The following is a 54,576-nucleotide window of genomic DNA, read 5'->3' on the forward strand; positions in this document are numbered from 1 at the left end:
CCGGTCAGGAGGGAAAGGCTTCCTCGATCTCGCGGACCTGGAAGTCGGAAAGCGTGCGCGTCTTGAGACCTTGCAGGAGCAGGTGAAGCTTCGCGGTTTCCTCCAGCTCCTCGATCGAAGCGGAAGCAGCCGAGAGCGACGTGCCGGCAACGACCGGCCCGTGGTTGGCCAGCAGCACGGCGCGATGGCCCTTCGCATATTCACGGATCGCGTCGGCGAGCTTGGGATCGCCCGGCTTGAAATAGGGCACAAGCGGCAGCTTGCCGACGCGCATCACGAAGTACGCCGTGAGCGGCGGCAGCGTGGTCTCGGTATTGTGATGGCAGGAAGGATCGAGGCAGGAGATGGCGACGGCATGCGTCGAATGCAGATGCACGATCGCCCCGTCCTTCGGGCGCACGTCGTAGACCGACCGATGCAGCAGCGCTTCCTTGGTCGGCGGATCGCCCGCCACGTGCTTGCCCGCCGCATCGAGTCTGGAGAGTTGCGCCGGGTCGAGCTCGCCGAGCGAGGAGTTGGTGGGAGTCATCAGCCAGCCCTCGTCGATACGGACGCTGATATTGCCCGACGTGCCGGGGCAGAGGCCGCGCGCCGCGAGCTTGCCGCCGAGCGCGCAGATCGCCTCGCGCGATTTCGCTTCCTTGCTCATGGCCCGGCAAAAGCCTTGGTGAAGAAGTCGGGCGCGCCGAAATTGCCGGACTTCAGCGCCAGCAGGAGCGGCTTGTCGCCCACGGAGGCCGTCCACGGCACGCCCGGATCGATCTCGGGTCCGATGCGCAGCGCCACGACGTCGAGCGCGCCTACCACGGCACCCGAGGTCTCGCCCCCCGCGACGACGAGCCGGTGGACGCCGGCCGCGACGAGACCGCGCGCAAGGCGCGCCATTGTCTGCTCGATCGCCGAACTCGATTTCTCGACGCCGTACCTTGCCTGCAGTGTCTTCACCGCGTCGGGCTTGTCGCTGGCGGAAAGCAGGATCGGCGCCTTGCCGAGCTTGCCGCTGGCCCAACTGAGCGCTTCTTCGGCGACCGGCTCGCCGCGGCAGATCGCGTCGGTATCGAGCGCGAGATGCGCGCCCTTGAAGTTGGCGATCTGGGCGAGCGTGGCCGCCGAGCAGGAGCCGGCGAGAACGGCGGAAGCCCCGTCGACCTCGGGCAGGGCGTCGACGCCCGACTTGTGGGCCAGCAAGCCGCGCCGGCGATAGGCGGCGGGCAGGCCGATGGCCACGCCCGAACCGCCGGTGACCAGCAGATCGTCGCCGACCGCTTCGCCGATGATCCCGAGGTCGGTGTCGGCCACGGCGTCGACGACGACATGCCGCACGCCCTCGGCCGCGAGCTTGTCGAGAGCGGCGCGCAAGACCGCCGATCCCGCCTGCACCTCGCTGAGCGGCACCAGCCCGACCTTGTGCTTCGTCTGACGCGCCAGCACGCGCACCAGGCTCGCGTCGGTCATCGGGTTGAGCGGATGATGCCGCATGTGCGTATCGGAGAGCAGCAGATCGCCCACGAACAGATGGCCGAAGAAGATCGTGCGGCCGTTCTCGGGGAAGGCCGGGCAGTAGATCGCCTGTCTCGCCTTCAGCGCATCGAGCAGCGCATCGCCGACCGGCCCGATGTTGCCCCTGTCCGTCGAGTCGAAGGTCGAGCAATACTTGAAGAAGAAGCGCGCGCAGCCCGCTTCCCGCAGCGACTTCAGCGCCGCGAGCGACTGCGCGACGGCGTCCTTGGCCGCGATCGAGCGCGTCTTGAGGGCGACGACCACGGCGTCGATGTCGGCGGGGATCACGCCCTCGGCCGGCACGCCGATCGTCTGCAGCGTGCGCATGCCGCCCTTCACCAGCATGCCTGCGACGTCGGTGGCGCCGGTGAAATCGTCGGCGATGATTCCCAGAATGGCCATGGCCGAACGTTAGGCGAGGACGGTTGCCGGCATCCAGAACTTTCGGCGGCGGGTGCGCCGACGCCCGGCATCCTCGCCATCGTAGTGATGCAACGGCGGCGCAGGATCGAAGATGTCGCGGACATCGAGCGCATTCACATTGACGATGCCGATCGATCGGCCCTCGTCCTCCATCACCGCACCGACATAAGTGCCGCACTTCGCGCACAGCAGATAGTCCGTGATGCCGAGGCCGAAACGATAGCGCGAGACGTCCTTCGCGGCGGCGCGGAACTCGATCGAGCCGGCAGGGTCGCCCATCGTGCGTGCGCCGTGGCGGCGACAGAACGAGCAGGCGCAGCGGCCGACGCGCATTTCCTCCGGCCGCTTCGGCGACTCGAGTCTGATCCGGATGGCGCCGCAATGGCAGGAGCCGTCGTACTGGGTCATGGGGCCACCAGGCTGGCACGGAAGTCATTGACGTTGGTGCGGGTCGGGCCGGTGACAAGGCTGTCGCCCAGCATCTCGAAGAAGCCGTGCCCGTCATTGTCGTCCAGCATCGCTTTCGGGTCACGGCCCTTGGCGCGGGCACGGGCGAGCGTGTCGGGAGCGAAGATCGCGCCGGCGATGTCCTCCGCGCCATCGACGCCATCGGTATCGGCTGCAAGACCCCAGATCCCCGGCGCGCCGCCAACCGCGATGGCCTCGCTCAGGAGATACTCCACGTTGCGTCCGCCGCGGCCCGTGCCGCGCACCGTCACCGTCGTCTCGCCGCCCGACAGGATCACGGTCGGTTTGCCGTCCGACTTCACGAGGTCGAGCGCTCGTCGGGCATGCGCCGCGCCGAGCACACGCGCCTCGCCCTCGAGATTGTCGCCCAGCATCACCACCTCGCAGCCGCGACGCCGCGCGAGCTCGGCCGCCGCCTCGAGCGAGCGTCCCGGCGTCGCCACCGTGATCGTCTCGACCTGCGCCAATCTCGGGTCGCCCGGCTTCGGCGTCTCTTCGATCCTGCCGGCGGCGCCCGCGTCGAGATGCGAGCGGACCGACGCCGGCGGATCGATCTCGTATTTGGCCAGCACCGCCAGGGCGTCGGCGAAGGTGGTGCGATCGGGCACCGTCGGGCCGGAGCCGATCACGCCGGGATCGTCGTTGGGCACGTCGGAGATCAGCCAGCTCACCACGCGCGCCGGTTGGGCCGCGACCGCGAGGCGGCCGCCCTTGATCGCCGACAGGTGCTTTCGCACCGTGTTGATCTCGACGATGTTGGCGCCGGATCTGAGCAGCGCCCGGTTGACCTCCTGCTTGTCCGCCAGGCCGAGGCCGGCCGCGGGAAGAGCGAGCAGCGCCGACGCACCGCCCGAGATCAGGCAGAGCACGAGATCGTCGGCTGCAAGGCCCTTCACCCTGTCGAGGATGCGCCCGGCGGTGGCGCGGCCCTTTTCGTCCGGCACGGGATGCGCCGCCTCGACGATCTCGATCTGCCTGCACGCCTCGCCATAGCCGTAGCGCGTGACGACCAGCCCTTCGACCGGATGCGGCCAGCGCTCCTCGACCGCGCGTGCCATCGCGGCACTCGCCTTGCCGGCACCGATCACGATGCTCCGCCCCTTCGGCGGTTGCAGCTTGTCGATGTAGGGTGCAAGGCAGGTGGCGGGACGGGCGGCGGCGAGCGCGGCATCGAACAGATCGCGCAGGAGCGCGCGGGCCTCGGCATCTTTCATTTGCGCGATCTTCGCACTATAGGGGCGCGATGCAACCGCTGCTCGGGCCGGGCGATCCGCCGCCTTTTCGGGTCCACAATGAAAGAGGCGAGGCGCCGCTTCTCCTGCTTTGCGATCACGCGAGCAAGGCCGTTCCCAAGGCGCTGGACGGTCTCGGCCTGCGGGCGAAAGAGCTGTCGCGCCATATCGGCTGGGACATTGGCGGGTTCGACGCCGCGCTCGAGCTTTCGTCGCAGCTCGATGCTCCGCTGGTCGCCTCCGGCTACTCGCGGTTGGTCATCGACTGCAATCGCTGGCCAGGCGGCGAGGGCTCGATTCCCGAGATCAGCGACGGCACGGAAGTGCCCGCCAACATGGGACTGAGCCAGGTGCAGATCGACGCGCGGGCGCACGCCTGTTTCTGGCCGTACCATCAGGAAGTCGACCGCCGGCTCGATCGCATGACGCAAGGCGGCCGCCAGGTCTGCCTCCTGGTGGTGCACAGCTTCACGCCGCAGATGAAAGGGTTCAAACGGCCGTGGCATGTCGGCGTCTTGTGGAACGACGATCCGCGCCTGCCGAAGCCGCTGCTGGCCGAGTTGCGCCGTGATGGCGCACTGGTGGTGGGCGACAACGAGCCCTATTCGGCTCGCGCATCCTACGAATACACCCTCACGGCCCATGCGCGGCCGCGTGCCTTGCCGCATTGCTCGCTGGAAGTGCGACAGGATCTGATCGAGACGCCCGACGAGGCTCGGACTTGGGCCCGAAAGCTCGCGCCGGCGATCCGGGCCGCCGTTGCAGCGGCGCTGGCCGCGGCCTATATCCCGGCGAACTAGCGCAGGGGTCAGGAGAATGGCCATGGATGACAAGACTCGCACCGAGCTCGAAGCCGCCGCCTTCCGTCGACTGGTCGCCCATCTGCAGGAGCGCACCGACGTGCAGAACATCGATCTGATGAACCTGGCCGGCTTCTGCCGCAACTGCCTGTCGCGCTGGTATCGCGAGGAGGCCGGCAAGAAGGGCATCGAGGTCGCCGATCCCAAGGCCCGCGAGATCGTCTACGGCATGCCCTACGAGGAATGGAAGGCCAAGTACCACAAGGAAGCCTCGGGCGATCAGAAGAAGGCCTTCGAGAAGGCCCAGCACAAGCACGGTTGAGGACCCGCAGGCCGTCCCCGTTATCCCCACGTTTCATCGCCTCGACGTCATTGAGCGGATGCCGTCACCGCTCCTATGGTCCGCCCCACAGGATCAGGGAGTAGCGGACATGCCGGACGGGGGCGCTGTTGCGAAGAAGGTCAAGGCCGGGCCGATCTCGGCCGACCGGCTGAAGAGCTTCGTCGAACGCATCGAGAAGCTCGAGGAAGAGCGCAAGGCGATCGGTGGCGACATCCGCGACGTCTACAGCGAGGCGAAGGGCGTGGGCTACGACGTCAAGACCATGCGCAGGATCGTGTCGCTCCGGAAGATGGACGCCGCCGACCGCGACGAGCAGGAAGCATTGCTCGACACCTACAAGCACGCGCTGGGAATGAGCTAGGGGCGCGGGTGCGATAGGTCTTCCAGCGCCGCGGCCGTCTGCGGCGCGGCGAACATGGCGGCGGCATTGTGGCCGACGCCGGGAATCTCGACCAGGGTCCAGTTGAACGGCCAGCTCATTCGCGCTGCCGTTTCCCGCGCCTGCCTGAAGGCATTGCGTCCGCGCGCCAGTCGATAGGGTCCCTGCGCCATCGCCTCGGGACTGGCGGCAAGGTTGTGCTTTCCGGTATCCGCATCGCCCAGCAGGACGACGAGCGGCCGGGCGAGATAGGCGCGCAGCGCCGCCTCGGCGTCGCCCGTCGGTCCGAAACGACCGAACCCGAACGGCGCTGGCTCGGCGAGACTCGGCATGACCCAGGTGGAGGGATTGGCGGCGACCATGCGCGCCGCATCGGTCGTCGCGAACGCGGCGACGCGGTCGACGAACTGTGCGCCGGCGGAGTGGCCGAGCAGGACGTAAGGCATTTGCGGCGATCCGGCGGCCGCCCGCGCCCATGCCGCCAAGGGCGCGACGAGATCGACGGTCCGCCCGCCCGGCGTCACGGCTACGCCGTTCTGCACGATGCCGCCATACTGGTAGAGATCGCGCGGGAAGCGTTGCTTGTCGAATTGAGGCGCGACGACCAGGGCGCAGAGGCGATCCGCCAGGGGACGCGCGTGGTCCCGGTAGGGTCCGGCATCGCGCTGCACGCCGTGGAACACGAGCAGCAGGAGGTCGGGCGTACAGTCCGTTGGACGGTATGTGAAAAGCCTGAGCGTCGCGCCCGGCAGGGCCGCCGATTGCTCGCCGTTGCCCGGGCCGATCTCGGCGCGATTCTGTCCGTTGGCGCCGGCGGCGGCAACAATCATGACGGCAAGCGCAAGCAGGCATCTCTTCATCGTGTCGCCCATCGTTCAGTACCAGATGTGCATTGCCAGCCCATAGCGATCACGCCCTTCGGCCGGCCCGAGGCGCGTCGCGGTACCCGCAGCGATGAGCGTCGCCGTGCGGCAGACGGCGATGGCGTCGAGGATGTCGTCGCGGGCCGCACCGGGAAGGCGGTCCACGGTGCATTCGAAACCGTGCCTGGCGAGCAGTTTCAGCCGCTCTTCGTAGCCCTCGGGCTTGCGCTTCTTCGAAAGCACGGGCTTGCCGCCGTTCATGCGCGCAAAGGCGAGTTCCGGATGCGCCTCGTGAATGATCCGGCACAGGTCGCGCTTGCTGCGCAGAAGACTGTCGACTTCGCGCAGCTTTGGGAAAAGATGATAGGTCTGCTGGTTGAGGCCGAGCCCCAGTGCCTTGCTGGTCGCGTTGGCGTCGGCATGGCTCGTGCAGGCGAGGGCGGGACGGCAAGGGCTCGGAAAGACCGAACTCGCCTTGCCAGGCAGCAGGGCGCGGGCTTCGGCTTCGCACGCACGACCGGGCCGCGGCGTCTCGCAAAGCCCGATCGGCATGTCGACCGCCAGAACGGAAAGGCCCTCGCAGGCGTCTGCGAGGGCCTTCACGACCTTGATGTCGAGTGTGCCGTCGCCGTCGCGCCGGCAGACCACCCAGCCGGTGGGACAGCCGTCGGCGCCGGCGACGATCAAGCGCCGACTACCACCTGGCCATCTTGGCCTTGAGGTTGGCGTCGAGCGTGTCGAGGAAGTCCTGGGTATTGAGGAAGGGATGCTTGGGATCGATCAGGATCGCGAGATCCTTGGTCATCTTGCCGCTCTCCACCGTCTCGACGCAGACCTTCTCGAGCGTGTCGGCGAACTTCACGACGTCCGGCGTGCCGTCGAACGTGCCGCGATACTTCAGCCCCTGCGTCCAGGCGAAGATAGAGGCGATCGGGTTGGTCGAGGTCGGCTTGCCCTTCTGGTGCTCGCGATAGTGACGGGTCACCGTGCCGTGCGCCGCCTCGGCCTCGACCGTCTTGCCGTCCGGCGTCATCAGCACCGAGGTCATGAGGCCAAGCGAACCGAAGCCCTGCGCCACGGTGTCGGACTGCACGTCGCCGTCGTAGTTCTTGCAGGCCCAGATGAAGGCGCCTTCCCACTTCAGCGCCGAGGCGACCATGTCGTCGATCAGGCGATGCTCGTAGGTGATGCCCTTGGCCTTGAACTTGTCGGCGAACTCCTTGTCGAACACCTCCTGGAACAGGTCCTTGAAGCGGCCGTCGTAGCGCTTGAGGATGGTATTCTTGGTGGAGAGGTACACCGGCCAGCCGCGCATCAGGCCGTAGTTGAACGAGCTCCGCGCGAAGCCGATGATCGACTCGTCGTTGTTGTACATGGCGAGCGCCACGCCGCCGCCCGGGAAGTCGTAGACGTTGTGCTCGATCTTCTTGCCGTCGGCGCCCTCGAACGTGATCGTGAGCTTGCCCTTGCCCGGCACCACGAAGTCGGTGGCGCGGTACTGGTCGCCGAAGGCGTGACGGCCGATCACGATCGGCTTGGTCCAGCCCGGCACGAGCCGGGGCACGTTCTTGCACACGATCGGCTCGCGGAAGATCGTGCCGCCGATGATGTTGCGGATCGTGCCGTTGGGCGAGCGCCACATTTCCTTGAGGTTGAATTCCTTCACCCGCCCCTCGTCGGGCGTGATGGTGGCGCACTTCACGGCGACGCCGTACTGCTGCGTCGCCTTCGCCGAGTCGACCGTGACCTGGTCGCTGGTCTTGTCGCGGTATTCGACGCCGAGATCGTAGTACTTCAGGTCGATGTCGAGGTACGGCAGGATCAGCTTGTCCTTGATGAACTTCCAGATGATGCGGGTCATCTCGTCGCCGTCCATCTCGACGACCGGATTCTTCACCTTGATCTTCGCCATCATGCTTCCTTTCGAACCCCAAAATCCAACGCGCGCGGCCTTTTAGCGAAGCGGCACGAGCGCGGCAAGGTGACCGGCTGCACGACCTCAGAGCCGGTCCAGCTCCTTCTGCGGGCCGCCGACGCGAGGCATTGCCGCCAGGGTCGGCAACACGTCGTTCAGATCGGTCAAGAACGCGACATGATCGAGATGCGTAGGAGCCGCGAAGCCGCCTTCGACCACGCCGTGCAACAATGCCGCCAGCGGCTCCCAGTAGCCTTCCACGTCGAGGATGACGATGGGCTTGGCGTGCAATCCCAGCGTCCGCCACGAAAGGACCTCGAAGAACTCTTCGAGGGTGCCTATTCCGCCCGGCAGGACGACGAAGGCGTCGGCGCGCTCGAACATCTCCAGCTTGCGTTCATGCATGGTCTCGACGACCACCGTCTCGTCGAGCTCGGGATGGCCCGCCTCGCGCTCGAGGAGGAACCGGGGAATGACGCCGATGACCCTTCCGCCTGCCTCGAGGGCGGCGTTAGCCAGTACGCCCATCAACCCGACACCGCCGCCGCCATAGACGAGCGCTATTCCTTCCCGCGCCAGTATTCCGCCAAATTTGGCCACCATGTCGCGGGCCAGACCATTGTTGCCGAAGCGGGCACCACAAAACACGCAGATGGAGGAGGGAAAGGGCTCGGACACGGTGGGTTCGTTACTTATTTAAGGGATCCGACGCCTTTCCGGACCCGAGCGACATGGTATCATTTCGCCCAAGAAAGGGACGGCGCCAATAGCGGTCGGTCGTCGCACCGCTGGGAGTCAAATGTCACGCACTGTTTTCGCGCTGATGGCGATTGGCGCGGCGGTCATTGCCATCGCCCTCGGGGTCGCTTGGCAGAGGAAAATGAGCGACCGCGAGGCCATGAACCAGGCCAAGACGGCCGAACCGGCGCCCCCTCCGGCGGCGCCGGCGATTGCGTTGCCGCCGCAGCCCAAGCCGGCGGAAACGGCCCCCGCGACGTCAGCCGTCATGGCGCCGAGCTTCGACGTGGCGCGCATCGACCCTGACGGCCGGGCCGTGATCGCGGGCCGCGCGGCACCGGGCGCCAAGATCGTTCTGCTCGATGGCGGCAAGGAAATCGCCCACGGCGAGGCCGACAACCGGGGCGAATGGGTGCTGCTGGTGCAGGAACCTCCGCTCAGCCCTGGACAGCATGAACTGCGCGTGGTGCAGCACATCGAAGGACGTGCGCCGGTCACCTCGGAACAGGTCGTCGTCGCGGTCGTGCCCAAGCCGGCTCCCGGCTCGAACGACCAGACGCTCGTGATGATCGCCCCGCCGGGTTCGGTGCCGACACTGGTCCAGCCGCCGACCACGGCGGGAACGCCGAAGTCGGGCGACCTCCAGCTCTCGACTCTCGATTACGACGAGCGCGGTCAGGTGACGGTCACGGGCAAGGCTGCGCCCGGCGGCCATGTGCGCGCCTACATCGACGACAAGCTGGTCGGCGAAGGCGTTGCCGGCAAGGATGGGCGCTGGCACCTGGTGCCTGACGGACCGGTCCCGACCGGCAAGCATACGCTGCGGCTCGACAAGCTTGGCGCTGACGGCAAGCCGACCGCACGGCTCGAAATGCCGTTCGATCGGCAGGAGGCGGTCTCGATGGCCGGCGACAGCCGGCAGCTTCACGTCGTCCGCGGAGACAACCTGTGGAACATCGCGCGCGCCCATTATGGCGAGGGGTTGCGCTACACCCTGATCTTCAACGCCAACAAGGACCAGATCCGCGACCCGAATCTGATATATCCCGGCCAGGTTTTCAGCCTGCCCAAGGTCGACTGAGGTCGCCGGGCTCGGAAGAGCGTGCTCATGTTGGCGAATTTCCTGATCCCGGTCCTCGATGACGGCTGGCGCTTCATCGCCATCTTCGCCGGCGTGACGTTGCTTGCGGCGCTGACGGGCATCGCCTGGCTCTTCTGGCCGTTGATGGCGCTGACCTTGTGGTCGGTCTACTTCTTCCGCGATCCGCCGCGCGGCGTGCCGCAGGAGGACGGGCTGCTGATCGCCCCGGCCGACGGCCTCGTCCAGATGATCGCCGAGGCCGTACCGCCCGCCGAGCTCGGCCTCGGCGAGCAGCCGTTGACCCGCGTGTCGATCTTTCTCAGCGTGTTCGATGTCCATATCAACCGCGCGCCCTGTGCCGGGACGATCGAGGCGATGGCCTACCGGTCGGGAAAGTTCCTCAACGCGGCGGCCGAGAAGGCTAGCGAAGACAACGAGCGCATGGCGATCGCCTTCCGTCGTGCCGACGGCCGGCTGATCGGCTGCGTCCAGATCGCCGGCTGGGTCGCACGCCGCATCGTCTGCTACATCAAGCCGGGTCAGACGATGGCCGCGGGCGAGCGCTTCGGCCACATCCGCTTCGGCAGCCGCACCGATCTCTACCTGCCGCCCGGCGCGCGGCTGCTGGTGGCGGCCGGCCAGCGCATGATCGGTGGCGAAACGGTGATGGCCGAGCTGGATCCGGCCGTCGGCACACCACGATCGGCGATCGAATTCTAGAATTCTTGCGGAGACCGCCATGGACAGGAACTATCGCAGCCGCCGCGGATTGCGCGGCTTCTCCGTCAACCGGCTCATACCGAATGTCCTGACGCTTGCCGCCCTCTGTTCAGGGCTGACCGCGATCAGGTTCGCGCTGCAGGGTGAGTTCCGCCAAGCCGTCATTGCCGTCATCGTCGCTGCCATTTTCGACGCCCTCGACGGCCGTGTCGCGCGGCGTCTCGGGGTGACGAGCCAGTTCGGGGCCGAGCTCGATTCGCTGTCCGACTTTCTCTGCTTCGGCGTCACGCCGGCGCTGGTGCTCTATCTGGCGTCGCTGAAGGACGGCGGTGCCCTGGGGTGGGTGGTGACCCTGATGTTCCCGATCTGCTCGGCGCTGCGGCTGGCGCGCTTCAATACCGGATTGCTGGCCGATACCCCGCCACCGGCCTGGACCGGCTCCTTCTTTACCGGCGTGCCCGCGCCTGCGGGGGCGTTGCTGGCGCTGATCCCGCTGGTGGTGAGTTTCGAGGCCGAGGCGGCATGGCCGCGCCATCCCCTGGTGGTGGGCGCCGCCCTGGTCGGCGTCGGCGGGCTCATGGTGAGTCGGCTGCCCACCTTCTCGTTCAAGAAGGGCCGGGTGCCCAGGCATCTGGTCCTGCCGTTGCTCCTGGGAGCGGCGCTGGTCATGGGGGTCATCGCCAGCTCGCCCTGGATCGGCTTCTCGTTGCTCGGCCTGGTCTATCTTTGCCTGATCCCGTTCAGCTGGATGGCATACCGTCGTCAGGCGTCACAGGACCGGAAGGTATCGTCGGCCGCTGTCGTTCCGCTGCACAGCGTTGATAGTCGATCGGTGTCGGACGAATAAAAAATAATAATTCTAATCAGTTACGTGGCTATATTCATCTTTCGATGGAGATTTCATTGACCGCGAAATGAGTCTTAAGTAAGGTCTCCAAGTAACAGAATAATCATACAAAAATGGAGATCCCCTCATGTTGTTTCTGTTCCGCCGACTGATGAGAAGCGCCGAAGGGGCGAGCGCGATCGAATATACCCTGATCGCTTCGCTCATTGCGGTGGCCGCCATCGCGTCGATGCGAACCGTCAGTGGCAAGGTCAGCAACGTGTTGAGCAATGTTGGCGGCGCCATGAGCTGACGGAGATAAGCCAGACGAAGATCGGGCATCCTAGCGATAGGATGCCCGTTTTCTTTGACCACTATTAGAAGTGCTGTGACCATTTTTCTCTTTTGAATCAAATATATTAGGCTCTTGATTTAAAGTGCGATGACAGATACAGTTTGTAATGTTCTTATTTGTTGTTTCACGCCCCGAGCATATTTTCGCGCCTACTTAAGGATCTAACTGAGGAAAGCTTTGTAAGGTCCCGTTGGGTGATAAATAGTTCTTGGGGGACGGAGTCGCCATGCGGCGGGTCTTGATTGGGGGTCGGATGTCGCTATTGGCGCTTCTGCAGGTCTGTTGCGTGGCAGCCTTTGCGCTCCTGTTGATCGCGGCGGGCTGGCAGGATTTGCGGACCATGCGTATCGCCAATGGTCTTTCCTTGGCGGTCGCCGCCAGCTTCATCTTGTGGGCAGGCGCAGGTCTCCTCCTGGGCAGCGTCACGATGAGCCAGATCGGCTGGTCTGCCGGCTGCGCCATCGCCGTCTTCGCCGTCGGCGCCCTTGCCTTTGCTGTCGGCGCCATCGGGGGTGGCGACGTCAAGCTGCTGACTGTGGCCAGCCTCTTTGCCGGGCCGACGCGTCAATTCGACTTCCTTGCAGTTACCGCCATCGTTGGCGGCCTTCTTGGCCTTGCCATCCTCGCCGGCGCGCCGATCGGCCCGTCCGCGCGGTCTCAATCTCACGTCGGCGCACTGCGTTCCGGCTTGCCCTATGGCCCGGCGATCGCCGCCGGTGGCCTGTGGGTCGCCGCCTCGCTCTTGATGGCCTGACCGCAGGAGACGAGAAATGAACAGCAAGCGTATCGTTTTCCTGTTGTTGGCCGTGCTCGTCGCCGGCGCAACGGCCTTCCTGGCACGCACCTGGCTGCAGGGGGAGCGCGCCGCCATCCTGGCCCAGGCGCGCGCCGGCGCACAGCGCGTCCAGCCCGAGGCAACGGCTCACAAGGTGCTGGTCGCCAAGCAGGCGATTCGCACCGGCCATATCGTCAAGCCGGACGATCTTCGCTGGCAGGCGTGGCCCGACGGTGACGTTGCGCAGGCCTATGTGCTGGAGGGAAAGCGGCCGTTGACGGATTTCGTCGGCGCCGTCGCCCGCAGCCCGATCGGCGCCGGCGAGCCCGTCACCGAGACGAAGCTGGTGCTGGTCGGCACCCGCGGGTTCATGTCGGCGGTGCTGCTGCCCGGAATGCGGGCGGTGAGCGTGCCGGTGTCGGCGACTTCTGCGGTCTCGGGCTTCATATATGCGGGCGACCGGGTCGACGTCCTGCTCACGCACACTCTCGGCGGTGCGCAAGGACAGCACAAGGCGACCGAGACCATCCTGCGCAACGCGCGCGTGATCGCGATGGACCAGAAGGTCGATTCGTCGCCGAGCGACAAGCCTGACGTCGCGAAGACCGCGACGCTCGAGCTTACCCCGAAGCAAACCGAGATCGTGACGCTCGCCGTGCAGATGGGCGATCTGTCCCTGGTCCTGCGCAGCCTTCAGGAGAACGCCGACAGCGACTCCGCGACGGCCGAGGATGCGCCTGCCGAACCGGGCGACAGCTATACGCGCGACGTCCAGGTCAGCAGGCTGATGAGCGATGCTCCACCGGCCCAGCAGGCGGCGACGCACGTCGTCCTCGTGCTGCGTGGCAGCAGTCAGACCAAGCAAAGCCTCGACGATGGAACCGGCAATTCCGGCGGTGAAGGGGGCGAAGATCCCAAGGCCGCCGGCAACAAGACTCCGCGCACGACAACCCTCAACAAAACCCCCAGCGTGTCGCAATGATGAACATCCCCTCCCTCGTCCCGGCGCCGCCACGATGGCGTCAGGCTGGCACCACCCTGGCGCTTGCGGCGTCGCTCGCCTTCGTGCTGCAGCCCTACTTCGCGCTCGCCCAGTCGCCCGACAGCGAACAGGCGCCGCAGGACCACACGACGAAGCCGAAGGCTCATATCAAGCACCGGAAAGCTTCGCGCCACACGCCGACCGACATGGTCTCCGACGACCTCAACCGGCGCGAGGCGGAGCGCGCCGCGCAGGTCGTGCGCGAGTTGAAGGGCGCTGCAGTCCCGGCAGCCGCCACCGTAGGCGAAGCGACTCCCGTCGCTGCGCCCGCCACCACTCTCGCACGGTCGGCCGTCCCAGCCGCGCCGGCACCGACCGCGGGAAGCTCGCCGAAGTCCGAGGCAAAAGCAGGCGGCGGCAATACTCCGGCGATCGTGGCACAGACCGCGCCGCGGCCGGCCGAGCGGCCCGAACTGCTCCGTGGCAGCATCCCGGCAGAGGCCGCGCAGCCCGCGCCCCGGTCGGGCGATCGGCCCGAACTGCTGCGCGGCAGCATCCCGGCGGAGCTGACGATGGCGCCTGCCGGCGACCAGCCGACGCCCGCCAACGCGACACAATCGACACCTCAGATCGCGCAAGCGCCGGCGCCGGCTCCGGCCCCGGTGCCGATCCAGCCGTCGCCCAGGACGACCGCGCCGGGCACTCCGCCGCCGGCCGCTGGCGGCGCTCCGGGAAGAGCTTTCGGGCAGAGCCAGGTGGTGTCACCGCAGCAGCCGACGCTGAGGCTCGAGGTGAACAAGGGCACCGCCATCAAGTTGCCCGGGCCGGCCTCGACCGTCTTCGTCGCAGCGCCCGACATCGCCGACGTCCAGGTGAAGTCGCCGGGCATGATCTATGTGTTCGCCAAGAAACCCGGCGACACGGTTCTCTATGCCGTGGACGACCAGGACCGGGTGCTGCTGAACACCATTGTGAGCGTCACCTCGCCGCTCAGCCGAGTGAAGGGAACCCTCGATCAGGCCCATCCCCACAACGGTGTCACCTTCGACAACCAGGGCGAGACGATCGTGCTGGGCGGCACCGTCCATTCGGCACAGGTCGCCGAAGATGCCCGCCGGCTGGCACTGCAACAGGTCAATAACAATCCCTCCAAGGTGATCAGTAACATCAAAATCGACGCGCCAACCCAGGTTCAGCTCCAGGTGAAGGTCGCCGAGGTGAATCGCAATTCGCTGAAACGCGTCGGCATCAACTGGCAGAACATCAACAACATCGCCTTGTTCGGCACGGGCTGGCTGCAGGCCGGGTTCGCCATCAACACGATCCTGAGCACCGGCGGCACCGGGTCGGGCGCGATCAAGCTGCAGACGGCCGACGGCGGGCTGAACTCGCTGATCGATTTCCTCGCCACCCAGAGCCAGGCCACCATCCTCGCCGAGCCCAATCTGATCGCGATGTCGGGCGAGACCGCGAACTTCCTGGCGGGCGGGGAAATTCCGGTGATCGCGCCGCAGGGCGGTATCACCAATACGATCAGCGTGACCTACAAGCAGGTAGGTATCAGCCTCAACTTCACGCCAACCATCATCGGCGACCGCATCAACCTCAAGGTGGCGCCCGAGGTGAGCCAGGTCACGACGACCGGCCAGGTGAGCGTCCCGATCTCCGCCACGGCCTCGATCATCGTGCCGGCGATCCAGACGCGGCGCGCGTCCACCACCGTCGAGCTGGCGAGCGGCCAGAGCTTCGCAATCGCCGGCCTGATGCAGCGCGCCTCGCAGCAGGATATCCAGAAGATGCCGTGGCTCGGCGACATTCCGGTGCTGGGCGCCCTCTTCAAGTCGGACGCCTATCAGCGCAACGAGACCGAGCTCGTGATCATCGTCACACCGTATCTCGTCGAGCCGACGAACGGCCCGCTGCGCACGCCGCTCAGCGGCCGGGTACCGCCGACCGACGTCGACCGCATCGTCTATGGACGCTTCAACTATCCCACGCCGCCGCAGCGTCTGACCGTTGGTCAGCAGGTCTCCGGTCCGACGGCGGGCTTCAAGCTCAACTAGGTGATCCAGATGCGTTCCGTGCTCCTCGTTCTCCTTGCGGCAACTGCACTCGCCGCCTGTGAAGATCCGGTGGCCCAGCAGGCCAGGGTCGATGCGCGCATGAAGCCGGCGGAGGCCGACAAGATCCTGGCGATCGGCTTCCGGCCCGGCACCGGCCAGCTCGCCCCCAACCAGGTCCACGAGCTGCGCGCCCTGGTCGCGGACAACCGTGCCGCGGAGCGGGACGAGTTCGTGGTGGTGACCGACGGTTCCGGCGGTCCGGTCCAGCAGGCGCGGGCGCGCCAGATCATGAGCAGCCTGTCGACGGCCGGTGCGCGGTGGGTCGGATCCGCCGTCGAACCGGCCATGGTGATGGGACCCGACAAGGTGGTCGTCGTCCGCTCCGAGTACCGCGTCGCCGAGCGCGATTGCCCGGACTACGTTCCGGCCAGCATCGCCAACACCAACGAAGCCACCATGCCCGGCTTCGGCTGCGCGAACGCCTACAATTTCGGCCAGATGCTCGCGCGCTCGCGCGACGCCGCCGTCGGCCGTTCGCCCGGACCGGCTGACGCCACTGTGAATGCGGCCGCCATCCAGCGCTATCGCGAGGGCAAGGTGCGCACCGCCAATGCCGACGGGAGCACGGGCGGCGGCGGCACCGGTGGAACAGGCGTCACCGTCACCACTTCCGGCAACTGACGAGGACGACATGGCTTCAGCATCTGCCAGCGTGCAGCGCACATCGGCCGCTGCGAGCGAGGAAAAGCCGGCTGTAGCTGCCATGGCGTTCATCACCGATTCGGTGGCGCAAGGCCGGGTGTCGGCCGACCTCTTTCACATGACGCTGGGCAAGGCCAACGTCCGGGACGGCTCGATCGCCACCGCCCTGGCGATCAGCGAATGGCCGCGTGATCTCGACCTGCTGGTCGTCGATCTCGGCGATGCCGCCGACCCGGTGGCCGACGCGGCGGCGCTGAAGACCGCGGTGCCGGGGAATTGCATCGTCGTCGGCGTCGGCCGGATCAACGACGTGGCCCTCTATCGCGACCTCATCGCGGTCGGCTTCAGCGACTATCTCGCCCTGCCACTCGCCGAAGGCATCATGGGGCGGACGGTCGAGCGCGCCTTCGAGCTGCGTGAGCGCGGCGGCCTGACGGGGGCGAGCGCCGCGGCGAAGGATGCCAAGCCGCGCACCCTGTCGGTCATCGGATCGCGCGGCGGCGTGGGCGTCACGACAGTTGCCATCGCAGTCGCCGGCATGCTGGGCAAGCGTCTCAAGGAAGAGGTCCTGCTGATCGACTTCGACCTGCACTACGGCTCGCTCATGCTGGCGCTCGACCTCGAGGCGATCGACGCACTGCGCGAGGCGCTCGACCAGCCGGACCGCATCGACGGCCTGTTCATCCAGCAGGTCGCGCAGAAGAAGGCCGAGTATCTCTATGCCATCGGGGCGGAGGAGGCGCCGACCGGCGGCTTCCAGGCGCGGCCGCACGCGGCGAGCGACTTCCTGCGCTCCGTGCATCGTCGCTTCCGGTGGGTCGTCGCCGACGTCCCGCGCGGCGATCCCGCCATCCAGCGGCAGGTCATCGAAGCGTCGACCGACGTCCTTCTCGTCACGGATCTTTCCCTGCCGGGGGTGCGCGACGCGATGCGCCTGCAACAGCTCGTGCTCGATGTCGCGCCAGGCGCGCATCTGCATCTGGCGACGAGCGGCGTGATCGACGCGCGCCGCTCGGCGGTCAAGGTCGCCGACGTCGAACGAACCCTCGGCCGCAAGGTCAACTGCCAGATTCCTGCCGACCAGACGGCGGCACTGGCGGCCGTCAACTTCGGCAAGCCGGTTTCCGAAGCCGCTCCCAACAGCGGCATCGTGAAGTCGCTGAAGCCATTCGTCGCGGCATTGGATGGGCCGTCAGGCGCAGCCGGCCCGACGGCCGGACGGGCCGGCGTTCTGGTGCGTCTCGCCCAGCCCTTCAGGGCCCGCAAGGGCAAGGACAAGAAGAAGTAGGCGGCGCATGTTCGGTTTGCGCAACAGGAACGCCGCAGGCGCCCCGGATGTCGCGTCCGGGGCGCTCGATCGTCTGGGACGCCGCGCGCCCGGAGATCCGGGCGTCGACCGTGCCTCGTCGGGACCGGACCGGGCCAGCCGGCTTGCCGGCGCTGCCGCGACGCTTGCCAACGTGGTCGCACCGCGCCTCCATGATCTCGTAAATGCCGGCAGCTCGCCGGGCGAGATCACGCGCCAGGCGGGGCTCCAGACGCAAGGCCACTTTCACAGCCATGGCGTCATCCTGTCACCGCTCGAGCTGCGCGGCTTCGTCACCGACGTGTTGCGACCGGTCCTGCCGGCCACGAATTTCACCACGGCCGCGCCGCTCCCCGACCAGGACGACGCACCGCCGGCCGCCGAGCCGCCGGTACCGGCCGAAGAGCTCCCGCCACAGCCGGTCGTTGTTGCCCAGCCCGTCGCGGCGAGCCCTCCTCCGGCGCCTGCAAAGACAGTAGCGCCCATCCGGCCGCCGGAGCCGGTGCGTGCCGAACCGGCCGACAAGTCGGGCAGCCGACTGTCGCGCAGCAAGGTCGATCAGGCCCGCCGGACGATCCAGCCGCTGGTGATCAGCCGCATCGATCTTGCCGCCGCGGTCAGCCTGCCGCGCAAGGAACTGGTGCGCCAGCTCGAAGGCCTGGTTTCCGAGTTGCTGGCCGAGCAGCGCATGCAGCTCAATCGGCCCGAGCAGGCCGACCTCGTCTACCAGCTCGTCAACGACATGATGGGACTGGGTCCCCTCGAGCCGCTGATCGAGGACGACGGCATCACCGACATCATGATCAACGGCCCCAAGCAGATCTACATCGAGAAGCGGGGCAAGCTCGAGCTGACGTCGGTGACGTTCGAGGACAACGCGCATCTGCTCAACATCTGCAATCGCATCGTCAGCCGCATCGGCCGGCGCGTCGACGAATCGAGCCCGATCTGCGACGCGCGCCTGCTCGATGGCAGCCGCGTCAACATCATCATTCCGCCGCTGGCCATCGACGGCGCGTCGGTGTCGATCCGCAAGTTCGGCAAGCGCCAGATCGGTTTCGACCAGATGGCGCAACAGGGCAACATCTCGCCGGCCATGGCGACGCTGCTGCGCATCGCGGCGCGATGCCGCCTGAACCTCGTGGTGTCGGGCGGCACGGGGTCCGGCAAGACGACGATGCTGAACGCGCTCTCCGGCATGATCGATGACGGGGAACGCGTCGTCACCATCGAGGATGCGGCCGAGCTGCGCATGCAGCAGCCGCACGTCGTCCGCTTGGAGACGCGGCCGGCCAACCTCGAAGGCAATGGCGAAGTGACAATGCGCGATCTCGTCAAGAACGCGCTGCGCATGCGGCCCGACCGGATCATCCTGGGCGAGGTGCGCGGCCCCGAGGCGATCGACCTTCTGCAGGCCATGAATACCGGCCACGACGGCTCGATGGGCACATTGCATGCCAATCGTCCGCGCGAAGCCCTGACCCGGCTGGAGAACATGGTGACGATGGGCGTCGCCAGCCTTCCGCCCAAGGCGATCCGCACCCAGATTGCGGGCTCGCTGCAGATGATCGTGCAGATCAGCCGCATGCGCGACGGTGTCCGCCGCGTGACGCACATCACCGAGGTGATGGGCATGGAGGGCGAGGTCATCATTACCCAGGATCTCTTCACCTACGAGTTCAAGGGAGAGGGACCGGACGGGAAATTGAGCGGGGCCTTCAAGAGCTCCGGCCTGCGCCCCCATTTCCTGCCGCGCGCGGCCTATTACGGCCTCGACAAGGTGTTGATGGAGGCGATCGCGTGAGCGCCCTGGCGGGCCAGGGCCTGAACATCGACCTCGTCGCGATCTATATCGCGGTCGGGGTCGGCATGACGATCGTGGCGCTGGGCGTGGTGTTCGGCGGCTTCTTCGCCGAGCGCCGGTTGCGCGATCGGGTCGAGGAACTGAAGCTGCGCAATCGCTCGGGCCATCGCGCCATGCAGATGGCGAACCTGCGCCGCGTCGAGAAGGGCAGTCGGCTGGCGATGCTCGACAGGCTGCTTTGGCGCTGGTTCCCCAATGCCAACAGCATCCGCCGCAAGCTCCAGACCTCGGGCATGAACGTCAGCCTTGGCGAATTCGCATTCGCCTCGCTCAGCCTTGCATTGGCAGTGGCCTTCGTGCTGTACCTCGTGGTCGGCGCGCCGCCGCTCATCACGGTTGTCGCCGCGCTGGCGATCGGTTTCGGGTTGCCCAATGTCGTCGTCGGCCGCAAGGCCAAGAAGCGCGGCCTGAAGTTCAATCTCCTGTTTCCCGAAGCGGTCGATCTGATCGTCCGCGCGCTCCGCGCTGGTCTTCCGGTGCAGGAAGCCGTCGGCAACGTTGCCAAGGAAATCAAGGATCCGGTGGGTTCCATCTTCCAGGAGGCCCAGCGGGAGATGCAACTCGGTGTCCCGATCGAGACCGCGCTGTGGCGTGTCGCCAAGACGGTGCAGACCGACGAGTTCAACTTCCTGATCGTCGCCATGTCGATCCAGCGCGATACCGGCGGCAATCTGGCCGAAACGCTTGCCAGCCTGAGCGCCCTGCTGCGCGCAAGGCAGCAGCTCCGGCTCAAGATCCGGGCCTTCACCTCCGAGGCACGCGCAACCATGTCGATCATGGTCGGCCTGCCGTTCCTGGTGGGCGGCGCCCTGTTCGTCATCTCGCCGGACTACATCAAGCCGCTCTTCATGACCTCGACAGGCCTCACGATCGCCGGCGCCGCCGGCTGCAGCATGGCGTTCGGCATCTTCGTCATGAACAAGATCGCGACGATCAAGGTGTGACGGCGATGAACCCGATGCTGTCCGATCAGAGCTTCATGCTCGTCGTTGGAGTCGCGGCATTCGTGTCGTTCTGGGCGCTGTGGCTTGCGATCACGTGGCGGCCGCCGATGGAGGCCCGCCTGGGGGCCCTGCGCACGCGCCGGATGAAGACGCGTGGCGAACAGGCGGGTGTCGCGAGACCGTCGACCAAGGCCGCCTCGATCGGCGCCATGCGCATGCTGACGACCAGGCTCAATCTGCTGCGCGGCGCCGCCGCTGACCAGACGACGCGGAAGCTGCGGCTGGCCGGCTTCTTTTCGCGCGATGCGGCCGTCGTCTATATGTTCATCAAGCTCGTGCTTCCCCTGGCGCTGGGGTTCGTGATGATCTTGCTGACCTCGATCACGAATCTCCTCCCGGTTGCCGACAATATGGTCCTGCCGATCAGCATCGGCGCCGTGCTCGCCGGCTTCATGCTGCCGGACCTCTATATCAAGAATGTCACGACCAAGCGGCGCGAGACCCTGAACTACGTGCTGCCGGAAGGGCTCGATCTCCTGACCATCTGCGTCGAGGCGGGCCTCAGCATCGACGCTGCGTTCCGGCGCGTGTCCAAGGAGATGGCCGAGTCGATGCCCGAACTGGCCGCCGAATTCGAGATGACGGCCATCGAGCTCACCTATCTGCCCGACCGGCAGCAGGCCCTCGAGAACATGGCCGAGAGGTCCGACTCCTCGGCGATCGCGGCGCTGGTGAATGCTCTCCGCCAGACCGAGAAATACGGCACGCCGCTGGCCAACTCGTTGCGCATCCTGAGCCAGGAATTCCGCCAGACCCGGGCCTCGAAGGCCGAGGAGAAGGGCGCCCGGATGCCGGCCCTCATGACCGTGCCGCTGATGATCTTCATCCTGCCGACGCTCATCGTCGTGCTTCTGGCGCCGGCCATCATGTCGATCTTCGTCTAGATACAATTGATATACTTTCCTTATAGTTGCGTCGCGTCCCTTTAGTATAAAGTCAACCTTATTTTGTACCTCTCAAAGGTACGCAATGATTTTTTGGACGTTTGGGGAAGTGGGGAAATGTTGGGATCAGGTTCGCGGGCGCGAGGCGCTGCGCGCAACGGTGGCGGGTGCCTTGGGGACCGCCAATCGGGCGCTGCCGTCGATAGCGTAACCCGCCCCGGTGCATCCGGGGCGAGCTGGGTCGATGGACTGTCGGGAGAAACCCGGCGGGTCCGTTGGCGTCGCTTTGTCCAGATTTCACGCGACACCGGCGGCGTATCGGCGATCGAGTTCGCCATCGTCGCACCGGTCTTCGTGGCGCTCGTCACCGGAATGCTCAAATTCGGTATCGCGCTCAGCCACTACCTGATTCTCACCAGCGCGGCAGCCCAGGGCGCAATGACACTCGCGTTGAGTCGCGGCACGTCGACGCCATACACCACGACGACGACCGCGATCACCAATGCCGCGCCAAGTCTGACTTCGTCGAGCATCACGATCACCACCAGGATCAACGGCACCGCCTGCTCGGACGACTCCGGCTGCTCGACGGCGCTTGTGGCAGGGCAGTCGGCACAGGTGACGCTGACCTATCCCTGCGATCTCACGGTTATGGGCATCAACTACAAGTCTGGCGGATGCACATTGTCCGCCTCAACAGCACAGATAGTCCAATAGGAGGCAATCATGAAGCGTTCCAAGTTTGTCGTGCGTCGGTCAATTCGCGACGTCTGGCGTGACCGAAACGGTGCAACCCTTGTCTTCATCGCGGCCACGCTGCCGGTACTGATGGGCGCAGCCGGACTGACAGTCGACGTCGGGCGCGCGCTCGCCGCGAAGCGCGCTTTCGCCGCCGAGACCCAGGCAGCGGCCCTGGCCGGCGCCTATGCGCTCTCGGATCCCAATTGGAGCACGAGCAGCGTTCAGACCGCGGTCACCAACTGGAACACCGCAAACCCGGTGGCCGGCGTCACCGGCACGGGGTCGACGGCGACGCTCAGCTGCAACACTTCGGTGTCGAACTTGCCGAGCTGCAACGGGACGAGCCCGAATGCCGTTTCGGTCACCCGCACGGGGACGATCCCGACCTACTTCCTGAAGGCCCTGGGGCGCAGCCAGTTCACGCTGACGTCGTCGGCGACGGCGACCAAGGCCGGCGGCAACGCGAAGTCGGTGAACGTCATGTTCGTCCTCGACGCCACGGGGTCGATGAGCAACTCCGATCCGGGCTGCACGGTGCCGGGCGTCAGCCATCCGACCAGGCTCCAGTGCGCACAATACTCGATCCAGAGCGTGCTCAAGGTGATGCCGACCTCGCTCGACACCGCCGGCCTCATGATCTTTCCGGGGATGGGCTCGCAATACAGCCCGACCAAGCATCCGTGTGCGACCCAGCCGTCTTCCGTGCCGTACTACACGACCAACATCAAGTATCAGATCGGCACGACGATGGACTCGAGCTTCAACGACGGCAACGGAAATCTCAGCAACTCCTCGCCGCTCGTCCAGGCGGTCGGCAACGGCACGTCGCTCACCGGTTGCGTGACCAACAAGGGCGGACAAGGAAGCTTTGGCGCCGAGGTGCTGGCGAAGGCGCAGGCGGCGTTGCCGGCTGCCAAGGCTGGAACGCAGAACGTGATCATCTATCTCAGCGATGGTGACTACAACGCCTCGAAGTCCGAGCTCAACAACCAGACCTCGCACGTGACGAAGCAGTGCGACCAGGCGATCGCGGCGGCCCAGACCATCACGAGCGCGGGAACCAAGATCTACTCCGTTGCCTACGGCGCGCCGACGAGCGGCTGCTCTTCGGGCGACACGCACAATCCGTGCACGACCATGCAGTCGATCGCCTCGGACAAGAGCCTGTTCTACACCACGAACTCGGCCTGCCAGATCTCCGGTTCCGCGAACCAGGTTTCCGGCCTGCCCCAGCTCTTCCAGGCGATCACGACGACCTTTACCAAGCCGCGACTGCTGCTGAACTAGGTCTCGGAAGCCGGGCCGATGCCTTCTGGCATCGGCCCGAACCCGGGCTCTCCGGTCCCAAATATTGCAGGATTGGCCGCCTCGGGCGGCCAATTCGATTCTGGCCCCTTGAAGCGAAATCCAAGTATTGAGGCTTGGTTGCAAATACCCTCAATATTTTGATACCATGTCGCGGTCAGCCCCAGCGGGTGGGGGTGTCGGGGACGAGAATGAAGTTGGCGCCCATAATCTCTGCGGGCCTCGCGCTTTTGCTGGCGGCATGCGGGTACGAAGCGGCTCACACGGGGCCGCAGGGCGACAGCTACACCGCCGCCCTCCAGGAAGCCGACGCTGCCCGCAAGGCCGGCGACCTCGACGTGGCGGTCCCGCTCTATAGCCGTGCGCTGCAGGCCAACCCCGAGGGCATGGATGCCAAGCTGGGGCTTGGCCAATGTTATCTGGCGCTTGGCGCCGGCGGCGAAGCGGCTGCCCAGTTTCGCGACGTCCTGGCCAAGCGCGGTGGCGACACGGTCGCGCGGCGCGGCCTCGCGGCGGCGCTGATCACCCAGGGGCAGCCCGAACTCGCCGAGAAGCAGGCCGAGATGGCGCTGGCCGCCAACGGCCACGACTATCACGCGCTCAACGTGCTCGGCGTCTCCCTCGACATGCAAGGCCGGCACGCCGAAGCCGAGGCACGATATCGGGAAGGAATCGCCCTCGCACCCGATGACGTCGCATTGCGCAGCAACATGGGCCTGTCGCTGGCGATCATCGGCCAGTCGCAGGATGCGATCGCGCAGCTTCTGCCGATCGCGACCGGCCCGCAGGCCGACGGCCGCGTGCGCCAGAATCTCGCCTTTGCCTACGCGATGGGCGGAGACTTCGAGAACTCCCTCAAGGTCAGCCGCCGCGATCTCGACGAAGCGACCGCACAGCGCCAGCTTTCCTATTTCATGCAGCTCAAGAGCCTGACGCCCGAGGAACGCAGCGCCGAGATGCGGCGTACGTCCTATTTCTTCCCGCAGACGTCGTCGCCGGTACGAAATCTTTCGCCTCAGCCCTGAACGGAAAAGCCGCCATCGACCGTGATGGCGGCGCCGGTGATGAAATCCGAGGCCGCCGCGGCGAGGAAGACCGCGATGCCGGCAAAGTCGTCGGGAACGCCCCAGCGGCCCGCCGGTGTGCGCTTCAGCACCGACTCGTGGAGACCCGGCACCTCCTGGCGGGCGCGGCGGGTGAGGGCGGTGTCGATCCAGCCCGGCAGGATCGCATTCACCTGGATGTTGTCCTTGGCCCACGCGGTCGCCATCGCCTTGGTCATCTGCACCATGCCGCCCTTGCTCGCGGCGTAGGCGGTCGCGAACGGCGCGCCGAAGATCGACATCATCGAGCCGATATTGATGATCTTGCCGCCGCCACGCTGCTTCATGGCGGGATAGGCCGCGTGGCTGCACAGGAAGGCACTGGTGAGATTGCTGTCGAGTACCGTGTGCCATTCGGCGAGCGTGTAGTGCTCGGGCTGCTTGCGGATGCTCATGCCAGCATTGTTCACCAGGATGTCGAGACGGCCATGAGCCTTCATGGTGTCGGCGATGAGGCCCCGGCACGACTCCTCCTGGAGGACGTCGACCGCAATCGCGGTTGCCGCGGCGCCGCATTTCTCGATTTCCTTGACGGCGACTGCGGTCTTTGCGGCGTCGCGGGCGGCCACCACGATCGTCGCGCCTGCTTTCGCCATGCCCTTGGCCATACCGAGCCCGATACCGCCGTTGCCGCCGGTGACCACGGCGACCCGGCCGGAAAGATCGAACAATTCCATGCGCTGCTCCTTGGCGCCTGTATAACCAAGCGAGGCGGAACCGCAAAAGCCCGTGGTCGTTACGCTTTCCTGGGATGCTGGCGCGCAGGGAGGCGAAGATGGTGAAGCGAGTCCCGCTTGCCGGTTCGACGAGGGCCCGGTCGCAGGCCGTTTTCACCTCTCACCGCGCGCCGCCGGCAACGGCACGGTTCGAGCGATGCGTTCAGGACAAATTCGCTGCACGCCGGCCGGGCTGACCGGCGGATAGCGGACTGGGGAATGGCGGAGGCCGCGAGGCCGCCGCCATTCTTCTTCCGGAGGACGGCTTACTTTTTGCCGCCGGGACCCTTGCCCGCCTCGGCGTCACGCTCGATCAGCATGAGCAGATCCTCCGGCAACGGCTCGCTCGCAATCTCGTCGTACATGGCGTGCAACTGCTTCTGCAGCCACATGTCGAAGGGTCGTTCGGTGGCCGACTTCATCTTCTTTCCGCGGACCGCGTCGCCGGCCCGACCCTTCAGCGGTTTGTTGTCATTCGCCATCGATGTCGTTCCGCGGAAGGAGGACCACCCCACAGGTTCCTGTCCGAGGCATGCAGTTCTCCCGGTGAGAATGCCCATGTTTCGCTCACTCGTCCATTGCAGCCTGTGGTGAATCAACGCTCGACCGCTGCAGGGCGCTCGCCGTCATGAGAGGCACGCTGCTCGGCGCCGGACGCCGGGCGCTGCCGGGCATCGCCTTCCAGGAGCAACCGCTCGAGCGTGTCGCGAGCTCTCGAAATACGGCTCTTCACGGTGCCGACCGACACGCCGGTGTGAGCGGCGATGACCTCATAGGACTGGCCCTCGAGCACAGCCAACAACAGCGCCTCGCGCTGGGTCGGAGCAAGTTTGCCGAACGCCGACATGAATTCGCGCATGACGAGGCGGCTCTCCTGGTGCGGCTGATGCGAGAGGCTTTCGGCAATCGCGGAATCGACCGGCACGGAAGGACGCATGCGGCGCAGTCCGGAAATGAATTCATTGCGCTGGATGCGGAATACCCACGCTGAAAGATTGGTGCCGGGCTCGAAGCTGCGGCGGCCGGTAAGCGCCTTGATCACCGTGTCGTGGACGAGGTCGTCGGCGGCATCGCGGTCGCGCGTCAGGGACAGCGCGTAGACGCGCAGCCGCGGAAGGATTGCCTTCAGTTGTTCATGGAAATCTCGGAGGTCCTGGTTGTCGTCAGTTCTCTTCGAAATCTCGGCGGCGGCCATGGGTTTCTCCGGTATAGCGACGGTACCGGATGAATGCCTGGCGGTCGGAAAGGTTACATGGGCGCCGGGAGCTGACGGCTAACATTTTGATTTGCAATGATCTTTCGGGACCGTCTGGGTCAGCGCATCTTGCCCGCGAGTTGCTTGCGCGCGCGCGATACGCGGGCTTTCAAGGTGCCGATGGAACAGTCGCACAGCGCGGCCGCCTCCTCGTACGAAAATCCACCGGCGCCGATCAGGATGAGCGCCTCGCGCGCCTGTGGACTGAGCGCCCATAACGCCGCCGACAACTCCTTGAGCTGAAGCGAAGCCTCCGGGTTGTCCACCGCGGCCAGGGGCGCCGCCGCACTGTCGTCGATCGGGGCCGGACGCCGTCGCTGTGCACGCAAGTCGGAATAGAAGCGGTTGCGCATGATCGTGAACAACCATCCCTTCAGATTGGTGCCTTCGGCGAACTGTCTCTGCTTGTCGAGGGCCATCAGGATCGTGTTCTGGACCAGCTCATCGGCCGCCTCGCGCTCGCGGCACATGAAGCGCGCGAAGGCGCGCAGGTCCGGAAGCAACGCCACGATATCGTCCTTAATCATCGAGGTGATGGCTCCGGGTGCACGAGGCAATAACGAGCGAACAGCCTATGTGGGGCCATGGCGAAAGCGGTGCAAAGGGATTTTCCGTGGGGCAACCGCCTTCGAGACGGCCGCGTTAACTGCACCAACGCTTTTCACAGGAGGACGAGATGAACTGGGATCGTGTCGAAGGGAACTGGAAGCAGTTCACCGGCAAGGTGAAGGAGAAATGGGGCAAGCTCACGGAGGACGATCTGACGGTGATCAACGGCAAACAGGATCAACTCGTGGGCCGCATCCAGGAGCGCTACGGCGTCGCCAAGGACGAGGCGCAGAAGCAGGTGAACACCTGGGTTGGCGGTCTCTGAATTCTCCCGCCGCCAACCGCGCGCCGGGCGCCGTAGCAGGGGCGTCCGGCGCGCCCCGAGGGGAACCGCGGAGGGGCCGACCACGTTACGAGCGGACTTCCCTCTGGAGGAAAATATTTGAGTCCAGCGCAGATGCCGCGACCGGACCCGCTGCCCAGATCAACGGCGGGGCCGTCGTGGCATGTCTTCGTCGCATGTCTTCGTCCGGGGCCGACAATCGCGGCCGGCAGGCAACTGCCGTGATTGCGCGACGTTTCGGCATTTCTTCGACGACGGCCGAAGACAACCCGTCGTCGGCGATATGCGTCCTGCCGGCGGTCGGCCGAGGCATCGAGTGGTGGGTTGTCTCCCGGCGTTTGGGGCGTAGTGTACGGTCGAGAAGCGAGAGGGGGCGATAGTGTCGGAAGGATCTGCCGCAACGAAGAAGATGTCCGAGGCCATCACAAGGACGCTGCCGTTCCTGCGCCGCTACGCCCGCGCGGTGACAGGCTCGCAGCAGCGCGGCGACGAGTGGGTTAGGCTCTGCGCCGAGGTTGTCATGCGCCAGCCCGAGCTGGTCGCCAACATGGAGGACACCAAGCTCGGTGTCTTCGCCCTGTTCCATCGCCTGCAGCAGCCGTTCGGCGGCCTGGACGAGCCGGCGGAGGCGGGCAGCGTGAGTGGCCGGCTCAAGGAGTCCCTGACCGAGATGGCGCCGCTGCAGCGACGCATGCTGCTGCTCACCGTCCTCGAAGGATTTACCGTCGGCGATGCCGCCCATATCCTCGACATCGACATCGACACCGCCGAGAGGAGCCTTCAGGAAGCGCGCCGCGAGCTGCAGCGCGTCGCCTCGGTGCGCGTGCTGGTGATCGAGGACGAGGCCGTGATCGCGCTCGATGTCGCCGACATCGTGCGCAATGCAGGCCACGAGGTCGTCGGCATCGCAGCGACGGAGAAGGCGGCGGTCGATCTGGCGAAGAAGCATTCGCCGCATCTCGTCCTGGCCGACATCCAGCTGCGCGGCGCCGACAGTGGCATCAGCGCGGTAAAGGAGATCATGCGGGCGATGAGCGTACCCGTGATCTTCGTTACCGGTTATCCCGAGCGGCTCCTGACCGGCACCCAGATCGAACCCGCCTTCGTCATCTCAAAGCCGTTCGACCCCGACCTTCTTCGTGCAGCGATCGCCCAGGCGCTCGATACCGTCTCGATCTGAGCGCGGGTCGCGCCGGTCATGGCTCGGTGGTCGCTGCGCACGAAGCTGGTGGCAGCGGTCGTCCTGGCCCTGGCGCCGGCCATCGGGCTCATGGCATGGAGCACCTACGATGACATCGTCGCGGCCCGCGCGGCCCGCAACGATGCCGTATCGGCAGCCATCGAGCAGGCCGCCGCGCGGCATCGCGAACTGATCGAGGGGTCGCGCAGGCTGGTGATCGCCGCCTGCTCCGCCGATGCCGTCAGGAAGGTACTGAGCCCGGCCGCGACGCCGGCAGACGTCGACGCCTGCGAGGGCTACCTGTCGGGCGTGCTGCAAGGATTTCCCAACCAGTATTCGGCGATGATGGTCACCGACGAGACCGGGATCGCGCGTTGCTCGACCGCGCCCGACGAGATCGGCCTGAGCTTCGCCGACCGCCAGATCTTCCGCCTGGTGCAGGAAACCAAGGGCGTGTCGATCGGTACGTTTGCGGCAAGTCGCGCCGCGCCCCATACGGTGATCCCCATGGCGATGCCGATCACGGTGGATGGTGAATTTCGCGGCATGTGCTCGCTCGGGATCTCCCTGCAGCTCTTCTCGGAGCTGTCCACCGGTGGGCCCGCGAGCCAGCGCATTCCCGTCGTCCTGGTCGATCAGACGGGAGCGCCGGTCGGCGGTGATGTGCAGATGACGCTGGCGATGCCGGTCTCCAAGCGCCTCGCCTCGGCCATAGCGGCAGGTCAGCGGACTTTCAGGGACTACGGCCAGAACGGCTCCTTCTACCGCTTTCACATCATTCCGCTGGCCGGCAACGCCACCTTCGCCGTAGCCGCGATGCCCTTGACCGAGAGCCTCGCCTCGATGGCGGTCGAGCTCGGGAGATTCGGCCTGGTCGTGCTGGCGGCCGTCATGGTCCTCCTGGTGACGTGGTTCGGCGCCGACCGCTGGTGCGTGCGCCCCCTCCGGTATATCGGCGACTTCGCCAGCCGCGTCGCACGCGGAGAGGATGTCCGCTTCGCGCCACATCGGCCGTGGACGAGCGAGCTGGCGACGGTGGGCGACGGGGTCGGCAAGATGGCCGAGGCGATCGCCAGCCGGGAGGCGGAGCTCAAGGCCGGCCTGGAGCAGCGCGACCACATGCTGCGCGAGATCCACCACCGGGTGAAGAACAACCTGCAGATGATCTCGAGCCTGCTCAATCTGCAGGCCGGCGAGATTCGGTCGCCACGCATTCGTCGCTTCTTCGGCGATGCGCAGAATCGCGTGCTGACGCTTTCCATCCTGCACCGTCACCTCTACGAGCGATCGAGCTGGTCGTTGGTGGACTTCCAGCAATTCATCAGCGATCTCGTGCGCCAGATTTCGGTTCCCCGGCCGGGCCTCGAGCGCCCCGCGGTCCGCTACCACATCCGCGCCCCGATCATGGCGGTCGGACCGGACATCGCGATTCCCGTCGGACTGATCGTGACGGAAGCAGTGGGCAGTGCGCTCAGCCACGATTTCAGCACCGTCAGCACGCCGGAGATTCGTATCGATGCCACCGAGCAGAGCGGCCAGGAAGTCGAGCTCGTGATCGAGGACAACGGTCTCGATACCAGCCAGGCGTCGATCGGCCCCAACGCCAGAGCGAGCTTCGGCCTGACCCTGATCCGCGGCCTCGCCATGCAGCTCGGCGGCAAGGCGAGCATCCTTGGCCGCGAGGGCGGCGGCACACGTGTCGTGGTGACGTTCCCGATGGCCAGCGAGGGTGGCCCGGATGGCTAGCGTCCGCCGCAGCGCCCGTTCGACCGGAATCGTCGTCGGCCTCACCATCGCCGTACTCGTGGCCGCAGGCGGCCTGCTGACGGTCAGCCATTCGCGGTCGGCGACGGAGCAGCAGCGCTTCGTCGTCAGCAACTACGAGACCATGGCCCTGATGCGTGACGCGCTGATCGTCCTGCAGGACGCGGAGGTCGGCCAGCGCGCCTACCTCCTGACGGGCGACGCCGCCAATCTCGGGCCCTATGAGCGCGCCCGGCCACGCATGGACACGGCATTGCGGCAGATCGAGGCCTCCGTTGCCGGCGACGGCGACGCGCTGCGGCAAATCACCGAGTTCAAGACGGCGGCCAACGAGAAGCTCGACGAGCTCAATTCCGGCATCGTCGCCTATCAGCTCTACGGGCGCGAGGCGACCTTGCCGCCGGGATCGGGCCGGGCGACTACCGATCATATCCGGCAGATCGCGGAGTCCTTCGTCGAAGGGCAGCGCCTGCAACTGTCGCGCCGTCTTGGCATGTTGAGATCCGAGCAGGATCAGGCCGATCTGGCGGGCCTGCTGGTGCTCGGCGGCGCGTTCGCCTGCCTGCTGGCCGGCATGTACATCATCGTGCGCGGCGGCGAGAGGCTGGAAGAGGCGCAGCGCCTGCTCAGCGCGCGATCGCGTTTGCTGCAGGCGGCCCTGGAAACGCTGCGCGATCCGATTTTCGTGCTCGATGCACAAGGGACCGTGGTGGCGTGGAACGAAGCGTTCGTGCGGCTCTCCGGCTGGGATCGCTCGCGCGAGCCCGTGATTGGCCGCGCGGAGCTGCTGTCGTCACGCCTGCCCGCGATGCAGACCTTGCTCGCACCACTGCGGCTCGATGCCCGGATCGACGATCAGACCCTGACGGCGCGGGCCTCCCATGACGGACGCGACTATGAGGTGTCGCGCGGCGAGATGGCAGACGGCGGCGCCGTCGTGCGTTGCGTTGACGTCACCGACAAGCTGCGCGACGAGGCGGCCCTTCATCAGGGTCAGAAGATGGAGGCGGTCGGCCAGCTCACCGGCGGGATGGCTCACGACTTCAACAACATCCTTCAGATCGTCCAGACCAATCTGGACCTGATCAAGCCCGACATGTCGACCAACGTGGCGGCGTTGGCCCGCCTGCAGAGCGCGTCGGCCGCGGCCGACCGCGGCGCCCGCCTCACCCAGCAGCTTCTCGCCTTCTCCCGGCGCCAGCCGCTCGCGCCGCGCCCGACGGCCGTCGGGCGCCTGGTGACGGATCTGTCGGTGTTGTTGCGGCACGCCCTCGGAGAGCGGATCACCCTCGACGTGGCGGTCGCGCCGGGCTCGTGGAACGCCACCATCGATCCGGGCCAGCTCGAGAACGCCCTTCTGAACCTTGCCATCAACGCGCGCGATGCGATGCCCGACGGCGGGACGGTGCGGGTCGAGGTATCGAACGCCACGCTCGATCGCCGCTACGCGTCGCTGCATCAGGACGTCACGCCGGGCTCCTACGTCCTGGTCGATGTTGCCGATACCGGCACCGGCATGCCGGCCGAGGTCGTGGCGCGCGCATTCGATCCCTTCTTCACGACCAAGCAGGAGGGAAAGGGCACCGGGCTCGGCCTCAGCATGGTTTACGGCTTCGTCCGGCAGTCGAACGGCCACATCCGGATCGACACCGCGATCGGCCAGGGGACCAGCGTGAAGCTCTACCTGCCGCGCACGCTCGATCCGGTGGTCGAAGCGCCGAGCGAATCGACGGACGCCGCCGGCGGCAACGCCCGCGTCCTCGTCGTCGAGGACAACAAGGACGTCCGACTGGCGGTCGTCGACATGCTTTCGGGCTGGGGCTACCGGGTTGTTTCGGTCGAGACCCCTGACGCCGCGTCCGAGGTGCTGGAGCAGGATCCGGCGTTCGATCTGCTGTTCACCGACGTCGTCATGCCCGGCACGATGTCGGTGATCGAGCTGGCGGCGCTGGCGCGGCGCCTCAATCCCGCAATCGCGGTCCTGCTGACCTCGGGTTATGCGCGTGACCTTATCCCCAAGCAGGACGGCACCGAGTATCCGATGATCGCCAAGCCGTATCGCGGCGAGGAGCTGGCGGCGAAGGTTCGCACTGCGTTGGCCGCACGCGAGCGTGAGCAGCCCAAGTCGCTGCCTGCGTCGGCGCCCCCTGCGGCAGCCGGGCCCGCGCCGGCCGCGCAGAGGAGCGATCGGCCGAGGCGGGTGTTGCTGGTCGAGGACGAGGTCGTCTTGCGCATGTCCACAGCCGATATGCTCGAGCGTCTCGACTGCCTCGTCACCGGCGTCGGCAGCGGCGAGGAGGCGATGGATCTGCTCGCCAAGGGGGGCGCGTTCGACCTGTTGCTGACGGATCTCGGCCTGCCCGGCATCAGCGGAGAGGACCTGGCAAGAGAGGCACGCCAGCGCTTTCCCGGGATGCCGGTGATCATCGCCAGTGGCTACGGTGCCGTGAGCCCGGAAGCGAACGGCGTTCGCTTCATCGGCAAGCCATATTCGTCGATCGACCTGCAGCAGGCGCTCGACCACATCGACCATCTGTCGCCCTCCGCCTGAGCGACCGCCGCGGGCAACCGTTGCGCGAGGCCCGCGTTGAGTCGGCACCATCCGAAGACGAGAGAGGGCGGCATGCTCGATGTGCGCTTGCCCGAAGACCCGAACCCGACGGCCAAAGGCCACGCCGCCGCGTCGCGCGATCGTGCTGTCGACAAGCCGAACCCCGATCCGCTCGAAAGCGAGTTGCTCGACCTCTACGGCGCGATCGCCATCGCCATTCCTGTCGCGTTGTTCCTGAATTCGCTTTGGCTGTGAAGAGCTGGACCCGGCAACCTGGACCGGTCCATGCCGTTACTGGACGACGAATGCCGACGCGCGTTCCGACGCCGGTCGAAAAGAGGAGGTTTGCATGCGCTCGATCGCAATTCTTGCCGCTGGCGCGCTGGCAGTGCTGCCGCTGGCGGCCAATGCCCAGTCGACCTCGAGCACGACGTCGACCACGATCTCCCAGCCCGACTTCCATCAGATGTGGGAAAAGATCAAGGGGTCGTGGACGCAGACGAAAGGCGCGGTCAAGGAGCAATGGGGCAAGCTGACCGACGACGACCTGATGGAGATCCAGGGCCGCCGCGAGAAGCTGGTCGGCAAGATCCAGACCCGCTACGGCATCAGCCACGACCAGGCCGAGGCGCAAGTAAGCGGGTGGGAGAAGAAGTACCACAGCATGTGATCGGAAGGCAGATGACTTCCGCCATTCGCCTGGTCGCCCTGGTGGCGACCGCGGCCTCGGTAATCGGCGTCGCGAGCGCGTTGGCCGAGAACATGCCGCAGGTCCGCGACAGCCGGACAGGGAAGGTCTGGACGCCGGAACCGGTCACCGTCGAAACACCGGGACCTTCCTCGTACTCCGACAGGGCCTTCGACCCGAACGCCCAGGCCGCGCAGGTTCGCGGCCTCGTTGTCCAGCATCCGCGCGCACAGCTCATGGGCACGGTGCCAATGACCGCGGGAGCGACCGTCCCGATCGTGACGCTCGACGTGCCGTCGCTTCAGGTGGTGCCGGCGCAGCATTGGCTGTCGATCCTCTATCTCACCAACAACAGCACGCACACGATCAACGCCGTCCTTGGATGTCACTTCACCAACGGTGGCCGGAACGTCGAGGATGTGCGGGTGGTCGTGCCGCCTGCCGGCCCCGGCGAGCGGCTGGGCCTGCCGGTGCGCGGCCCACGCTATGACATCTTCGTCGACCGCGTGACATGCGAGGTCATTTCGCCAACCTGAGCCGGGCTTCGACGCGAAACGCGAGGGCCGACGCCGGTTGCATCGGCCCTTCGCGTGTGCACGCTATGCGGCAGGTGCTGGCGGAACTCGAGGTCGATTACCCACAATTCCTCGCTCGGCCGCTACGAGATGGAGACGGAGCATGGGCGCGCCATCGCGGTTTACCGCCAGCAGGATGACAGACTGATCTTCACCCACACCGAGGTGCCTCCGGCGGACGCGGGCAAGGGTATCGGGTCGCGGCTGGTGCGGGCGGCGCTCGACGACGCACGCCGGCGCGGCTTCAAGATCGTGCCGGCCTGCAGCTTTGTCGCGGCTTTCGTCCGGCGCCATCCCGAATATGGCGGATGACGGGGCGACGATCGCCTAGCGCTGACTGCCGTTCGACTTGAAGGCGACGCGTTTCGCCCCGGCCAGCGAAACCCGGCCGCGACGCAGCAGAGACATCAGGGCGCGCCGCGTCTGCATTTCGGTGAAGCCGCGATCTTCCAGGCGCAGCTCCAGATCCTTGATCGGCACATCGATGCTGTCATGGCCGGCGAGGATGGCGATCTCGTCCAGCAATGCACCCTCCGCATCGGTCAGTCTGTGGGCAGGCGGACTCATGCGACAACTACGAATGAAAGAGTCAGTGGGGAAGGAGGAACGCCCAGCTCAGGCCGAGAGCGATGATCGCTCCGACGAAAGACGAGACGAGGACAAGGACGACACGGCCGCTCACGACGCCGCTGCGGGCTTCGACGGGAGTGGAATCGCGCTTCATGGGAGCCTCCGTTGGCCTGTTCAAGGGGACTCAGGAGAGAGCAACGTCGCCTGGCGGGTCAGGTTGCCGTGTTGCGCGGCTTTTGGCGCTATCGGCGGTTCGCCGGAACCGGCCGACGAAGGCCGCGTTACCTCGCCGCGTCCCACTGTCGCGGACCGCACCAAGGAGTGAACGATGCTCTATTGGGCCTTGATGTTTCTTCTGGTCGCGCTGGTCGCCGCCGTCTTCGGCTTCGGAGGCATCGCGAGCACCGCCGCCAGCATCGCGCAGATCCTGTTTGTTGTTGCGTTGATCCTCTTCGTGCTGAGCGTGGTGGTCGGTCTGGCACGCAGAAGGCTTTAGCGCGGTAGCAAGCAACAGCAAATGCCATCGGAGGTCTCCATGTCGACGCGCGTCCTTGCTGCCCTTGCCATAGCGGCATTGGCGGCAGCCTGCTCCTACAGCGAAACCCGCACCGTCACCGCTCCGGCGCCGGCAGACGACTCTTGCACAGTGTACGGCTACGCGCCGGGCACGACCGCCTACAATGTCTGCGTGGAGCGCGAGGCGGCGGCGCGGCAGCGCGGCCGCATGGCGGCGGGCTATGCCGAATCCCGCATCGTGGCCGATTCGCAGGATGCTTGCGCCTCCTATGGCTTGATGCGGGGATCGGTCACCTACGACCGTTGCGTCCAGCGCGAGATCGGCTATCGGCGGCCCGGCTAGGGAAAGTCTACCCGCCCGTAGCTTCGAAATGGGCGCGCAGCCGGTCGCGCGCGGTATTTGCCGACGCCCGATCCCAGCCATTGACGATTGCCACCCGGAACCCTCCAGGTGGCATCGCATGTCGTTCGGCGGCGAGCGACTCGTGAAAGGTGATCTGCAAGCTGGAGATGCCGGGCATCCCGCGGATCTCCCGCTGCAAATCCGCCGGCGGATGCCGGTATCGCGATCCATGCGGCACGAAGAGCACGACGCTGTAGCCCGGCCGCGAACCGGCGTCGCGGAACGACCATTCACCTTTCGCATACAGCCCGACCAGCGCCTCGACCCATCTGTCGCCGCCATAGAGGTCGGGCCACTGATCGGCGAAGCGCAGGTGCACTTCGATGATGCGTCCCCCGATCGTTTCCAGATTGACCATGCCGGTATAGCCGGCGAGATGGCCTCGACACCAACCGTCGCACCATCGCTCGACCGGCTCGTCGGCATCCGGCCGGACCTCCCAGTAGTCGAAGGTCCCGGCGCCGCTCGCGATGCCGCGCGCATGGCGCCACCAATGCGGAACGCCGTCGACCAGGGCGACGTCGCTGCTGACATGATCGCCGGAAAGCAGCGTCGACCAGAAATGACCGGGCTGATAAGCCTCGTGATAGTCGGCCTCCGACGCGAGCACGCGGCTGCCGACGCCCATTCCCTTCAGGTTGTAGATGGGCTTGGAAAAGACCGGGTAGGCAGGGGGAGCGACGCCGTGCGGTCCGGCGTCGAGTCCCTGGCTCATCGCCACTGCGAGCTTGTCGTAGACCCAGCGGTGTCTGGGATTCCAGGTCCAGGCGTCGCTGTCCTCGGTCGGGATGCGCACATCGTCGGGACAGGCGACGCGCTCGAAATACTGCATGCGCCATGGATCGATTTCGCAAACCGGCACGTGTACCCCTTCGATGACTGTGGACGAAGGTAACACAACTGCGTTCGCGACAGCGGCCGCAACCGGCTATTCTTCGGGCGCGTTAGGACCCGGCGGAGGTGTCGTGTCGAACCTGGTAACGCGTGCTGCGCAGGCGCCCGATGTCTCGCTCGTGGATCGTTTCCTTTCCGTGCGCGCGCTGACCGAGCAGCTCGCCGCTCCGCTCTCGCCGGAAGACCAGACAGTGCAGTCGATGCCGGATGCCAGTCCCACCAAGTGGCATCTCGCGCACACGACATGGTTCTTCGAGACCTTCCTTTTGCGTCCGCACGTCGATCGTTACGAGATCTTCGACCCGGCCTACGAATATCTCTTCAACTCGTACTACGAGGCGGTCGGGCCGCGCCATCCGCGGCCGCAGCGCGGCATGATCACGCGACCGGGCGTGGAAGAGGTGGCTGCCTACCGTCGACATGTGACCGAGGCCATGATCGCGTTGATCGAGGAGGGACGCGACGAGCACATGCCGATGGTCGAGCTCGGCCTCCATCATGAGCAACAGCACCAGGAGCTCCTGTTGATGGACGCCAAGCACCTGCTGTCGCTCAATCCGCTGAAACCCGCATACATGCGCTCGCATGACGGCGCGGGCGGCAAAGCCGCGCCCTGCGGCTGGATCGAGTTCGACGGCGGGCTGACGTCGATAGGCCATGCGGGCGAAGGGTTCGCCTTCGACAACGAGGGGCCACGTCATCGCGTCTGGATCGAGCCATTCGCGCTTGCGACGCGTCTCGTGACCTGTGCCGAGTATGCCGCCTTCATCGAGGAGGGCGGCTACGACCGGCCGGAATTCTGGCTCTCGGCGGGATGGGACTGCGTGAACCAGTGCGGATGGGAGGCGCCGCTCTACTGGCAGCGGAGTGACGGAGGCTGGAGCGTGTTCACCCTGGGCGGGCTGCGGCCTCTGCGCGACGAGGAGCCGGTCTGCCATGTCAGCGGCTACGAGGCCGCCGCCTATGCCAAGTGGGCGGGCAAGCGGCTGCCGCGCGAGAGCGAATGGGAGGTCGCGGCCACCGATGTGCCGCTTGCAGGCAACCTGCTGGAAAGCGGCCTGCTGCATCCCGGCCCTGCGAAAGGCGGCGGACTCGTGCAGATGATCGGCGATGCGTGGGAATGGACAGCCAGCCCCTACATTGCCTACCCCGGCTATCGCGAGCCGGCTGGCGCGGTCGGCGAGTACAACGGCAAGTTCATGGCCAACCAGATGGTGCTGCGCGGTGGTTGCGCGGCGACGCCCGGCGACCATATCCGTAGGACCTATCGCAATTTCTTTCCGCCGGACGCCCGCTGGATGTTTGGCGGCATCCGACTGGCGGAGGATCTTCGATGAATGGCTTCGTACTCGAACTCGATCGCGTCCAGACCGCCGATCGAGAGCAATTCCGCTGCGCTGTACTGGCCGGACTGGCGCATCGGCCACGCGCCATTCCGGCGAAGTTCCTGTACGACGCACGCGGCTCGGCGCTGTTCGACAAGATCTGCGAGTTGCCCGAATACTATCTGACGCGCACCGAGACCGAGATCCTGCGCGACCATGCGGCGGACATCGCGGCCCTCGCCGGCCCGGACCGTGCGCTGCTCGAGTTCGGCAGCGGCTCGAGCGTCAAGTCGCGGCTGCTGCTCGACGCCATGGATCTCGCGCTCTATGCGCCGATCGACATTTCACGCGAGCATCTCGACAGCTCGACCGCACGCCTGCGCCGCGACTATCCGTCGCTCCCGATCGAGGCCGTCTGTGCGGACTACATGTCCATCGCCGACCTGCCGCAGCTCGCGCCGTCCGTCCGGCGGGTCGGCTTCTTCCCCGGTTCGAGCATCGGCAACCTGGAGCCGCACGAGGCGCTGGCGTTCTTCCGCAATGCACGGGACCTCCTCGGCGATAAAGGAGCGCTGGTGCTGGGTGTCGATCTCAAGAAGGATTTCGCGCGCCTCCACGCCGCCTACAACGACAGCGCGGGCGTCACGGCCGCCTTCACCCTCAATCTGCTGAGGCGCATGAATCGGGAACTGCAGGGAACGTTCAACCTCGACCGCTTCAGGCACGAGGCTTTTTACAATCCGGTCGAGGGACGCATCGAGATCTACTTCCGCAGCCTGTCGAACCAGTCCGTCAACGTGGCTGGCCAGGCCTTCACCTTCACTGCCGGCGAGCGGGTCCATACGGAATATTCCTACAAATACGATGTGCCGCAGTTGGAATCGCTGGTCCGGCAGGCCGGCTTCCGGCTGGAGCGGCTGTGGACCGATCCGGAACGGCTGTTCGCGGTCGCCTATCTCGCCCTCGCATGACGACCCCGAAAATAGGCAGCCCGCCCTCAAGTCTCCTCGAGGGCGGGCGGTAACGGCCGAGCGGGGAGGGTGGCATCGCTGAGCGGGGGGCAGGGGCGACGCCAAGGACCCGACCGTACCCAAACCAACGCCGCGATGGCGGAAAAGGTTGCCGAGCCGGTCGGGAGAACTTTTGCACCGCCTGAAGTTCCGGGAGGACCGGCCAATTACCGCCTGATTTTAAGGGCGTTGGGAGCCGATCTTAAGGTCGTTCCAAAGCCGATTGCGCGCGCGCGATATTGACCTCGTGGGCTTGCAGCATCTCCTGAAGGTCGCGATGGAGCGCATCGTCGCGCACCTTGGGCAGCATCTCGCGCAGCTTGCGCACCACCCAGCCCTGGCCGCGATTGAGGAAGGCGATGCGTTCGCGCATGTCCTGGATGGCGAGCGCCTTTTCCTCGAAGGCCCCTATCCTGGTCGACGCCGGCGCGCCCAGCACCTTGAGCTGCTTCAGGAGCATGGCGCACCAGCGGGCCTCGTCGTGATGGACGTCGCGCAGGAGGTCGACGAACGAGGTGCCTGCAGCAGCCTCGGCGCTGCGCCGCGCGACGCCGGTGCCGGCGCGCTCGGCCTCCAGGAGTTCGTTCAGGAACGCTGCGATCTCGTCGCGGCTCGCGTAGCCCATATAGGTGTCCTGCGCCTCGTGGGCGAGGCAGGCCGGGGAGCTCGGTCGGTTGTCCGGTGTCTTGGTCATGAGGGGTGCCACCAGCGGCCCGCCAGCACCACGCCGGCCGACAACAGCCGCTTGTCGCCCATCATGCGCTCGCCGAGCGAATCGGCATAGTCGAACGTTCCGCTCTTCACGTCGATCACCGTGGCTTCTCCGATGCCGCCGACCCGGAGCGTGCCCAGCTCCGGTCGCCTGATCGCGGCGGCGGCGTTCGCGGTAGCGAGCCTGATCACCGTCGGCAAGTCGACGCCGAGGCAAAGGAACTTCGACATGGTCGTGAGGAGATCGAAAGCGGGTCCTTCGATCGAGAGGACGTGCACGTCCGACGAGATCACGTCGGGCAGGAAGCCCGCCGCCAGCATGCCGCGGGTGGTGCCGAAGCCGAACGAGCCGCTGCCATGGCCGATGTCGAAGATCACGCCGCGATCGCGCGCCGCCAGGATCTCGTCGCGGACCTTGCCGTCGGGCCGGACCGGGGCGTTGGGAAACGGGCGGAAACAGTGGGTGAGGATGTCGCCCTTGCGCAACCGGCTCACCACCCCGTGGCGGGCGGGCGGCGGTGCGTCGAGGTGAGCCATCAATGGCAGGCCGGTCTCTTCCGCCACGTCGAGCGCGATGTCGAGCGGCATGATGCCGGAGTCGCCGCTGGCCGACCTGCCGACGCGCACCTTGATGCCCAGCACCAGATCCCTGTGCTCGCGGGCCACGCGTACCGCCTCTCGCGCATCGAGCAGGCGCATGTCCGAGCTTTCGCCCACCATCACCGCTTTAGAGAAGGCGAAGATGCCGGGAAAGGCGACGTTGAGATAAGGCAGGATGCGCACCGGCGAGCGCTCGATGACGTGCCGGCGGAAACCGTGGAAATTGCCCGGCCCGGCGCTGCCCGCATCGATGAAGGTCGTGACACCTCCGGTTCGCGCCAGCAGCTCGGCCTCGACACCGAGCGAGGTGCCGCCCCAATAGACATGCGTGTGCAGGTCGATCAGGCCGGGGCACACGATCTTGCCGGCGACATCGCGTACCTCCGTGCCGGCCAGCCCGTCGCCGATCGCCGCCACCTTGGCGCCGGCAAAGGCGATGTCCGCCGCCTTGTCGAGCCCCTGCGACGGGTCGATGACCCGCCCGCCTTTCAACACCAGATCGTTCATCTCAGCCATTCAGTTGATCGACGTTGCGCACGGCGCCCGTCGAGGCGCTGGTGGCGAGCGCCGCATAGGCGCGGAGCGCCGCGGAAACCTTGCGGTCGCGCCTGGGCTTCCAGGCGTCGCGACCCTGGGCCCTCATCGCGGCGCGGCGCCGCTCGATCTCCGTCTCGGCCAAGGCAAGCGAGATCGTGCGGCCGGGAATGTCGATCTCGATCGGGTCGCCGTTCTCGATCAGGCCGATCATGCCGCCGGCCGCGGCCTCCGGCGAGATGTGTCCGACGGAGAGACCGGACGTGGCGCCGGAAAAGCGGCCGTCGGTAATCAGGGCGCACCTGGCCGCGAGGCCGACCGCCTTCAGCGTTCCGGTCGCCGCCAGCATCTCCTGCATACCGGGTCCGCCCTTGGGCCCCTCGTAGCGGATGACGACGACCTGGCCCTCCTTCACGAGCCCGTCGCGGATGCCGCGCGTCGCATCGTTCTCACTGTCGAACACGATCGCCGGGCCGCGGAACTTCAGCAGGGCGGGATCGACGCCGGCGGTCTTCACGATGCAGCCATCGGCGGCAAGATTGCCGTGAAGGACCGCGAGCCCGCCGTCCTGGCTGTAGGCGTGCTCGAAGTCGCGGATGCAACCGTTGGCGCGGTCGAGATCGAGATCGGGATAACGCTTGTTCTGGGAGAAGGCCGCCTTTGTGCGCACACCGCCGGGCGCGGCGCGATAGAAGGTCCTCACGCCGTCGTCGGCACCGTTGCCGATGTCCCAGCGCTCGAGGGCGGCGCCCATCGTCCTGGCATGCACGGTGCGCACGTCGCGATGAATCAGGCCTTCTCGATCGAGGATGCCCAGCAGCGCCATGACGCCGCCGGCGCGATGCACGTCCTCGACATGCCAGAGCGGCGAGGAGGGCGAGAGCTTGGAAAGATGCGGTGTCACGCGCGACAGGCGATCGATGTCCTTCATGGTGAAGGGTACCTCGCCCTCGAACGCCGCTGCCAGGAGATGCAGGACCGTGTTGGTCGAGCCGCCCATGGCGATGTCGAGCCGCATCGCGTTCTCGAACGCCTCGAAGGTGGCGATGGAGCGCGGCAGGACGGACCCGTCCTTGTCGAGATAGTATCGCTTCGTCATCTCGACGATGCGCCGGCCGGCTTCGAGGAAGAGCTCGCGGCGGTCGGCGTGCGTCGCCACGACGGTACCGTTGCCCGGCAGGGAGAGGCCGAGCGCTTCGGTGAGGCAGTTCATCGAGTTGGCCGTGAACATGCCGGCGCAGGAGCCGCAGGTCGGGCAGGCGGAGCGCTCGAAGTTGGCGACATCCTCGTCGGTCGAGTCGGGCTTGTAGCCGACGACCATCGCATCGACCGCGTCGATCCGGATCTCCTGGCCCTTCCAGTTCACCTTGCCGGCCTCCATGGGCCCGCCGGAGACGAAAACCGTCGGCAGGTTGAGCCGCATCGCCGCCATCAGCATGCCGGGTGTGATCTTGTCGCAATTGGAGATGCAGACCATGGCGTCGGCGCGATGGGCGTTGATCATGTACTCGATCGAATCGGCGATGAGATCGCGCGACGGCAGGGAATAGAGCATGCCGTCGTGGCCCATGGCGATGCCGTCGTCGACGGCGATCGTGTTGAACTCCTTCGCGACGCCGCCGGCGCGTTCGATCTCGCGTGCCACCATCTGGCCCAGGTCCTTGAGATGCACGTGCCCCGGCACGAACTCGACGAAGGAGTTGACGACGGCGATGATCGGCTTGGCGAAATCGGCATCGGTCATGCCGGTGGCGCGCCACAGCGCGCGCGAAGCCAGCGCGCGCTTGCCTTCATGGGTCTTGGACGAGCGGTAGACGCCCATGGGTCGGTTCCTCCAACGGCTATCGAATGCAATGCCTGTCAAGCTTAGCGCATCGCCCGTCCAAGCGCGCCAGCCCGCGGCAGCGAAACATCTGACAGACCGAGCCAATCCGCCATCAGCCGCAGCTCCTCGCGCAGCGGAACGGCGACCTGCTTCGGCTCTGCTCCCGGCTCGAGATGCGCGGCATGGACCAGCAGGCGACCATTGCCGCGGTCAGCCTTGAGATCGACGCGCGCCACCAGCCGGTCGTCGAGCAGGAAGGGCAGCACGTAGTAGCCATGCTTGCGCTTGGCCAAAGGCGTGTAGATCTCGATGCGATAGAAGAAGTCGAACAGGCGATGGGTGCGGGCGCGTTCCCAGATCAGGGGATCGAACGGCGCCAGCAAGGCCCGCGCCTCGATGCGGCGTGGCTGGCGCGCCGCGGGGTCGAGATAGCCGGGCTTGCTCCAGCCCTCGACCTGCACCGGCAACAGGTCGCCCGCCTCGACGAGCTCGGCGAGCCGCGCCTTTGTATCCACGACGCCGAGGCGGAAATAGTCGCGCAGGTCGGTCTCGCTGGCGACGCCCAGCGCCCGCGCCGAGATCCGCAACAACTGCCGCTGCGCCTGTTCGGCGGACGGCGTCGCGAGGCCGAGCACATCGGCCGGGAGCACACGGTCGGTGAAATCGTAGACGCGCTCGAAGGTGCCGCGCCGTGTCGCCGTGGTCACTTCGCCGGCGAAGAACAGCCACTCCAGGGCGAGCTTGCCGTCGTTCCAGCCCCACCATGGCCCGCGCCGGGCGCCGCCGTTGGACAGCTCCGATGCCGCCAGCGGCCCGCGGTCGGCGAGCTCGCGTCGCACCTCGTCGATGTAGCCCGCCTTCTCGCGACGGAACTTGTGCAATTTGCCCTTGCCGTCACCGGCATCCATCGCCGCCCGCTGCATGCGCCAGCGGAAGAGCGGGTGCGACGAAAGCGGCAGCAAGGAAGCCTCGTGGGCCCAGAATTCGAACAGTCGCCGCTGACTCTTGCGGCCCCATGCGGCGCGATCGAGATGATCGGCACGGTAGTTGCCGAGGCGCGAGAAGAGCGGCAGGTAGTGCGCGCGCGCAAGCACGTTCACCGAGTCGATCTGCAAGAGGCCGAGGCGTTCGATCATGCGCCTGACATGGCCGGCGTGGGTCGCGCCGCCGGGACGAGGATTGCCGAAGCCCTGCGCCGCGAGTGCGATGCGGCGCGTCCTCGCGACGGACAGTTTTTCGAGTCTCATTCGGATCTTCAGGGTGCCGTGGCGGATGATGGATCTATCATGCCGCCCGTCGCGGTACGAGACGGCTTTCCGACAGCGGCCTATCGAATGGCGCGCGCCAGAGCTTTCGCCCGGGACGAGGCTTGTCCTTCGGCGATATTTGTGAAGCCGAGCAACAGACCACGGTCGCGTGTCCGGCCGAGATAGTGATCGGAGAGCGCCACTGGAGCGAGACCACAGGCCTGCGCGCGGCGCACCAGAGCCACATCGGGATCGAGGTCGGGGAAGCGGGCGAGCAGATGCATGCCGCCGGGCTGGACTGCCATCTCCATTCTGTTTCCGAACACGCCGCGGAGGGCGGAAGCGAGCGCATCCCGCCTTGCCGCATAGAGCGCACGCATGCGCTTGAGGTGCCGGCCGAAGTGCCCTCGAGCGAGGAAATCGGCGATCACCAGTTGACCCAGGATCGGTTCACCGTGGGAGTCCGTCTGTTTGGCATCGACCGCTCGTGCAAGCAGCGCATCGGGCATGACCAGATAGCCCAGCCGAAGGCCGGGGAAGAGCGTTTTGCTGAAGCTGCCTGCATAGATCACGCGGTCGGCGACATCGAGGCTCTTCAATGCCGGAAGCTTGCGTCCGACGTAGTGGAATTCGCCGTCATAGTCGTCCTCGACGATCCACGCGCCTGTGTCAGCCGCCCATGCGAGAAGTCGCTGCCGGCGCGCAAGCGACAAGGCGAACCCGAGAGGGCTCTGATGCGCCGGCGTTACCACCGCGAGGCGTGCGCGCGGAGCACTTTTGCGGGCGAACACCACGTCCATCCCCTGATCGTCCACGGGAACCGGCAGGAGATCGGCGGCGGCGGCCTCCAAAGTACGCCGGGCCAGAATGTAACCAGGCTCCTCGAACCAGACCCGGTCTCCCGGTCGGAGGAGCAACCGTGAGATCAGGCGCAGCCCGGCCTGGTAGCCGCCCGTGATGATCACCTGCTCCTCCCGGCAGGGAACGCCCCGCGAAACCGCCAGGTAGGCGGCGACTGCTTCGCGCAGGTCCGGCAGGCCCCGTGGATCCGGATAGGCAAGCGCCGCGCCGCCCAGCCGTTTGGCGGCGCGTGCCGTCAATCGCGCCCAGAGGGCGCGAGGGAACAGGTCGAGCGCGGGCAAGCCCATTTGGAAGGGGCGCGGCTCGACCGGTCGCTTCTCCAGTTGCGGACGCGCTCTGGCTTGCATGGGGCGGAGGGGCGGTGCATCGAGCTGCAGTGCCGGCGAGACAATGGTCCCGGCCGGACCACGCATGAGGAGATAGCCCTCGCCGGCAAGCCGCGCATAGGTCGTGTCGACCGTGCCACGGGCGACGCCAAGCTCGCTGGCCAGCGTTCGGGCGGCCGGCAGCCGTTCGCCGGCAATTAGCTGGCGTTTGGCGATCGCCGTCCGGATGCGCTGATAGAGCTGTTCCTGCAGCGGCAACGACGATCGTGCGAGCGGGGCGACGGTGAGCTTTGCGGAAGGGACCCGGGTCATGGCCTAGTGATTTTCTCTATTCTTGGCTCATTTGTATAGGCCATAGGAGTGCCATGTAATGGCGGTCGTTTTGCAGGAGCAAGCAATGTCCAAACGCCTCTCGCTTCCCCAAGTCGCCGCCGAGGGCTATGCGGCGCTTCGCGCCGTCGAAGCCTATATCCAGCGCAGCAATCTGCCGCCCCTCCTGATCGACCTCGTGAAGATGCGCGGGTCGCAGATCAATGGCTGCGCTTACTGCCTCGACATGCACAGCAGGGACTCCCGCAAGCAGGGCGAGACGGAGCAGCGGCTGTATCTCCTCGACGCGTGGCGGGAGTCGCCGCTCTATACGCCGGCCGAAAGGGCGGCGTTGGCCTGGACCGAGGCATTGACGCTGATCGCCGAGACCCGTGCACCGGATGCCGACTACGAAGCCCTGACGAAGCATTTCACCGACAAGGAGATCGCCGATCTCACGATCCTGGTCGGCATGATCAATCTCTGGAACCGGATTGCGATCGGCTTGCGCGCCGAACATCCCGTTGCGAGAGCGGAGGCGGTCCATGAACGGGCTTGAGCTGCGTCATGCCGAGCGCGACGCGGACATCGAGGCCTGCTTCACTCTGATGCGCCAGCTGAGACCACATCTCGCCGACAGTATGGAGCTGCTGACGCGCGTGCGGCGCCAGGAGAAGCAGAGCTATCGACTGCTTGTCGCCTGGCGCGGCAAGCAGCCGGTCGGCGCCGCCGGGTACCGCCTGCAGGAAAACCTGATCCGTGGCCGCTTCGTCTATGTCGACGATCTCGTCGTGCTCGAGAGCGAGCGGCGGAGCGGAATAGGCGCGCGTCTGCTGGACGAGGTAGCCCGGCTCGCCAAGAGTGCGGGATGTGGCTGGCTCATGCTCGACACGGCTCTCGACAACGCGCTCGGTCAGCGATTCTATTTCCGGTGGGGGCTCCTCTCGACCGCATTGCACTTCGGGAGGCCTTTGGCATGAGGCCTCTGCTGCTGGTCGAGGCGAGCCCGCGCTTCGGCCGTTCGCTGAGCCGGGCCGCCGGCGAACACGTCGTTCAAAGATTGAAGTTGAAGATGCGGCAGCCGGAGCTGCCCGTCCTGCGCCGGGATCTTGTCGCCGAAGCGCCGCCGTTCGTCGACGAGGCTTTCACCGAAGCCATGTATGTCCCGACGGCCCAACAAGATGAAATGCAGCGGAAGGCGATGGCGGCGTCGGAAACGATGATCGCCGAACTGGAAGAGTCCGGCGCCCTGGTCATCAGCACGCCGATGCACAATTTCACCGTCCCCGCTGTTCTGAAGGCGTGGATCGATCAGGTCCTTCGCTTCGACCGCACCTTCCGGCGGACAGCTCACGGAAAGGTGGGCCTGCTCGCCGACCGGCCGACCCACGTCGTGGTTGCCACGGGCGGGTTCATAAGGGGCGAACGGGCCAGGCAGCCGGACTTCCTCACGCCCTATCTCGAAGCGGTTCTCGCGACGTTGGGGATTCGAACGGTCCGGTTTCTCTATCTGGAGCCGTTGCCGGGCGTTTCACCGCAGTCGATGGATGACCGGATCCGGCATTGGCTGGACCAGCATCTCCCTGTCGATAAGCAGGCCCTGCAGTTCGCTCCTTCCGGGCAGTAGTGTGGCCTACGGTCGGATCACCGTCATCCGGAAGGGCCCGGCATTGTCGGCGGCATGTGCGACAGCCTCGTTCGCATCGTCCAGACCGAACGTGGTGAAGTGGAAATCGTCCAATTTCACCAGACCGGCCCGGATCAGTCCGACCATGCGCGCGATGGCGTCGCGCGCGTACATCCATTGGCCACGGAGCGTGATGCAGTTCCGCATGAGCCAGGAGTAGGGCAGGTCCAGCCCGCCGGCATCCGACATGCCGACGCCGCCCATCAGCACCACCCGGCCATGGGGTCGAACGGCCAGAACGGCAGTGCGCACCTGGCTTGCAGTCGCGGCCGGCGGCAACAGGTCGAGGACGCAGTCGATCGGCTCTGGCGCGGCCCGCTGGATTCGCGCGCGATCGTCTTCCTCGTTGCCGAGCATCTTCACGGTTCGAACGCGGTCCCCGAAACGGCGGGCCAGATCCTCGAGCGCTCTTCCGTTGCGGCCCGTCGCAATGACCCGGCTCGCCCCCATTGCCAGGGCGACGGCCACTCCGGCACTGCCGAAGGCCCCGGTCGCGCCGTTGATCAGGACCGCCTCTCCCGCGGCCAGCTTCACCGCTGCGAGGCCGCCATAAGGCACCAGGAGTGTACCGAGCGCGCACCACGACGCGGCGGCCGCCTCATCGAGCGTGCCGATGCGAACCGCGTTTTCGGTCGGTACCCGCATCTGCTCGGCAAAGGAGCCATGTCGAAAGTGCTTCTGCAGGCGAAGACTGCCGTCGCTTCGCGCCGTCCACCCCTGCAGCAGGATGTCGGGTGCCACGACGTCGTCGCGCGAGCGCACCGTCGGATCGCAGTAGACCCAGTCGCCCGTGGCCAGGTGGGCTGCGTCGGGGCCGACCGCGCGCACGCGTCCGACTGCGCCCGGGCCAGGAATCGCGGGCAGACCCAGCAGGTATTGCCGCTCGCCACTGAATACTTCCTTGGCGTATGCCAGGACACGCGTCGCCGCGACGTCGACGATGACTTCCCCTGTGCCCAGCGCCGGGGCCGGAACGGACTCGATGGCGAGGGGCGAGCCGAATGCCTTCAGGACTGCAGCTTTCATGGTCCATCCTTTTTGTACGATGGACCATCGTCTCAGGGCCTTTACCGCGTATTCAGGCCTAGTATTATCCTAGGATTGAGAATCCCTTGCTGCCGAGCGAGTACAAGACGATGACGGATCCGAGGCGCGGCGAACTCGGCAATTTCCTCCGCTCGCGGCGGGAACGGCTGAGCCCGAAAGCAGTCGGCCTCCCGGCCGGACGGCGGCGGCGGACGGTGGGCTTGCGGCGCGAGGAGGTGGCCGAGCTCGCCGGTATCGGCGTCGATTGGTATGTTCGGCTCGAGCAGGGCCGGACCGTCAGCCCTTCGGTCACGACGATCGATGCGCTGGCGCGGGCGCTGCGACTGAGCAAGGTCGAACATGCCCATCTACGGGCGCTGACGGGCACCGGGGACCGTCGCGCCTTCGCGCGTGAAAGCGTGCCTGGAGCAATTCGGCGTCTGGTCGAAAGCCTCGAGCAGCCGGCTTACGTCGCAGGTCGCCGCTGGGACGTCCTCGTCTGGAACAAGGCTGCGGACGAGATCTTTGCCTTCAGCCGTTTGCCGGAAGCGGATCGCAACACACTCATCTGCATGCTGACAAATCCCGTCACGCGGCGCTTGTTCGGAACGGGTTGGGCTGACGAGGCGAAACGCATGGTGGCCCAATTCCGCGCGACGCACGATCTGTGGGCCGGCGATCCCGCATTCCTCGATCTGTTGGCACGCCTTCAGCGCGGCTGCCCGGAATTCGAGGGTTGGTGGAAGTCGCACGATATCAGGCCGGTCGCAGTGGGACAAAAACTGCTGAAGCATCCCCGGAAGGGTGTGCTGCGGCTCGAGCACACGAGCTTCCAGGCCAACGACGATGCCGCGTTGAAGCTCGTCATCTACACCCCAGTCTGAGACATGCCGCTGGAGAGCGACCTCTATGCGCCGGTCAAGGCGCTGCTGGAAGGCCAAGGCTACAGTGTGAAGGGCGAGGTCCGCGGCTGCGACGTCGTCGGCGTACGAGGGCTCGAGCCGCCGGTGATCGTCGAGCTGAAGCGCACCTTCGGTCTCGGCCTGGTCCTGCAGGGTGTCGACCGCCTGGCCTTGAGCGACACGGTCTATCTCGCCGTGGGTGCCTGGCCCAGGAACATGCGCCACGTGAAGAAGCTCTGTCGTCGGCTTGGCCTTGGACTGATGATCGTCGGCTCCGGGAGGGTCGATGTACTGCTCGATCCGGCTCCCTACGCGCCGCGCAAGAACAAGCGCAAGGTCGGGCGGCTCCTGGGCGAGCATGCGCGGCGTGTCGGCGATCCCAACCGCGGCGGCGCGTCGACCAAGGTGCCGATGATGACGGCCTATCGCCAGGCGGCGTTGCGTTGCGCCGGCCTGCTTGCGCGCAACGGGCCGATGAAGGTGGCGGCCTTGCGCGCGGCCGGCGATGCGCCCAATGCCGGCGCGATCCTGCGCAACGATATCTACGGCTGGTTCGAGCGCGTGGAACGCGGCGTGTACGCACTCACTCCGGAAGGCCAACGCGGCCTCACCCTCTTCGGCTGGGAAGCGCCGCCGCCGTAGGAGACTTGTCAGCGAAGCCCCTTGGGAGTTGCCGGTCCGCGCCATGCCTTTTATTGTCAGCATCGTCCCCTAACCTCAAGTCAATCAAGGCGGAAAGAAGATCGCGCCTGATGTCGAACATTGCTTCCCGCGCTGTCATCGTCACCGGCGGCAGCCGAGGCCTCGGCCTCGGGCTGATCGCCGACCTCGTGGCCAACCACTATCGCGTGGCGACCTGCAGCCGCAATTCGTCGCCGGAGCTCGAGGGTCTCATGGCGACCGGCAAGGTGTTCTGGAAGGAGGGAGCCGTCGGCGAGGCGCGGGACGACGATGCCTTCTTCTCCGCGGTCGAAGGCTGGGCCGGCCCGGACGGCGTCTGGGGGCTGGTGAACAACGCCACGGTGTCGGGCGAAGGCATCCTGGCCACGTTCCCCAACGTCGATTCCGAGCACATCATCCAGACCAACCTGGTCGGTGCGCTCTATATGGCGCGCCTTGCCGCACGCCACATGCTGCGTCGGACGACGGGCGGGCGCATCATCAACATCTCCTCGATCATCGGCCTGCGCGGCCATACCGGGCTCGCCGCCTATTCGGCCTCGAAGGCCGGGCTGGACGGCATGACGCGCGCACTGGCTCGCGAGATCGGCCGCCGGCAGATCACTGTGAACTCGATCAATCCGGGCTATCTCGACACCGACGTCTCCTCGGCGGTGCAGGAGGCCCAGCGCCGCCAGATCGTGAATCGGACACCGCTGGGTCGTCTCGGACGCGTCGAGGATGTGTCGCCGGTCGTCCGGTTCCTGCTGAGCGACGAGGCGCGCTTCATCACCGGCCAATGCCTGGTCGTCGATGGCGGCGTGACCTGCTGATCGACAGCGATGATGTGCTGGCTAGCGAGCCGGCGTTCGACGTTTCTGCTTCAATTTCAACAGGCGCGCTGCGTTGCCGCCGAGGATCGCCGCCTTGTCGGCCGCGGTGAGCCTGGCGTTGCCCACGAACGGCACCGGCTTGTACATGCCCATGTCGAACGGATAGTCGGTGCCCATCAGGATATGGCCGCTGCCGTAGGTCTCGACCAGATATTCGAGCTGCCCGGGCTCGAACACGATCGTGTCGAAATACATCTTTTTGAGATAGGAACTCGGCTTGCGCCTGATGCAAAGACGGCAGTCGCTGCGCGCGCCGTGGGCATGGTCCATGCGTCCAGCATAGGCCGGCAGGAAGCCGCCGCCATGGGCGACGCAGATCTTGAGCCTGGGATAGGCATCGAGCACGCCGCCGAAAATCAGGTGACTCACCGCCACGGTCGAATCGAGCGGGTTGCCGATGACGTTGCTGAAATAATGCCGCGACAGCCGCCGGCCCTCGGTGAAGCCGCTCGGATGCAGGAATACCAGGATGCCGAGCTCCTCCGCCTTGGCGAAGACCGGCCGGAACTGCTCTTCCGACAGCTCGGCGCCGGCGACATTGGTGCAGAGCTCGACGCCGCGCAGGCCGAGCTTCTTCACCAGCCGTTCCAACTCCGTGACGGCGAATTCGGGAGCCTGCATGGGCACCGTGCCGAGGCCTGCGAGGCGGTCCGGATGCCTTGCCACCGTGGCCGCGATGTTGTCGTTGATAAGGCGCGTCACGTCGCGGCCGACCTCGGGCGGCGTCCAGTAGTAGTATTGCGGCGGCGCCGGCGAGATCGCCTGGATGTCGACGCCCATCTTGTCCATGTCGGCGAGCCGGCGCTCGACCGACGTGAGTTGCGGCCGCACCGTCTCGGCCTGCGCCCGGTTCACCGCCCGCGTCTCTTCGTTGGAGAAGCGCGCCTGCGGCTCGTCGTGAACGAGGGCCGCATGCGCCACCAGTTCGGTCGCGGCGGGCGTCAGGATGTGGCAATGGATGTCGATCACCGGCCCGGCGGCCTTGCGAGCGTCGCGCCGGGCGGCGGCAAGACGGCGGCTGGGACGCGGCGAACAGGTGTAGAGCATGGTTTCCCCCGGGATTGTGGGCGGAACGATAGGCGCCACGCCTCGACGGCGGCAACCTTCGCCTGCGCATTCCCGGTGTATTAGGATTGCGTTGTCCTTTGACATCGCCCGAAACCGGCGGTGGAGTGCAGGTCCGCGGCGGGGGAGAGTTGTCGATCGTATCCAATTGGCTGATGCGCGTTCTGCTGGCAGTCGGCGGCGCATGTCTCTTGTTCTTGTCGTTGCCGGTGGCGCGTGGAGCCTGGGAAGCGCAGAAGGCCGACGCCGTCATGACCGATCTGCGCATCGGCCATCCGCTCGGCCTGGACAACGTCCGTGCCGGTATCGCAGATCTCGATCGCGCCGTTGCGCTCGATCCCTCGGCCGGCCGCTATCTCGAACGATCCGAGCTGCTGGGCGGGGCGGGACTCACCTACAGCCTCAAGGTGGCGCCGGAGGAGCGCTCCCGGTGGCAACGCCGCGCCCGCGCCGACCTCGAAAGAGGACTTGCCGATGCGCCGGCACGCGGAGTCGGCTGGCTTCGGCTTGCGGCGATGATCGACGTCCTGGACGGGGGCTCGCGCGCGATGCTGCCGCCGCTTCTCCTGTCGATCGATTACGCAGGGCTCATTCCGGGAACCTGGTTGCCGCGGCTCAGGATCATCCTCGATGGCTGGCCATACCTCAGCGACGGCCAAAAGGATCGCATCACCGCGTACATGCGGCAGACCTGGCAGGTCGCCGCGGACCGTCGCTTCTTCGCCTGGGCGATCCGCTCGCCCGCCGACGAGCTGATCATCCGCTATTTCCTGCGCGACGAGCCCGGCGCCGAGGAGGAGCTCACCGGGCTGATCGTGCGCGAGCTGCGCCGCTGATGCCAACCACGCGATCCGGGCGCCGCACAACCGACGGAAGGGCAGGTCGGCCTCCCGTGGCGTTCGCGCGCCGCGCCGCCGACGCCCTCATGGTCACCCTGTTCCTGGCCCTGCTTCTGGTGGCGCCGCTGCCGATGGGCGGCAATCGGGATTGGGCCTGGGCGCCGATGGCCGTGGTCGTCGCCGTTCTCGCCATCGTCATCGCAATGCACGGCAACCGCCAATGGCTCGGGCTCGCGGTCGGCGAGGGAAGGCCGATGGCGATCCTGATCGCCTGCTTCGCGCTGACGATGGGTGTCGCGGTGCTCCAGATGTCACCCTTCGCGCCGCAAACCGCGAGCGCCTCGTTCTACGCCAGGGCGGCCGCGATACTGGGTCATGCGCATGCTCCGGTGCCGAGCCTTGCGGTCGACGCATCGCTTCAGGCGTTGGTGCGCTGCCTGGCATGCGGCTTGATCTTCGTCATCGCGCGCATTCTCTGCGTCGACGGGCGGCACGCGCGGTGGCTCCTGATGGTTCTGACAGCCAGCGCCTTGCTGGTGACGATCTATGCCTTTCTCGAATTGCCCAACCACTCCTGCTTCGTCGGAAGCTACTTGAAGAAGCAGGGCGATTACGTGGCGGAATATGATCGCTGCGTGATGTCGGGCACCTTCGTGAACAGCAATTCCTTCGGCTGCTTCCTCGGCATGGCGGCGATTGCCGCAATCGCCCTGATCTTCCGTGAAGGATCAGCTGACCGTCACGCCGTGACCGAACTTGGCGAGAGCAGCCATATGCTCGATTGGCTGACCGGCTCGCGCCTGGCGCTGATGGCGCTGGCCCTGCTCTTTGCCGGCGGCTTGCTGCTGTCCGGCTCCCGCGCCGGTCTGGCCGCCACGGCCGCAAGTGCTGTCCTGCTCGGGGTGCTGCTGTCACGCGGTCGCCTGCGCTCGCGCCGCCATCTGGGCAGGGTTCTCGTCACGGCAGGCGTTGCGGGCGCCTTGATCTTCGTCATCGCAGGCGGCGCCCTGATGCAGAAGGTCGCGCGATCGTCGTCCGGTGGCACCGTCGATCGCGTCCTCATCTGGCAGACGACGCTTCGCGCGATCGAACAATCGCCATGGCTCGGTTGGGGCCTTGGCAGCTTCCCGGACATCTATGCCGTGCTGCAACCGCCCCAGATTCCGCTCGCCAACGACAAGGCCCACTCCACTCCGCTCGAGACCGTGCTCGAACTGGGCATCCCGGGCGGCGCGGTCGCGATGGTGGTCGTGCTGTTGCCCTGGATGGCGGCGGGGCGCGCTGCCTGGCGCCACCGCCGACGTCGCGATCTGACAGCGGCGGCGTTCGCGGTCGCGGCGGTGCCGATCCTCCATTCTACCGTCGACTTCAGTTTGCAGATGCCGTCCATCGCCTTCTTCGTCAGCGCCCTCCTCGGCATGGGTTGGGCCCAGGCGTTCGCGCAAATCGACCCGGCATCGAAGGCCTTTACGAAAGAAAATCAATGAATTATATTTCATTGTTGATGTAGTTTGTGGCGAGGGCACGCCCGGCTGGACGATCGGTTCGCCGGCAGATTGATCCGGTCTTCAGGTCTTGCCTGTGCCATTGACGCTACGCGGCTTTCGAAGGAGCGGCACTTTGCGAAATGCGATGGCGGTTGGAGGCGAGCCTTCGGCGGCTGAGTCGCTGCATATGCGCGAGTACGTCATCCGCTCCGCTCCGCAGCGCTTCATCGAGAGATGGATCGAGGCCATCGGGGGCTTCCTGTTCTGCGTCGTGATGCCGATTTCGTTCTACGCGACAGGCGAGCCGTTCAGAAACGGCTTCGGAGCGACCGAGCAGACCATTCTCGCGACCGCCTTTGCCTATGCCGTGGTCTGGTACATGGGCCGGCGGCTCGACGCTTTTCCGCGCTCAGCCCTGCAAGGTTACCTGCGCTATGTCGCGCCACTGGCCGCCATAGCCTATGCGACGATCGCGGTGATCCTCGTGCTGCTGCGCTCCGAATATTCCCGCATCCAGCTCTTCGGCAGCGGGGTGCTGGCGATGGTATGGATGGCAGCCATCGCCCGGCTGCGCGCGCGCTACCTCGTTCGCCACTATGCCGTAGTGCCGACGTCGCTGCTCGGCACCATGCCGCAGGTGCCGGGGTGCAGGTGGCTCGAGTTCGACGACGTTCAGATGGGCGGTGTCCGCGTCGATGCGATCGTCGCCGACCTCGCGGCCGGCCTGACCGAGAGCGAGCTTTCGGCGCTGGCCAACGCCGCCATAGCCGGGGTGCCCGTGCTCGACCGGCGTTTCATTCTCGAGAACCTGACGGGCCGGACGCCGCTCGGCGGCCTCACGCCCAACGAGTTCGGCGCCTTGCTGCCGTCCCGGCAATACCTGCTTGTTCGGC

Annotated in this window: 61 protein-coding genes (1 of these 61 only partly in view); 39 read left to right on the top strand and 22 right to left on the bottom strand. The window is 66.3% G+C overall.

Annotation, left to right across the window (positions count from 1 at the left end; translation table 11 throughout):
- Positions 1 to 4: 4 nt before the first annotated feature.
- From otnC to VH499_RS08925, 4 genes are read right to left on the bottom strand one after another with little or no spacing between them, the layout of a single operon-like run.
- Positions 5 to 649, bottom strand: coding sequence for a 3-oxo-tetronate 4-phosphate decarboxylase (gene otnC / locus VH499_RS08910; protein WP_332052358.1), 645 nt, complete (start codon positions 647 to 649; stop codon positions 5 to 7).
- Positions 646 to 1,902, bottom strand: coding sequence for a 3-oxo-tetronate kinase (otnK, locus tag VH499_RS08915; protein WP_332052359.1), 1,257 nt, complete (start codon positions 1,900 to 1,902; stop codon positions 646 to 648). Before otnK ends, otnC begins: the two co-directional genes overlap by 4 nt.
- Before the next feature lie 9 nt (positions 1,903 to 1,911).
- Complete coding sequence (locus VH499_RS08920) at positions 1,912 to 2,331, bottom strand: hypothetical protein (protein ID WP_332052360.1); 420 nt, start codon at positions 2,329 to 2,331, stop codon at positions 1,912 to 1,914.
- Positions 2,328 to 3,605 carry a glycerate kinase gene (locus VH499_RS08925; protein WP_332052361.1) on the bottom strand — a complete coding sequence of 426 codons (1,278 nt, stop codon included), beginning with the start codon at positions 3,603 to 3,605 and terminating at the stop codon, positions 2,328 to 2,330. The genes VH499_RS08920 and VH499_RS08925 overlap by 4 nt, the downstream gene beginning before the upstream one ends.
- 29 nt (positions 3,606 to 3,634) lie before the next feature.
- On the opposite strand from VH499_RS08925, the gene VH499_RS08930 reads away from it, so the two are divergent.
- The 3 genes from VH499_RS08930 (at position 3,635) to VH499_RS08940 (ending at position 5,127) form a co-directional block, all read left to right on the top strand.
- Complete coding sequence (locus VH499_RS08930; protein ID WP_332052362.1) at positions 3,635 to 4,423, top strand: N-formylglutamate amidohydrolase; 789 nt, start codon at positions 3,635 to 3,637, stop codon at positions 4,421 to 4,423.
- 16 nt (positions 4,424 to 4,439) lie between these two features.
- Positions 4,440 to 4,745 carry a DUF1244 domain-containing protein gene (locus VH499_RS08935; RefSeq protein WP_332052363.1) on the top strand — a complete coding sequence of 102 codons (306 nt, stop codon included), beginning with the start codon at positions 4,440 to 4,442 and terminating at the stop codon, positions 4,743 to 4,745.
- Positions 4,746 to 4,854: 109 nt separating this feature from the next.
- Positions 4,855 to 5,127: a DUF2312 domain-containing protein gene (locus tag VH499_RS08940; protein WP_332052364.1), complete on the top strand. Its 273-nt coding sequence runs from the start codon at positions 4,855 to 4,857 to the stop codon at positions 5,125 to 5,127.
- Here VH499_RS08940 and VH499_RS08945 read toward each other — a convergent pair.
- The 4 genes from VH499_RS08945 to VH499_RS08960 all read right to left on the bottom strand — a co-directional run bounded on the left by VH499_RS08945 (position 5,124) and on the right by VH499_RS08960 (position 8,601).
- Positions 5,124 to 6,005 (bottom strand): hypothetical protein, encoded by an 882-nt coding sequence (locus tag VH499_RS08945; RefSeq protein ID WP_332052365.1) that lies wholly within the window; start codon positions 6,003 to 6,005, stop codon positions 5,124 to 5,126. The genes VH499_RS08940 and VH499_RS08945 overlap by 4 nt on opposite strands.
- A gap of 15 nt (positions 6,006 to 6,020) precedes the next feature.
- A complete protein-coding gene (locus VH499_RS08950; RefSeq protein ID WP_332052366.1) occupies positions 6,021 to 6,695 on the bottom strand; it encodes a DUF429 domain-containing protein in 675 nt (224 codons plus the stop codon).
- Positions 6,696 to 6,702: 7 nt separating this feature from the next.
- The gene (locus tag VH499_RS08955; RefSeq protein WP_332052367.1) at positions 6,703 to 7,920 is read right to left on the bottom strand and encodes an NADP-dependent isocitrate dehydrogenase; all 1,218 of its coding nucleotides are present in this window, start codon (positions 7,918 to 7,920) and stop codon (positions 6,703 to 6,705) included.
- Between the two features lie 87 nt (positions 7,921 to 8,007).
- Positions 8,008 to 8,601 (bottom strand): TIGR00730 family Rossman fold protein, encoded by a 594-nt coding sequence (locus VH499_RS08960; RefSeq protein ID WP_332052368.1) that lies wholly within the window; start codon positions 8,599 to 8,601, stop codon positions 8,008 to 8,010.
- 121 nt (positions 8,602 to 8,722) lie between these two features.
- On the opposite strand from VH499_RS08960, the gene VH499_RS08965 reads away from it, so the two are divergent.
- The 15 genes from VH499_RS08965 to VH499_RS09035 all read left to right on the top strand — a co-directional run bounded on the left by VH499_RS08965 (position 8,723) and on the right by VH499_RS09035 (position 24,294).
- A complete protein-coding gene (locus VH499_RS08965) occupies positions 8,723 to 9,742 on the top strand; it encodes a LysM peptidoglycan-binding domain-containing protein (RefSeq protein ID WP_332052369.1) in 1,020 nt (339 codons plus the stop codon).
- Positions 9,743 to 9,769: 27 nt separating this feature from the next.
- Complete coding sequence (locus VH499_RS08970) at positions 9,770 to 10,462, top strand: phosphatidylserine decarboxylase (protein WP_332052370.1); 693 nt, start codon at positions 9,770 to 9,772, stop codon at positions 10,460 to 10,462.
- 19 nt (positions 10,463 to 10,481) lie between these two features.
- On the top strand, positions 10,482 to 11,309 hold the full coding sequence (gene pssA / locus VH499_RS08975; RefSeq protein WP_332052371.1) for a CDP-diacylglycerol--serine O-phosphatidyltransferase: 828 nt from the start codon (positions 10,482 to 10,484) through the stop codon (positions 11,307 to 11,309).
- Between the two features lie 127 nt (positions 11,310 to 11,436).
- Positions 11,437 to 11,601: a Flp family type IVb pilin gene (locus VH499_RS08980; protein WP_332052372.1), complete on the top strand. Its 165-nt coding sequence runs from the start codon at positions 11,437 to 11,439 to the stop codon at positions 11,599 to 11,601.
- 268 nt (positions 11,602 to 11,869) lie between these two features.
- Complete coding sequence (locus VH499_RS08985; RefSeq protein ID WP_332052373.1) at positions 11,870 to 12,397, top strand: A24 family peptidase; 528 nt, start codon at positions 11,870 to 11,872, stop codon at positions 12,395 to 12,397.
- Between the two features lie 16 nt (positions 12,398 to 12,413).
- Positions 12,414 to 13,400 (top strand): Flp pilus assembly protein CpaB, encoded by a 987-nt coding sequence (cpaB, locus tag VH499_RS08990; RefSeq protein WP_332052374.1) that lies wholly within the window; start codon positions 12,414 to 12,416, stop codon positions 13,398 to 13,400.
- Complete coding sequence (locus VH499_RS08995) at positions 13,400 to 15,463, top strand: type II and III secretion system protein family protein (RefSeq protein WP_332052375.1); 2,064 nt, start codon at positions 13,400 to 13,402, stop codon at positions 15,461 to 15,463. Before cpaB ends, VH499_RS08995 begins: the two co-directional genes overlap by 1 nt.
- A gap of 9 nt (positions 15,464 to 15,472) precedes the next feature.
- Positions 15,473 to 16,144: a CpaD family pilus assembly lipoprotein gene (locus tag VH499_RS09000; protein ID WP_332052376.1), complete on the top strand. Its 672-nt coding sequence runs from the start codon at positions 15,473 to 15,475 to the stop codon at positions 16,142 to 16,144.
- A gap of 10 nt (positions 16,145 to 16,154) precedes the next feature.
- Positions 16,155 to 17,453, top strand: coding sequence for an AAA family ATPase (locus VH499_RS09005; protein ID WP_332052377.1), 1,299 nt, complete (start codon positions 16,155 to 16,157; stop codon positions 17,451 to 17,453).
- 7 nt (positions 17,454 to 17,460) lie between these two features.
- Positions 17,461 to 19,275 carry a CpaF family protein gene (locus tag VH499_RS09010; protein WP_332052378.1) on the top strand — a complete coding sequence of 605 codons (1,815 nt, stop codon included), beginning with the start codon at positions 17,461 to 17,463 and terminating at the stop codon, positions 19,273 to 19,275.
- Entirely contained in the window at positions 19,272 to 20,279 is a 1,008-nt protein-coding gene (locus VH499_RS09015) for a type II secretion system F family protein (RefSeq protein ID WP_332052379.1), read from the top strand. Before VH499_RS09010 ends, VH499_RS09015 begins: the two co-directional genes overlap by 4 nt.
- A 5-nt stretch (positions 20,280 to 20,284) precedes the next feature.
- Complete coding sequence (locus VH499_RS09020) at positions 20,285 to 21,223, top strand: type II secretion system F family protein (RefSeq protein WP_332052380.1); 939 nt, start codon at positions 20,285 to 20,287, stop codon at positions 21,221 to 21,223.
- Between the two features lie 117 nt (positions 21,224 to 21,340).
- Positions 21,341 to 21,940: a TadE/TadG family type IV pilus assembly protein gene (locus VH499_RS09025; protein ID WP_332052381.1), complete on the top strand. Its 600-nt coding sequence runs from the start codon at positions 21,341 to 21,343 to the stop codon at positions 21,938 to 21,940.
- A 9-nt stretch (positions 21,941 to 21,949) separates the two neighbouring features.
- Positions 21,950 to 23,251, top strand: a complete 1,302-nt coding sequence (locus VH499_RS09030) for a VWA domain-containing protein (RefSeq protein WP_332052382.1) — start codon at positions 21,950 to 21,952, stop codon at positions 23,249 to 23,251.
- Positions 23,252 to 23,460: 209 nt separating this feature from the next.
- Positions 23,461 to 24,294 (top strand): tetratricopeptide repeat protein, encoded by an 834-nt coding sequence (locus tag VH499_RS09035; protein ID WP_332052383.1) that lies wholly within the window; start codon positions 23,461 to 23,463, stop codon positions 24,292 to 24,294.
- Here VH499_RS09035 and VH499_RS09040 read toward each other — a convergent pair.
- From VH499_RS09040 to VH499_RS09055, 4 genes are all read right to left on the bottom strand, one after another.
- Positions 24,285 to 25,049 carry a glucose 1-dehydrogenase gene (locus VH499_RS09040; RefSeq protein WP_332052384.1) on the bottom strand — a complete coding sequence of 255 codons (765 nt, stop codon included), beginning with the start codon at positions 25,047 to 25,049 and terminating at the stop codon, positions 24,285 to 24,287. The genes VH499_RS09035 and VH499_RS09040 overlap by 10 nt on opposite strands.
- A 305-nt stretch (positions 25,050 to 25,354) precedes the next feature.
- Complete coding sequence (locus VH499_RS09045; protein WP_332052385.1) at positions 25,355 to 25,570, bottom strand: NepR family anti-sigma factor; 216 nt, start codon at positions 25,568 to 25,570, stop codon at positions 25,355 to 25,357.
- Between the two features lie 113 nt (positions 25,571 to 25,683).
- Positions 25,684 to 26,283, bottom strand: coding sequence for a sigma-70 family RNA polymerase sigma factor (locus tag VH499_RS09050; RefSeq protein WP_332052386.1), 600 nt, complete (start codon positions 26,281 to 26,283; stop codon positions 25,684 to 25,686).
- A 119-nt stretch (positions 26,284 to 26,402) separates the two neighbouring features.
- Entirely contained in the window at positions 26,403 to 26,852 is a 450-nt protein-coding gene (locus VH499_RS09055; RefSeq protein ID WP_332052387.1) for a sigma-70 family RNA polymerase sigma factor, read from the bottom strand.
- A gap of 167 nt (positions 26,853 to 27,019) precedes the next feature.
- Between VH499_RS09055 and VH499_RS09060 the strand changes: the two genes are divergently transcribed.
- The 8 genes from VH499_RS09060 to VH499_RS09095 all read left to right on the top strand — a co-directional run bounded on the left by VH499_RS09060 (position 27,020) and on the right by VH499_RS09095 (position 34,305).
- Entirely contained in the window at positions 27,020 to 27,217 is a 198-nt protein-coding gene (locus VH499_RS09060) for a CsbD family protein (protein WP_332052388.1), read from the top strand.
- A 427-nt stretch (positions 27,218 to 27,644) separates the two neighbouring features.
- The gene (locus tag VH499_RS09065) at positions 27,645 to 28,415 is read left to right on the top strand and encodes a response regulator (RefSeq protein ID WP_332052389.1); all 771 of its coding nucleotides are present in this window, start codon (positions 27,645 to 27,647) and stop codon (positions 28,413 to 28,415) included.
- An 18-nt stretch (positions 28,416 to 28,433) separates the two neighbouring features.
- Complete coding sequence (locus VH499_RS09070) at positions 28,434 to 30,161, top strand: sensor histidine kinase (protein ID WP_332052390.1); 1,728 nt, start codon at positions 28,434 to 28,436, stop codon at positions 30,159 to 30,161.
- Complete coding sequence (locus VH499_RS09075; RefSeq protein WP_332052391.1) at positions 30,154 to 32,730, top strand: response regulator; 2,577 nt, start codon at positions 30,154 to 30,156, stop codon at positions 32,728 to 32,730. The genes VH499_RS09070 and VH499_RS09075 overlap by 8 nt, the downstream gene beginning before the upstream one ends.
- Positions 32,731 to 32,802: 72 nt before the next feature.
- Complete coding sequence (locus VH499_RS09080) at positions 32,803 to 32,985, top strand: hypothetical protein (protein ID WP_332052392.1); 183 nt, start codon at positions 32,803 to 32,805, stop codon at positions 32,983 to 32,985.
- 211 nt (positions 32,986 to 33,196) lie between these two features.
- Positions 33,197 to 33,400, top strand: coding sequence for a CsbD family protein (locus VH499_RS09085; protein ID WP_332052470.1), 204 nt, complete (start codon positions 33,197 to 33,199; stop codon positions 33,398 to 33,400).
- A gap of 11 nt (positions 33,401 to 33,411) precedes the next feature.
- A complete protein-coding gene (locus VH499_RS09090) occupies positions 33,412 to 33,954 on the top strand; it encodes a hypothetical protein (protein WP_332052393.1) in 543 nt (180 codons plus the stop codon).
- Positions 33,955 to 34,083: 129 nt separating this feature from the next.
- On the top strand, positions 34,084 to 34,305 hold the full coding sequence (locus tag VH499_RS09095) for a GNAT family N-acetyltransferase (protein ID WP_332052394.1): 222 nt from the start codon (positions 34,084 to 34,086) through the stop codon (positions 34,303 to 34,305).
- 15 nt (positions 34,306 to 34,320) lie between these two features.
- On the opposite strand, the gene VH499_RS09100 is transcribed toward VH499_RS09095, so the two are convergent.
- Both VH499_RS09100 and VH499_RS09105 read right to left on the bottom strand, forming a co-directional pair.
- Complete coding sequence (locus tag VH499_RS09100) at positions 34,321 to 34,518, bottom strand: hypothetical protein (RefSeq protein WP_332052395.1); 198 nt, start codon at positions 34,516 to 34,518, stop codon at positions 34,321 to 34,323.
- Between the two features lie 64 nt (positions 34,519 to 34,582).
- Positions 34,583 to 34,717, bottom strand: coding sequence for a hypothetical protein (locus VH499_RS09105; RefSeq protein WP_332052396.1), 135 nt, complete (start codon positions 34,715 to 34,717; stop codon positions 34,583 to 34,585).
- A gap of 174 nt (positions 34,718 to 34,891) precedes the next feature.
- Between VH499_RS09105 and VH499_RS09110 the strand changes: the two genes are divergently transcribed.
- Together VH499_RS09110 and VH499_RS09115 are read left to right on the top strand one after the other, a co-directional pair.
- Positions 34,892 to 35,059, top strand: coding sequence for a DUF1328 domain-containing protein (locus VH499_RS09110; protein WP_332052397.1), 168 nt, complete (start codon positions 34,892 to 34,894; stop codon positions 35,057 to 35,059).
- Positions 35,060 to 35,098: 39 nt separating this feature from the next.
- On the top strand, positions 35,099 to 35,422 hold the full coding sequence (locus tag VH499_RS09115) for a hypothetical protein (RefSeq protein ID WP_332052398.1): 324 nt from the start codon (positions 35,099 to 35,101) through the stop codon (positions 35,420 to 35,422).
- A gap of 7 nt (positions 35,423 to 35,429) precedes the next feature.
- On the opposite strand, the gene VH499_RS09120 is transcribed toward VH499_RS09115, so the two are convergent.
- Positions 35,430 to 36,344, bottom strand: coding sequence for a hypothetical protein (locus VH499_RS09120; protein ID WP_332052399.1), 915 nt, complete (start codon positions 36,342 to 36,344; stop codon positions 35,430 to 35,432).
- 103 nt (positions 36,345 to 36,447) lie between these two features.
- Here VH499_RS09120 and egtB point away from each other — a divergent pair, with 103 nt between their 5' ends.
- Complete coding sequence (gene egtB, locus VH499_RS09125) at positions 36,448 to 37,713, top strand: ergothioneine biosynthesis protein EgtB (RefSeq protein WP_332052400.1); 1,266 nt, start codon at positions 36,448 to 36,450, stop codon at positions 37,711 to 37,713.
- Positions 37,710 to 38,672 (top strand): L-histidine N(alpha)-methyltransferase, encoded by a 963-nt coding sequence (gene egtD / locus VH499_RS09130; RefSeq protein ID WP_332052401.1) that lies wholly within the window; start codon positions 37,710 to 37,712, stop codon positions 38,670 to 38,672. The genes egtB and egtD overlap by 4 nt, the downstream gene beginning before the upstream one ends.
- Before the next feature lie 241 nt (positions 38,673 to 38,913).
- On the opposite strand, the gene VH499_RS09135 is transcribed toward egtD, so the two are convergent.
- The 5 genes from VH499_RS09135 to VH499_RS09155 all read right to left on the bottom strand — a co-directional run bounded on the left by VH499_RS09135 (position 38,914) and on the right by VH499_RS09155 (position 45,127).
- A complete protein-coding gene (locus tag VH499_RS09135) occupies positions 38,914 to 39,405 on the bottom strand; it encodes a DUF6306 domain-containing protein (RefSeq protein WP_332052402.1) in 492 nt (163 codons plus the stop codon).
- Positions 39,402 to 40,538, bottom strand: a complete 1,137-nt coding sequence (locus VH499_RS09140; protein ID WP_332052403.1) for an amidohydrolase/deacetylase family metallohydrolase — start codon at positions 40,536 to 40,538, stop codon at positions 39,402 to 39,404. Before VH499_RS09140 ends, VH499_RS09135 begins: the two co-directional genes overlap by 4 nt.
- A complete protein-coding gene (gene ilvD, locus VH499_RS09145) occupies positions 40,531 to 42,378 on the bottom strand; it encodes a dihydroxy-acid dehydratase (protein ID WP_332052404.1) in 1,848 nt (615 codons plus the stop codon). The genes VH499_RS09140 and ilvD overlap by 8 nt, the downstream gene beginning before the upstream one ends.
- 44 nt (positions 42,379 to 42,422) lie before the next feature.
- Entirely contained in the window at positions 42,423 to 43,628 is a 1,206-nt protein-coding gene (locus VH499_RS09150; RefSeq protein ID WP_332052405.1) for a winged helix-turn-helix domain-containing protein, read from the bottom strand.
- Positions 43,629 to 43,708: 80 nt separating this feature from the next.
- Positions 43,709 to 45,127, bottom strand: a complete 1,419-nt coding sequence (locus tag VH499_RS09155) for a PLP-dependent aminotransferase family protein (RefSeq protein ID WP_332052406.1) — start codon at positions 45,125 to 45,127, stop codon at positions 43,709 to 43,711.
- 85 nt (positions 45,128 to 45,212) lie between these two features.
- Between VH499_RS09155 and VH499_RS09160 the strand changes: the two genes are divergently transcribed.
- From VH499_RS09160 to VH499_RS09170, 3 genes are read left to right on the top strand one after another with little or no spacing between them, the layout of a single operon-like run.
- Positions 45,213 to 45,683, top strand: coding sequence for a carboxymuconolactone decarboxylase family protein (locus VH499_RS09160; RefSeq protein WP_332052407.1), 471 nt, complete (start codon positions 45,213 to 45,215; stop codon positions 45,681 to 45,683).
- Positions 45,670 to 46,104, top strand: a complete 435-nt coding sequence (locus tag VH499_RS09165; RefSeq protein WP_332052408.1) for a GNAT family N-acetyltransferase — start codon at positions 45,670 to 45,672, stop codon at positions 46,102 to 46,104. Before VH499_RS09160 ends, VH499_RS09165 begins: the two co-directional genes overlap by 14 nt.
- Complete coding sequence (locus VH499_RS09170; protein ID WP_332052409.1) at positions 46,101 to 46,751, top strand: FMN-dependent NADH-azoreductase; 651 nt, start codon at positions 46,101 to 46,103, stop codon at positions 46,749 to 46,751. Before VH499_RS09165 ends, VH499_RS09170 begins: the two co-directional genes overlap by 4 nt.
- Positions 46,752 to 46,757: 6 nt before the next feature.
- Here VH499_RS09170 and VH499_RS09175 read toward each other — a convergent pair whose 3' ends face one another.
- Entirely contained in the window at positions 46,758 to 47,837 is a 1,080-nt protein-coding gene (locus tag VH499_RS09175; protein ID WP_332052410.1) for a zinc-binding dehydrogenase, read from the bottom strand.
- A 110-nt stretch (positions 47,838 to 47,947) separates the two neighbouring features.
- Here VH499_RS09175 and VH499_RS09180 point away from each other — a divergent pair, with 110 nt between their 5' ends.
- From VH499_RS09180 to VH499_RS09190, 3 genes are all read left to right on the top strand, one after another.
- Positions 47,948 to 48,721, top strand: coding sequence for a helix-turn-helix transcriptional regulator (locus tag VH499_RS09180; RefSeq protein ID WP_332052411.1), 774 nt, complete (start codon positions 47,948 to 47,950; stop codon positions 48,719 to 48,721).
- Positions 48,722 to 48,724: 3 nt separating this feature from the next.
- The gene (locus VH499_RS09185; RefSeq protein ID WP_332052412.1) at positions 48,725 to 49,381 is read left to right on the top strand and encodes a DUF2161 domain-containing phosphodiesterase; all 657 of its coding nucleotides are present in this window, start codon (positions 48,725 to 48,727) and stop codon (positions 49,379 to 49,381) included.
- A 110-nt stretch (positions 49,382 to 49,491) separates the two neighbouring features.
- The gene (locus VH499_RS09190) at positions 49,492 to 50,232 is read left to right on the top strand and encodes an SDR family NAD(P)-dependent oxidoreductase (RefSeq protein WP_332052413.1); all 741 of its coding nucleotides are present in this window, start codon (positions 49,492 to 49,494) and stop codon (positions 50,230 to 50,232) included.
- 21 nt (positions 50,233 to 50,253) lie between these two features.
- On the opposite strand, the gene VH499_RS09195 is transcribed toward VH499_RS09190, so the two are convergent.
- Complete coding sequence (locus VH499_RS09195) at positions 50,254 to 51,339, bottom strand: amidohydrolase family protein (RefSeq protein ID WP_332052414.1); 1,086 nt, start codon at positions 51,337 to 51,339, stop codon at positions 50,254 to 50,256.
- 173 nt (positions 51,340 to 51,512) lie between these two features.
- Here VH499_RS09195 and VH499_RS09200 point away from each other — a divergent pair, with 173 nt between their 5' ends.
- The 3 genes from VH499_RS09200 to VH499_RS09210 all read left to right on the top strand — a co-directional run.
- Positions 51,513 to 52,193, top strand: coding sequence for a hypothetical protein (locus tag VH499_RS09200; RefSeq protein WP_332052415.1), 681 nt, complete (start codon positions 51,513 to 51,515; stop codon positions 52,191 to 52,193).
- Between the two features lie 56 nt (positions 52,194 to 52,249).
- On the top strand, positions 52,250 to 53,683 hold the full coding sequence (locus tag VH499_RS09205; protein WP_332052416.1) for an O-antigen ligase family protein: 1,434 nt from the start codon (positions 52,250 to 52,252) through the stop codon (positions 53,681 to 53,683).
- A gap of 187 nt (positions 53,684 to 53,870) precedes the next feature.
- Positions 53,871 to 54,576, top strand: the 5' portion of a protein-coding gene (locus VH499_RS09210) for a sugar transferase (protein ID WP_332052417.1). Its footprint extends 560 nt past the window's final position; only the first 706 of its 1,266 coding nucleotides appear in the window; it begins with the start codon at positions 53,871 to 53,873; its stop codon lies beyond the right edge, outside the window.

The organism is Reyranella sp., from assembly GCF_036558665.1.
Classification (GTDB): domain Bacteria; phylum Pseudomonadota; class Alphaproteobacteria; order Reyranellales; family Reyranellaceae; genus Reyranella.

Bases quoted from the DNA above. Each gene is read 5' to 3' on its own strand.
- otnC (WP_332052358.1), bottom strand. From the start codon at position 649: ATGAGCAAGGAAGCGAAATCGCGCGAGGCGATCTGCGCGCTCGGCGGC.
- otnK (WP_332052359.1), bottom strand. From the start codon at position 1,902: ATGGCCATTCTGGGAATCATCGCCGACGATTTCACCGGCGCCACCGAC.
- VH499_RS08920 (WP_332052360.1), bottom strand. From the start codon at position 2,331: ATGACCCAGTACGACGGCTCCTGCCATTGCGGCGCCATCCGGATCAGA.
- VH499_RS08925 (WP_332052361.1), bottom strand. From the start codon at position 3,605: ATGAAAGATGCCGAGGCCCGCGCGCTCCTGCGCGATCTGTTCGATGCC.
- VH499_RS08930 (WP_332052362.1), top strand. From the start codon at position 3,635: ATGCAACCGCTGCTCGGGCCGGGCGATCCGCCGCCTTTTCGGGTCCAC.
- VH499_RS08935 (WP_332052363.1), top strand. From the start codon at position 4,440: ATGGCCATGGATGACAAGACTCGCACCGAGCTCGAAGCCGCCGCCTTC.
- VH499_RS08940 (WP_332052364.1), top strand. From the start codon at position 4,855: ATGCCGGACGGGGGCGCTGTTGCGAAGAAGGTCAAGGCCGGGCCGATC.
- VH499_RS08945 (WP_332052365.1), bottom strand. From the start codon at position 6,005: ATGAAGAGATGCCTGCTTGCGCTTGCCGTCATGATTGTTGCCGCCGCC.
- VH499_RS08955 (WP_332052367.1), bottom strand. From the start codon at position 7,920: ATGGCGAAGATCAAGGTGAAGAATCCGGTCGTCGAGATGGACGGCGAC.
- VH499_RS08965 (WP_332052369.1), top strand. From the start codon at position 8,723: ATGTCACGCACTGTTTTCGCGCTGATGGCGATTGGCGCGGCGGTCATT.
- VH499_RS08970 (WP_332052370.1), top strand. From the start codon at position 9,770: ATGTTGGCGAATTTCCTGATCCCGGTCCTCGATGACGGCTGGCGCTTC.
- pssA (WP_332052371.1), top strand. From the start codon at position 10,482: ATGGACAGGAACTATCGCAGCCGCCGCGGATTGCGCGGCTTCTCCGTC.
- VH499_RS08980 (WP_332052372.1), top strand. From the start codon at position 11,437: ATGTTGTTTCTGTTCCGCCGACTGATGAGAAGCGCCGAAGGGGCGAGC.
- VH499_RS08985 (WP_332052373.1), top strand. From the start codon at position 11,870: ATGCGGCGGGTCTTGATTGGGGGTCGGATGTCGCTATTGGCGCTTCTG.
- cpaB (WP_332052374.1), top strand. From the start codon at position 12,414: ATGAACAGCAAGCGTATCGTTTTCCTGTTGTTGGCCGTGCTCGTCGCC.
- VH499_RS08995 (WP_332052375.1), top strand. From the start codon at position 13,400: ATGAACATCCCCTCCCTCGTCCCGGCGCCGCCACGATGGCGTCAGGCT.
- VH499_RS09000 (WP_332052376.1), top strand. From the start codon at position 15,473: ATGCGTTCCGTGCTCCTCGTTCTCCTTGCGGCAACTGCACTCGCCGCC.
- VH499_RS09005 (WP_332052377.1), top strand. From the start codon at position 16,155: ATGGCTTCAGCATCTGCCAGCGTGCAGCGCACATCGGCCGCTGCGAGC.
- VH499_RS09010 (WP_332052378.1), top strand. From the start codon at position 17,461: ATGTTCGGTTTGCGCAACAGGAACGCCGCAGGCGCCCCGGATGTCGCG.
- VH499_RS09020 (WP_332052380.1), top strand. From the start codon at position 20,285: ATGAACCCGATGCTGTCCGATCAGAGCTTCATGCTCGTCGTTGGAGTC.
- VH499_RS09025 (WP_332052381.1), top strand. From the start codon at position 21,341: ATGTTGGGATCAGGTTCGCGGGCGCGAGGCGCTGCGCGCAACGGTGGC.
- VH499_RS09030 (WP_332052382.1), top strand. From the start codon at position 21,950: ATGAAGCGTTCCAAGTTTGTCGTGCGTCGGTCAATTCGCGACGTCTGG.
- VH499_RS09035 (WP_332052383.1), top strand. From the start codon at position 23,461: ATGAAGTTGGCGCCCATAATCTCTGCGGGCCTCGCGCTTTTGCTGGCG.
- VH499_RS09040 (WP_332052384.1), bottom strand. From the start codon at position 25,049: ATGGAATTGTTCGATCTTTCCGGCCGGGTCGCCGTGGTCACCGGCGGC.
- VH499_RS09045 (WP_332052385.1), bottom strand. From the start codon at position 25,570: ATGGCGAATGACAACAAACCGCTGAAGGGTCGGGCCGGCGACGCGGTC.
- VH499_RS09050 (WP_332052386.1), bottom strand. From the start codon at position 26,283: ATGGCCGCCGCCGAGATTTCGAAGAGAACTGACGACAACCAGGACCTC.
- VH499_RS09060 (WP_332052388.1), top strand. From the start codon at position 27,020: ATGAACTGGGATCGTGTCGAAGGGAACTGGAAGCAGTTCACCGGCAAG.
- VH499_RS09065 (WP_332052389.1), top strand. From the start codon at position 27,645: ATGTCCGAGGCCATCACAAGGACGCTGCCGTTCCTGCGCCGCTACGCC.
- VH499_RS09070 (WP_332052390.1), top strand. From the start codon at position 28,434: ATGGCTCGGTGGTCGCTGCGCACGAAGCTGGTGGCAGCGGTCGTCCTG.
- VH499_RS09075 (WP_332052391.1), top strand. From the start codon at position 30,154: ATGGCTAGCGTCCGCCGCAGCGCCCGTTCGACCGGAATCGTCGTCGGC.
- VH499_RS09080 (WP_332052392.1), top strand. From the start codon at position 32,803: ATGCTCGATGTGCGCTTGCCCGAAGACCCGAACCCGACGGCCAAAGGC.
- VH499_RS09085 (WP_332052470.1), top strand. From the start codon at position 33,197: ATGTGGGAAAAGATCAAGGGGTCGTGGACGCAGACGAAAGGCGCGGTC.
- VH499_RS09090 (WP_332052393.1), top strand. From the start codon at position 33,412: ATGACTTCCGCCATTCGCCTGGTCGCCCTGGTGGCGACCGCGGCCTCG.
- VH499_RS09095 (WP_332052394.1), top strand. From the start codon at position 34,084: ATGGAGACGGAGCATGGGCGCGCCATCGCGGTTTACCGCCAGCAGGAT.
- VH499_RS09105 (WP_332052396.1), bottom strand. From the start codon at position 34,717: ATGAAGCGCGATTCCACTCCCGTCGAAGCCCGCAGCGGCGTCGTGAGC.
- VH499_RS09110 (WP_332052397.1), top strand. From the start codon at position 34,892: ATGCTCTATTGGGCCTTGATGTTTCTTCTGGTCGCGCTGGTCGCCGCC.
- VH499_RS09115 (WP_332052398.1), top strand. From the start codon at position 35,099: ATGTCGACGCGCGTCCTTGCTGCCCTTGCCATAGCGGCATTGGCGGCA.
- egtD (WP_332052401.1), top strand. From the start codon at position 37,710: ATGAATGGCTTCGTACTCGAACTCGATCGCGTCCAGACCGCCGATCGA.
- VH499_RS09135 (WP_332052402.1), bottom strand. From the start codon at position 39,405: ATGACCAAGACACCGGACAACCGACCGAGCTCCCCGGCCTGCCTCGCC.
- VH499_RS09140 (WP_332052403.1), bottom strand. From the start codon at position 40,538: ATGGCTGAGATGAACGATCTGGTGTTGAAAGGCGGGCGGGTCATCGAC.
- ilvD (WP_332052404.1), bottom strand. From the start codon at position 42,378: ATGGGCGTCTACCGCTCGTCCAAGACCCATGAAGGCAAGCGCGCGCTG.
- VH499_RS09150 (WP_332052405.1), bottom strand. From the start codon at position 43,628: ATGAGACTCGAAAAACTGTCCGTCGCGAGGACGCGCCGCATCGCACTC.
- VH499_RS09155 (WP_332052406.1), bottom strand. From the start codon at position 45,127: ATGACCCGGGTCCCTTCCGCAAAGCTCACCGTCGCCCCGCTCGCACGA.
- VH499_RS09160 (WP_332052407.1), top strand. From the start codon at position 45,213: ATGTCCAAACGCCTCTCGCTTCCCCAAGTCGCCGCCGAGGGCTATGCG.
- VH499_RS09165 (WP_332052408.1), top strand. From the start codon at position 45,670: ATGAACGGGCTTGAGCTGCGTCATGCCGAGCGCGACGCGGACATCGAG.
- VH499_RS09170 (WP_332052409.1), top strand. From the start codon at position 46,101: ATGAGGCCTCTGCTGCTGGTCGAGGCGAGCCCGCGCTTCGGCCGTTCG.
- VH499_RS09175 (WP_332052410.1), bottom strand. From the start codon at position 47,837: ATGAAAGCTGCAGTCCTGAAGGCATTCGGCTCGCCCCTCGCCATCGAG.
- VH499_RS09180 (WP_332052411.1), top strand. From the start codon at position 47,948: ATGACGGATCCGAGGCGCGGCGAACTCGGCAATTTCCTCCGCTCGCGG.
- VH499_RS09185 (WP_332052412.1), top strand. From the start codon at position 48,725: ATGCCGCTGGAGAGCGACCTCTATGCGCCGGTCAAGGCGCTGCTGGAA.
- VH499_RS09190 (WP_332052413.1), top strand. From the start codon at position 49,492: ATGTCGAACATTGCTTCCCGCGCTGTCATCGTCACCGGCGGCAGCCGA.
- VH499_RS09195 (WP_332052414.1), bottom strand. From the start codon at position 51,339: ATGCTCTACACCTGTTCGCCGCGTCCCAGCCGCCGTCTTGCCGCCGCC.
- VH499_RS09200 (WP_332052415.1), top strand. From the start codon at position 51,513: ATGCGCGTTCTGCTGGCAGTCGGCGGCGCATGTCTCTTGTTCTTGTCG.